General features: G+C 66.0%; 54 protein-coding genes (1 of these 54 only partly in view). 35 read left to right on the top strand and 19 right to left on the bottom strand.

The genetic code is table 11. From position 1 onward, the window contains the following. Window positions 1–1,361, top strand: the 3' portion of a protein-coding gene (treZ, locus tag ACIBJI_RS38450) for a malto-oligosyltrehalose trehalohydrolase (protein ID WP_397088018.1). 364 nt of this gene lie to the left of the window's left edge; the window shows 1,361 of its 1,725 coding nt (coding positions 365–1,725); its start codon lies beyond the left edge, outside the window; it ends in the stop codon at window positions 1,359–1,361. Between the two features lie 99 nt (window positions 1,362–1,460). Next, entirely contained in the window at window positions 1,461–2,711 is a 1,251-nt protein-coding gene (locus ACIBJI_RS38445; protein ID WP_364353134.1) for a serine hydrolase, read from the top strand. Between the two features lie 196 nt (window positions 2,712–2,907). On the opposite strand, the gene ilvA is transcribed toward ACIBJI_RS38445, so the two are convergent. Together ilvA and ACIBJI_RS38435 are read right to left on the bottom strand one after the other, a co-directional pair. Then, complete coding sequence (ilvA, locus tag ACIBJI_RS38440; protein WP_364353131.1) at window positions 2,908–4,266, bottom strand: threonine ammonia-lyase IlvA; 1,359 nt, start codon at window positions 4,264–4,266, stop codon at window positions 2,908–2,910. Window positions 4,267–4,341: 75 nt separating this feature from the next. Further along, window positions 4,342–4,776 carry a nitroreductase family deazaflavin-dependent oxidoreductase gene (locus tag ACIBJI_RS38435; RefSeq protein ID WP_364353128.1) on the bottom strand — a complete coding sequence of 145 codons (435 nt, stop codon included), beginning with the start codon at window positions 4,774–4,776 and terminating at the stop codon, window positions 4,342–4,344. An 85-nt stretch (window positions 4,777–4,861) separates the two neighbouring features. On the opposite strand from ACIBJI_RS38435, the gene ACIBJI_RS38430 reads away from it, so the two are divergent. Continuing rightward, a complete protein-coding gene (locus ACIBJI_RS38430) occupies window positions 4,862–5,077 on the top strand; it encodes a hypothetical protein (protein WP_364353125.1) in 216 nt (71 codons plus the stop codon). A gap of 93 nt (window positions 5,078–5,170) precedes the next feature. On the opposite strand, the gene ACIBJI_RS38425 is transcribed toward ACIBJI_RS38430, so the two are convergent. Further along, on the bottom strand, window positions 5,171–7,864 hold the full coding sequence (locus ACIBJI_RS38425; protein WP_397088015.1) for an AAA family ATPase: 2,694 nt from the start codon (window positions 7,862–7,864) through the stop codon (window positions 5,171–5,173). Between the two features lie 222 nt (window positions 7,865–8,086). Between ACIBJI_RS38425 and ACIBJI_RS38420 the strand changes: the two genes are divergently transcribed. Further along, window positions 8,087–9,271 carry a DUF2235 domain-containing protein gene (locus ACIBJI_RS38420; protein WP_364353119.1) on the top strand — a complete coding sequence of 395 codons (1,185 nt, stop codon included), beginning with the start codon at window positions 8,087–8,089 and terminating at the stop codon, window positions 9,269–9,271. On the opposite strand, the gene treY is transcribed toward ACIBJI_RS38420, so the two are convergent. Genes treY through ACIBJI_RS38400 form a run of 4 tightly spaced genes read right to left on the bottom strand, consistent with a single transcriptional unit; the run spans window position 9,257 to window position 14,983 of the window. Then, on the bottom strand, window positions 9,257–11,671 hold the full coding sequence (treY, locus tag ACIBJI_RS38415; protein ID WP_396959317.1) for a malto-oligosyltrehalose synthase: 2,415 nt from the start codon (window positions 11,669–11,671) through the stop codon (window positions 9,257–9,259). The two genes, ACIBJI_RS38420 and treY, sit on opposite strands and share 15 nt — an antisense overlap. A gap of 51 nt (window positions 11,672–11,722) precedes the next feature. After that, complete coding sequence (gene glgX, locus ACIBJI_RS38410; protein ID WP_396959219.1) at window positions 11,723–13,843, bottom strand: glycogen debranching protein GlgX; 2,121 nt, start codon at window positions 13,841–13,843, stop codon at window positions 11,723–11,725. Between the two features lie 59 nt (window positions 13,844–13,902). Continuing rightward, window positions 13,903–14,043: a hypothetical protein gene (locus ACIBJI_RS38405; RefSeq protein ID WP_364353116.1), complete on the bottom strand. Its 141-nt coding sequence runs from the start codon at window positions 14,041–14,043 to the stop codon at window positions 13,903–13,905. Window positions 14,044–14,056: 13 nt separating this feature from the next. Beyond that, window positions 14,057–14,983 (bottom strand): bifunctional helix-turn-helix transcriptional regulator/GNAT family N-acetyltransferase, encoded by a 927-nt coding sequence (locus ACIBJI_RS38400; protein WP_364353113.1) that lies wholly within the window; start codon window positions 14,981–14,983, stop codon window positions 14,057–14,059. A 151-nt stretch (window positions 14,984–15,134) separates the two neighbouring features. On the opposite strand from ACIBJI_RS38400, the gene ACIBJI_RS38395 reads away from it, so the two are divergent. Then, window positions 15,135–16,403 carry an adenosylmethionine--8-amino-7-oxononanoate transaminase gene (locus ACIBJI_RS38395; protein WP_364353110.1) on the top strand — a complete coding sequence of 423 codons (1,269 nt, stop codon included), beginning with the start codon at window positions 15,135–15,137 and terminating at the stop codon, window positions 16,401–16,403. A gap of 4 nt (window positions 16,404–16,407) precedes the next feature. Here the strand turns inward: ACIBJI_RS38395 and ACIBJI_RS38390 are convergent, their stop codons facing one another. Further along, the gene (locus ACIBJI_RS38390) at window positions 16,408–16,728 is read right to left on the bottom strand and encodes a hypothetical protein (protein ID WP_364353107.1); all 321 of its coding nucleotides are present in this window, start codon (window positions 16,726–16,728) and stop codon (window positions 16,408–16,410) included. Window positions 16,729–16,861: 133 nt separating this feature from the next. Here ACIBJI_RS38390 and ACIBJI_RS38385 point away from each other — a divergent pair, with 133 nt between their 5' ends. The 8 genes from ACIBJI_RS38385 (at window position 16,862) to ACIBJI_RS38350 (ending at window position 25,595) form a co-directional block, all read left to right on the top strand. Continuing rightward, the gene (locus ACIBJI_RS38385; protein ID WP_397088012.1) at window positions 16,862–18,010 is read left to right on the top strand and encodes an 8-amino-7-oxononanoate synthase; all 1,149 of its coding nucleotides are present in this window, start codon (window positions 16,862–16,864) and stop codon (window positions 18,008–18,010) included. Continuing rightward, a complete protein-coding gene (gene bioD / locus ACIBJI_RS38380; protein WP_364353101.1) occupies window positions 18,007–18,699 on the top strand; it encodes a dethiobiotin synthase in 693 nt (230 codons plus the stop codon). Before ACIBJI_RS38385 ends, bioD begins: the two co-directional genes overlap by 4 nt. A 284-nt stretch (window positions 18,700–18,983) precedes the next feature. Beyond that, window positions 18,984–20,150: an alpha/beta hydrolase gene (locus ACIBJI_RS38375; protein WP_364353098.1), complete on the top strand. Its 1,167-nt coding sequence runs from the start codon at window positions 18,984–18,986 to the stop codon at window positions 20,148–20,150. Window positions 20,151–20,242: 92 nt separating this feature from the next. After that, the gene (locus ACIBJI_RS38370) at window positions 20,243–21,331 is read left to right on the top strand and encodes an ABC transporter substrate-binding protein (protein ID WP_364353095.1); all 1,089 of its coding nucleotides are present in this window, start codon (window positions 20,243–20,245) and stop codon (window positions 21,329–21,331) included. A gap of 2 nt (window positions 21,332–21,333) precedes the next feature. After that, complete coding sequence (locus ACIBJI_RS38365; protein ID WP_364353092.1) at window positions 21,334–22,200, top strand: ABC transporter permease; 867 nt, start codon at window positions 21,334–21,336, stop codon at window positions 22,198–22,200. Further along, window positions 22,176–22,925: an ABC transporter ATP-binding protein gene (locus ACIBJI_RS38360; protein ID WP_364353089.1), complete on the top strand. Its 750-nt coding sequence runs from the start codon at window positions 22,176–22,178 to the stop codon at window positions 22,923–22,925. Before ACIBJI_RS38365 ends, ACIBJI_RS38360 begins: the two co-directional genes overlap by 25 nt. After that, window positions 22,922–24,265 carry an LLM class flavin-dependent oxidoreductase gene (locus tag ACIBJI_RS38355; RefSeq protein ID WP_364353086.1) on the top strand — a complete coding sequence of 448 codons (1,344 nt, stop codon included), beginning with the start codon at window positions 22,922–22,924 and terminating at the stop codon, window positions 24,263–24,265. The genes ACIBJI_RS38360 and ACIBJI_RS38355 overlap by 4 nt, the downstream gene beginning before the upstream one ends. A 100-nt stretch (window positions 24,266–24,365) precedes the next feature. Beyond that, window positions 24,366–25,595, top strand: coding sequence for an MFS transporter (locus tag ACIBJI_RS38350; protein ID WP_364353083.1), 1,230 nt, complete (start codon window positions 24,366–24,368; stop codon window positions 25,593–25,595). 234 nt (window positions 25,596–25,829) lie between these two features. Here the strand turns inward: ACIBJI_RS38350 and ACIBJI_RS38345 are convergent, their stop codons facing one another. Both ACIBJI_RS38345 and ACIBJI_RS38340 read right to left on the bottom strand, forming a co-directional pair. After that, window positions 25,830–26,375: a maleylpyruvate isomerase family mycothiol-dependent enzyme gene (locus ACIBJI_RS38345; RefSeq protein WP_396959206.1), complete on the bottom strand. Its 546-nt coding sequence runs from the start codon at window positions 26,373–26,375 to the stop codon at window positions 25,830–25,832. Then, the gene (locus ACIBJI_RS38340) at window positions 26,372–27,346 is read right to left on the bottom strand and encodes a sigma-70 family RNA polymerase sigma factor (RefSeq protein WP_397088009.1); all 975 of its coding nucleotides are present in this window, start codon (window positions 27,344–27,346) and stop codon (window positions 26,372–26,374) included. The genes ACIBJI_RS38345 and ACIBJI_RS38340 overlap by 4 nt, the downstream gene beginning before the upstream one ends. A 156-nt stretch (window positions 27,347–27,502) precedes the next feature. On the opposite strand from ACIBJI_RS38340, the gene ACIBJI_RS38335 reads away from it, so the two are divergent. Next, window positions 27,503–28,921: an MFS transporter gene (locus tag ACIBJI_RS38335; protein ID WP_396959202.1), complete on the top strand. Its 1,419-nt coding sequence runs from the start codon at window positions 27,503–27,505 to the stop codon at window positions 28,919–28,921. Window positions 28,922–29,048: 127 nt separating this feature from the next. Here the strand turns inward: ACIBJI_RS38335 and ACIBJI_RS38330 are convergent, their stop codons facing one another. Both ACIBJI_RS38330 and ACIBJI_RS38325 read right to left on the bottom strand, forming a co-directional pair. After that, window positions 29,049–29,708 carry a nucleotidyltransferase domain-containing protein gene (locus tag ACIBJI_RS38330; protein WP_364353071.1) on the bottom strand — a complete coding sequence of 220 codons (660 nt, stop codon included), beginning with the start codon at window positions 29,706–29,708 and terminating at the stop codon, window positions 29,049–29,051. 38 nt (window positions 29,709–29,746) lie between these two features. Beyond that, window positions 29,747–30,331: a TetR/AcrR family transcriptional regulator C-terminal domain-containing protein gene (locus tag ACIBJI_RS38325; RefSeq protein WP_364353068.1), complete on the bottom strand. Its 585-nt coding sequence runs from the start codon at window positions 30,329–30,331 to the stop codon at window positions 29,747–29,749. Window positions 30,332–30,511: 180 nt separating this feature from the next. Here ACIBJI_RS38325 and bioB point away from each other — a divergent pair, with 180 nt between their 5' ends. The 4 genes from bioB to ACIBJI_RS38305 all read left to right on the top strand — a co-directional run bounded on the left by bioB (window position 30,512) and on the right by ACIBJI_RS38305 (window position 33,135). Continuing rightward, the gene (gene bioB / locus ACIBJI_RS38320) at window positions 30,512–31,525 is read left to right on the top strand and encodes a biotin synthase BioB (protein ID WP_040688747.1); all 1,014 of its coding nucleotides are present in this window, start codon (window positions 30,512–30,514) and stop codon (window positions 31,523–31,525) included. A gap of 37 nt (window positions 31,526–31,562) precedes the next feature. Then, window positions 31,563–31,778, top strand: a complete 216-nt coding sequence (locus ACIBJI_RS38315) for a hypothetical protein (RefSeq protein ID WP_174415049.1) — start codon at window positions 31,563–31,565, stop codon at window positions 31,776–31,778. 2 nt (window positions 31,779–31,780) lie between these two features. Further along, window positions 31,781–32,509, top strand: coding sequence for a DUF2567 domain-containing protein (locus ACIBJI_RS38310; protein WP_396959197.1), 729 nt, complete (start codon window positions 31,781–31,783; stop codon window positions 32,507–32,509). 92 nt (window positions 32,510–32,601) lie between these two features. Continuing rightward, entirely contained in the window at window positions 32,602–33,135 is a 534-nt protein-coding gene (locus ACIBJI_RS38305) for a DUF1353 domain-containing protein (protein ID WP_397088007.1), read from the top strand. A gap of 467 nt (window positions 33,136–33,602) precedes the next feature. On the opposite strand, the gene ACIBJI_RS38300 is transcribed toward ACIBJI_RS38305, so the two are convergent. Next, complete coding sequence (locus tag ACIBJI_RS38300; RefSeq protein ID WP_397088005.1) at window positions 33,603–33,809, bottom strand: DUF397 domain-containing protein; 207 nt, start codon at window positions 33,807–33,809, stop codon at window positions 33,603–33,605. After that, window positions 33,799–34,704 (bottom strand): helix-turn-helix domain-containing protein, encoded by a 906-nt coding sequence (locus ACIBJI_RS38295; protein ID WP_397088003.1) that lies wholly within the window; start codon window positions 34,702–34,704, stop codon window positions 33,799–33,801. Before ACIBJI_RS38295 ends, ACIBJI_RS38300 begins: the two co-directional genes overlap by 11 nt. A 238-nt stretch (window positions 34,705–34,942) precedes the next feature. Here ACIBJI_RS38295 and ACIBJI_RS38290 point away from each other — a divergent pair, with 238 nt between their 5' ends. From ACIBJI_RS38290 to ACIBJI_RS38280, 3 genes are all read left to right on the top strand, one after another. Further along, complete coding sequence (locus ACIBJI_RS38290) at window positions 34,943–35,185, top strand: hypothetical protein (RefSeq protein WP_397088001.1); 243 nt, start codon at window positions 34,943–34,945, stop codon at window positions 35,183–35,185. Between the two features lie 2 nt (window positions 35,186–35,187). Next, window positions 35,188–35,469: a hypothetical protein gene (locus tag ACIBJI_RS38285; protein WP_397087999.1), complete on the top strand. Its 282-nt coding sequence runs from the start codon at window positions 35,188–35,190 to the stop codon at window positions 35,467–35,469. 343 nt (window positions 35,470–35,812) lie between these two features. Next, a complete protein-coding gene (locus tag ACIBJI_RS38280; protein ID WP_397087997.1) occupies window positions 35,813–36,001 on the top strand; it encodes a hypothetical protein in 189 nt (62 codons plus the stop codon). 829 nt (window positions 36,002–36,830) lie between these two features. On the opposite strand, the gene ACIBJI_RS38275 is transcribed toward ACIBJI_RS38280, so the two are convergent. Next, window positions 36,831–37,589: an NrtR DNA-binding winged helix domain-containing protein gene (locus ACIBJI_RS38275; protein WP_364353046.1), complete on the bottom strand. Its 759-nt coding sequence runs from the start codon at window positions 37,587–37,589 to the stop codon at window positions 36,831–36,833. A gap of 93 nt (window positions 37,590–37,682) precedes the next feature. On the opposite strand from ACIBJI_RS38275, the gene nadA reads away from it, so the two are divergent. From nadA to nadC, 3 genes are all read left to right on the top strand, one after another. After that, a complete protein-coding gene (gene nadA / locus ACIBJI_RS38270; protein ID WP_396959192.1) occupies window positions 37,683–38,726 on the top strand; it encodes a quinolinate synthase NadA in 1,044 nt (347 codons plus the stop codon). A 114-nt stretch (window positions 38,727–38,840) separates the two neighbouring features. Next, window positions 38,841–40,610, top strand: coding sequence for an L-aspartate oxidase (locus ACIBJI_RS38265; RefSeq protein WP_364353040.1), 1,770 nt, complete (start codon window positions 38,841–38,843; stop codon window positions 40,608–40,610). Window positions 40,611–40,651: 41 nt separating this feature from the next. Then, window positions 40,652–41,512: a carboxylating nicotinate-nucleotide diphosphorylase gene (gene nadC / locus ACIBJI_RS38260; protein ID WP_364353037.1), complete on the top strand. Its 861-nt coding sequence runs from the start codon at window positions 40,652–40,654 to the stop codon at window positions 41,510–41,512. 3 nt (window positions 41,513–41,515) lie between these two features. Here nadC and ACIBJI_RS38255 read toward each other — a convergent pair whose 3' ends face one another. From ACIBJI_RS38255 to ACIBJI_RS38245, 3 genes are read right to left on the bottom strand one after another with little or no spacing between them, the layout of a single operon-like run. Beyond that, window positions 41,516–42,694, bottom strand: coding sequence for a winged helix DNA-binding domain-containing protein (locus ACIBJI_RS38255; RefSeq protein ID WP_396959190.1), 1,179 nt, complete (start codon window positions 42,692–42,694; stop codon window positions 41,516–41,518). A gap of 27 nt (window positions 42,695–42,721) precedes the next feature. Continuing rightward, window positions 42,722–42,958 (bottom strand): TerB family tellurite resistance protein, encoded by a 237-nt coding sequence (locus tag ACIBJI_RS38250; RefSeq protein WP_396959188.1) that lies wholly within the window; start codon window positions 42,956–42,958, stop codon window positions 42,722–42,724. A gap of 4 nt (window positions 42,959–42,962) precedes the next feature. Continuing rightward, on the bottom strand, window positions 42,963–43,298 hold the full coding sequence (locus ACIBJI_RS38245; protein WP_364353028.1) for an ArsR family transcriptional regulator: 336 nt from the start codon (window positions 43,296–43,298) through the stop codon (window positions 42,963–42,965). Between the two features lie 106 nt (window positions 43,299–43,404). Here ACIBJI_RS38245 and ACIBJI_RS38240 point away from each other — a divergent pair, with 106 nt between their 5' ends. The 5 genes from ACIBJI_RS38240 (at window position 43,405) to ACIBJI_RS38220 (ending at window position 50,174) form a co-directional block, all read left to right on the top strand. Next, window positions 43,405–44,610 carry an MFS transporter gene (locus tag ACIBJI_RS38240; protein ID WP_396959186.1) on the top strand — a complete coding sequence of 402 codons (1,206 nt, stop codon included), beginning with the start codon at window positions 43,405–43,407 and terminating at the stop codon, window positions 44,608–44,610. A gap of 20 nt (window positions 44,611–44,630) precedes the next feature. Further along, a complete protein-coding gene (locus ACIBJI_RS38235) occupies window positions 44,631–45,626 on the top strand; it encodes a prolyl oligopeptidase family serine peptidase (RefSeq protein ID WP_364353022.1) in 996 nt (331 codons plus the stop codon). A gap of 60 nt (window positions 45,627–45,686) precedes the next feature. Further along, window positions 45,687–46,544 (top strand): arylamine N-acetyltransferase, encoded by an 858-nt coding sequence (locus ACIBJI_RS38230; RefSeq protein WP_364353019.1) that lies wholly within the window; start codon window positions 45,687–45,689, stop codon window positions 46,542–46,544. Window positions 46,545–46,652: 108 nt separating this feature from the next. Continuing rightward, a complete protein-coding gene (locus ACIBJI_RS38225) occupies window positions 46,653–48,401 on the top strand; it encodes a penicillin-binding transpeptidase domain-containing protein (protein WP_364353016.1) in 1,749 nt (582 codons plus the stop codon). Between the two features lie 114 nt (window positions 48,402–48,515). Next, window positions 48,516–50,174: a protein kinase gene (locus ACIBJI_RS38220; protein ID WP_364353014.1), complete on the top strand. Its 1,659-nt coding sequence runs from the start codon at window positions 48,516–48,518 to the stop codon at window positions 50,172–50,174. A 26-nt stretch (window positions 50,175–50,200) separates the two neighbouring features. On the opposite strand, the gene ACIBJI_RS38215 is transcribed toward ACIBJI_RS38220, so the two are convergent. After that, window positions 50,201–51,058, bottom strand: a complete 858-nt coding sequence (locus ACIBJI_RS38215) for a helix-turn-helix transcriptional regulator (protein ID WP_364353011.1) — start codon at window positions 51,056–51,058, stop codon at window positions 50,201–50,203. 143 nt (window positions 51,059–51,201) lie between these two features. Here ACIBJI_RS38215 and ACIBJI_RS38210 point away from each other — a divergent pair, with 143 nt between their 5' ends. The 6 genes from ACIBJI_RS38210 (at window position 51,202) to hisH (ending at window position 56,473) form a co-directional block, all read left to right on the top strand. After that, window positions 51,202–52,242 carry an aldo/keto reductase gene (locus ACIBJI_RS38210; RefSeq protein ID WP_397087994.1) on the top strand — a complete coding sequence of 347 codons (1,041 nt, stop codon included), beginning with the start codon at window positions 51,202–51,204 and terminating at the stop codon, window positions 52,240–52,242. Window positions 52,243–52,258: 16 nt separating this feature from the next. Further along, window positions 52,259–52,546 (top strand): putative quinol monooxygenase, encoded by a 288-nt coding sequence (locus ACIBJI_RS38205; protein ID WP_364353005.1) that lies wholly within the window; start codon window positions 52,259–52,261, stop codon window positions 52,544–52,546. 189 nt (window positions 52,547–52,735) lie between these two features. Continuing rightward, a complete protein-coding gene (hisD, locus tag ACIBJI_RS38200; RefSeq protein ID WP_364353002.1) occupies window positions 52,736–54,073 on the top strand; it encodes a histidinol dehydrogenase in 1,338 nt (445 codons plus the stop codon). Further along, window positions 54,070–55,203, top strand: coding sequence for a histidinol-phosphate transaminase (locus tag ACIBJI_RS38195; RefSeq protein WP_397087992.1), 1,134 nt, complete (start codon window positions 54,070–54,072; stop codon window positions 55,201–55,203). The genes hisD and ACIBJI_RS38195 overlap by 4 nt, the downstream gene beginning before the upstream one ends. Before the next feature lie 23 nt (window positions 55,204–55,226). Further along, complete coding sequence (hisB, locus tag ACIBJI_RS38190) at window positions 55,227–55,841, top strand: imidazoleglycerol-phosphate dehydratase HisB (RefSeq protein WP_397087990.1); 615 nt, start codon at window positions 55,227–55,229, stop codon at window positions 55,839–55,841. Further along, window positions 55,838–56,473 carry an imidazole glycerol phosphate synthase subunit HisH gene (hisH, locus tag ACIBJI_RS38185; RefSeq protein WP_364352993.1) on the top strand — a complete coding sequence of 212 codons (636 nt, stop codon included), beginning with the start codon at window positions 55,838–55,840 and terminating at the stop codon, window positions 56,471–56,473. The genes hisB and hisH overlap by 4 nt, the downstream gene beginning before the upstream one ends. Window positions 56,474–56,823: the final 350 nt, after the last annotated feature.

Genomic DNA, 56,823 nt, shown 5'->3' with positions numbered 1-56,823 from the left:
TCGAACTCGGCGTCACCATGGTCGAGTTGATGCCGGTCAATGCCTTCGACGGCAGCCACAATTGGGGTTACGATGGCGTGCTCTGGTATGCGGTGCACGAGCCCTACGGCGGGCCCGATGGTTTGCAGCGCTTCGTGAATGCCTGCCATGCAAAGGGTTTGGCGGTCGCCCTTGATGTCGTCTACAACCATCTCGGCCCTTCCGGCAACTATCTGCCCCGCTTCGCGCCCTATCTCACCGAGGGCCGCAATACCTGGGGTCAGAGCCTCAATCTCGATGGCCCTGCCTCGGACCCGGTGCGCCGTTTCATAATCGAGAACGCTTTGCGCTGGTTGCGCGATTTCCATATCGACGCACTGCGCCTGGATGCCGTGCACGCACTCGTCGATCGCACCGCCACCCATCTGCTCGCCGAACTCGCCACCGACACCGAATCCCTTGCCGCACATCTGCGTAGACCGCTGACGTTGATCGCGGAGAGCGACCTCAACGATCCGCGGCTCATCACCCCGCGCGCGGCGGGTGGTTACGGCCTTACCGGCCAATGGAACGACGACCTGCATCACGCGGTGCACACCGCGGTATCCGGTGAACATCAGGGCTACTACGCCGATTTCGGTTCGCTGCGCTGTCTTGCCCAGACACTGACGCGCGGATTCTTCCACGCCGGAACGTATTCCAGCTTCCGCGGCCGCATCCACGGCCGTCCGATCGACACGCGACTTGTCCCGGCGAGCGCGTTGCTCGCCTACACCTGCACCCATGATCAGATCGGCAATCGGGCGATCGGTGACCGTCCCAGCGCCTACCTGAGCGACGGACAGTTGGCGATCAAGGCCGCGTTGGTGCTGTTTTCGGCATACACGCCCATGCTGTTCATGGGGGAGGAGTGGGGTGCGCGCACCCCGTTCCAGTTCTTCACCTCGCATACCGATCCGGTGATCGCGGCCGCCACCGCCACCGGCCGTAAGAACGAATTCGCCGAACACGGCTGGGACAGTGACGAGGTTCCGGACCCGCAGGACCCTGAAACCTTCCTCCGGTCCAAGCTGGATTGGTCCGAACTCGAACATGCTCGCCACATACGGCTACTGTCCTGTTATAGAAAGCTGATCGGTTTGCGACGTGAGCGGGCCGAAATAACGGACCCGTGGCTCACGCGTGTATCTGTTGACTATGACGAGCATGCCCGCTGGATCGCGGTGCGCCGGGGCCCGCTGACTTTGCTGTGCAATCTCTCCGAAGAGCAGGTCAGCGTGCCTATCGTTGGTCTTTCGCTGCTGTCGTGGGAACCCGCGACCGAAGGCGTTTCCACGACGGAGATACCGGGCCATTCGTTCGTGATACTCGCGGGCGCGTAGCCGAACCCCAGCTCGGATCGCGATTGCCGAAAACCCGCTGAATGTAACTGTCCGAGACACAACATTGCCGAGTGTGACCAGCGCCATTACCTTTGGAATATGAGCAACGTGGCTTCACCCGGGGACCTAGCGAATCTCCCCGATGGGATGGGTGGCAGCGCCGCCGCCGAATTCGCACCATTGGTACGCGCATTCGCGAAGGTCTTCGGGTACCGCCGGGGGGCGGGCGGCGCGTTGGCCGTACATCTGCACGGTGAGCCGCTGGTCGATATCTGGACCGGGAGCGCGGGTGACAAGCCTTGGAGCCAGGACACCGGCGCGATCATCTTCTCCGCCACCAAGGGCATCACCGCGACGGTCATCCACCGGCTGGCCGATCGTGGTCTGCTCGACTATGAAGCGCCGATGGCGGAGTACTGGCCGGAGTTCGGCCAGAACGGCAAGGGCGATATCACCATTCGTCAGGTGATGACGCATAGCGCCGGACTCGGTGGCCTCAATCCGATCGCGGCCGGACTCGAGGATGTGCTCGACCACCAGCTGATGGAGCAGCGTCTCGCCGCCGCGAAACCCGATCGTCTGCTCGGCACCCCGGCCTATCACGCACTGACCTTCGGTTGGCTGCTGGCCGGATTGGCCCGCGCCATTACCGGACAGGGGATGGCGGAGCTGTTTCGCACCGAGGTCGCCGAACCGCTCGGCATCGACGGCCTGCATCTGGGCAAGCCGTCCGCGCAATCGTCGACCGTCTATGCGCCGCTGGCGGGCTCTCAGCTCAGCCTGATCGGAAAGCCGGTCAGCACAAGGGTTTTGGGTCGCAGCTATGGTTTGCCGGGTGCGCTCGGGGCTGCGGCGCGGTGCCTGTTCCTGCCCGGATTGGAGACCATCCTGGAGGGCGAACTCCCGCGAATTCTCGATACCGAACTCGGTGCGGGCAACGGTGTCTGCACCGCACCCGCCCTGGCCACCATGTACGGCGCGCTGGCCAATGGCGGTATGGCGGGCGGCGTGCCGTACCTGACACCGCGAACCATCAAGGCGCTCAGTCGAATTCGGACCTACCGGCTCGACCGCGCGCTGTTCTACGCCCCCATGCTCTGGCGCCTCGGTTACCACTCCCTGCCGATGCCCGGTGCACACGGCGGCTTCGGTCATATCGGCCTCGGCGGTTCCTTCGGCTGGGCCGAACCCCGCCTCGGCCTATCCGTCGGATTCGTGCACAACCGCCTCTCGGCCGCGCAGCTGAGCTTCGACCAGGCCGCGGCCGGTTGGCTATTGCCGATGGTCATGACGGGCCTACGCGCGACCCGCCGGACTGCTCCCATGATCGAGACGCCTGAAGCCGCGTAATCCACAATCCGCCAGCAAGTGCCAGCGCCGGGGATTTCGGCGGCTGGCACTGACGATTCTCTCGGCACTGTGATTCTGCCTGTGTGGCGATTCCGGCGGTCGTTCGAGGGTTCCGGATATCGGCCGGTAGCTGGAATTCTGCACGGACCGGCCGCGCGGACAGTGTCTGCGCGGCCGGTTCGGATCGGAGTGGCGCTCAGGTGAGGTAGCGGTAGGCCGGGGAATCGGGTTCCAGCCGCTCGCACTGGATCGGCGACTCTTCCATCCGATGTAGCAGCGAGCTGAGCCCCTCCGGCGCACCGAGTTCGATACCGACCAGCGCGGCACCGGTTTCCCGGTTATTGCGCTTGACGTATTCGAACAGGGTGATGTCGTCATCGGGACCGAGCACCTCGTTGAGGAAGCGTCGCAATGCGCCCGGCTCCTGCGGGAAGTCCACCAGGAAGTAGTGCTTCAGACCGCGGTGCACCAGTGAGCGCTCGATGATCTCGCCATACCGAGACACATCGTTATTGCCGCCGGACACCAGGCACACCACCGTCGAACCGGGTTCGATCGCGATTTCGGCCAGCGCCGTCGCCGACAGCGCGCCCGCGGGTTCGGCGATGATGCCCTCGTTCTGGTACAGCTCGAGCATGGTGGTGCAGATCGCGCCCTCGTCGACCTGCATCATGCGGAAAGCGCCCGCGCCCCTTGGTGATTCGGTCGCCATCAGCAGCGGCAGCGAACCGTGCGAGACCACCCGGCCGCCGAATCCGGCGACCGCGGTATACGGCAGCTGACCGATCCGGCGCACCGCGGCGCCGTCGACGAACGGATCGATCTCCGGCAGCGTCACCGGGCCGCCCGCTACCAGCGCGGCGGTCATGGAGGCCGCGCCCGCCGGTTCCACACCGAGGATGCCGGTGCTCGGCGAGCGCTCGCGCAGGTAGGTGCCGATGCCCGCCAGACAACCCCCGCCGCCGACCGGGATCACCACCAGATCGGGAGTCCGACCGCCGAGCTGTTCCAGGAATTCGGGCGCGATGGTGCCCTGTCCCGCCGCGGTCCGCGGATCGTCGAACGGCGGCACCATGGTCGCGCCGGTGCGCTCGACATCCTCGGCGGCGGCGGCCGCGGCGGCGTCATAGGTTTCCCCGACCGCGATCAGCTCGACGAACTCGCCGCCGTGCACCCGGATGCGGTCGCGCTTCTGCTTCGGCGTGGTGGTCGGTACGAAGATGCGGCCCTTGATGCCCATCGCATTGCAGGCGAAGGCTACGCCCTGGGCGTGATTACCGGCGCTGGCCGCGACCACGCCCGCGGCCCGCTCGGAATCGGTGAGCTGCACGATCAGGTTGTAGGCGCCGCGCAGCTTGTAGGAACGCACGGCGGTGAGGTCTTCGCGCTTGAGGTAGACCTGCGCCCCGGTCAGCGCGGAAAGCCGGGGACTGTGCTGCAGCGGGGTGGGCTCGATAATGTCGGCAATTCGCTTGGCGGCGGCATCGATCTCGTCCGCGGTCAGCGCGGGACGAGATGTGGACTGGTCGTCGAGAAGCTCAAGCGGATTGGACACTTGGAATATGGTGCCACCCGCCGCGTCGGGTGGACGCGTCGGGTGGGCGTCGGACGAGCGGTTTCGCGGCCGGAGCTACTGCGGGGTCAGGACGAAAACCGGAATCTCGCGGGAGGTCTTGGTCTGGTAATTCGCGTAATCGGGCCAGACCGCGACTGCCCGCTCCCACCACAGCGCCTTCTCCTCGCCGAAGACCTCGCGCGCGGTGTAGTCCTTGTTCACGGCGCCGTCACGCAGCTCGACATGCGGCTCGGCCTTGATGTTCCAGTACCAGACGGGATGCTTCGGCGCGCCGCCCAGCGAGGCGACGACCGCGTATTCGCCGTCGTGCTCGACCCGCATGAGCGCGGTCTTGCGCAGTAGCCCGGTCTTCGCGCCCTTGGTGGTCAGGACGATGACGGGCTTGCCCTGCAGGGTCAGGCCCTCGGTGCCGCCGGAATTCTCGATCAGCTCGGCCTGCTCACGGGCCCAATCGGATGTGCTCGGTGCGTACTCACCTGTCAATGGCATGACAACCGCAACACCGCGGAGCCCACCTCTGTTCCCGCTCAAATGTTAGGTAGCCCGAACTTCTCTATCCGTGTAACCTGACGGCATGGCAGTGGTCCCCCTTCAGGCCCGCCGCACGGTGATAGATATCGCTGGCAGCGCGTGGCCGATGTACAAACTCGAGGCGATCGCCCTCGCCGTGGTCATCTGCCTTGTCCTCGCGCTGATCACCGGGTCGCTCCAGGTAGCGGTCCTGGTTGCCGCAGGAGTTGGAACCGGCCGCTGGGTCGTCGGCCAAGTCGCCGCGCGCCGCCGAGCGTAGCTCCGCCGACGCCCGCTTCAAGATCAGGTGGAATCCGGGGCGGCATCGCCCGAGTAGCCACTGCCCCCAGTGCCACCTGATCTTGATCGAGACTCAGGCGACGTCGAGGGGGAGGGCGGGGAGTTCGGTGCGGGAGAGGACGCCGAGTTTGGGGTAGGCCTTGTAGAGGTGGTGGCTTACGGTGCGGGGGCTGAGGAAGAGTTGGGCGGCGATGTCGCGGTTGGACATGCCCTGGGCGGCGAGGCGGACGATCTGGAGTTCTTGCGGGGTGAGCCGGGCGAGGACGCCGGTGGTGGGGCGGCTTGTGGTGCCGATGCCGAGGGCGGCGAGTTCGGTGCGGGTGCGGTCGGCCCAGGGGGTGGCGTCGAGGCGGTCGAAGGTTTCCACGGCGGGCTGAAGTTGGGTGCGCGCCTCGGACTTTCGACGGTTGCGGCGTAGCCATTCACCGAAAAGCAATTGGGTTCTGGCCTGTTCGAAGGGACGTCCGCCGCGTTCGAGGGCGGCTTGAAAGTGTCCCTCCGCCTCGGCTTCCGGGCCGGTCAATGCCAGACAGCGCTCGACGAGCGCGCTGACCCACTCCTGTTGCGAGGCCGTGGCCCAGTCGCGAAGCCGGTCCAGTGCATCACCCGCTCGCTCCGGGCTGCCCATGCGCACCGCTGCCTCGATCAAGTCAGGTAAGGCACGCAGACCGATCACGTGGTGGCGGGCGGGTTCCACGGTCAGCAGTTCCAGTCGGGACAGGGCACTATCGACCTTGCCGAGCCCGAGATCGAGCACGCCGAGCGCCGCCACCGTCCATGGTGCGCCGGGCGCGGCCGCACCACCGAGTTCTTCGGCGAGGGCACGGTCGACCAACTCTCGGCAATCCGGTTCCCGCCCCTCCAATGCCGCCAGATAGGCGAGGTAGCTCGACATCTGGCTGATCCAATGCTGCTGCCCGATATCCTCGGCGATCCGCAGCCCTTCGAGCGCGGCGATGCGACCCTCGCGTGGTCGGCCGAGGAATAGTTCGGTCTCGGCGCGGAAGAACAGCAGGGTCGGCAGGAGTGCGATGCGACCCTGGTCGCGGCATTCGGCAATGAGGGTCTGCGCCAGTTCCGCGGCCTGCTCGTCCTGCCCGACGACCAGGCCGACGCCGCACATCTGCACCAGATCGCGCGGGCTGTCGGCACCGTTGCGGCGGGCGGCGGCGGCCGCGTCGCGCAAGTCGATGGTGAATCGGCCGTCGATGCCCGCGACCGTGTAGCCGGCGACAGGTGTCATCGGTTCGGCCTCGGGCAGGTCCAATGCGTTGATATGCGCGGCGATCTCCGCGAGTTCCGGTGCGCCCAGGTACCAGGCCGTGTGCACTGCCTGCATGAGGACGCGCGCTGCGCGCGCCGGATCGTCGGTGCGCACCGAATCGGCTCCCGCGAGTAACAGTTGGTGCGCCGAGAGTGGTTTGCCCGCACCGAATTCCGCGGTGGCGCGAACCAGATCCAGTCGGGCCCCGAGCATTCGGTCGGTACTCAAACCGGCCGCGCGGTCGGCCAGTCGGCGCGCACGTTCCAATTGTCCCGCCTCACTCGCGGTTTCGGCGGCCGCCACCAGCCGCCGGACGCGGGCGAACGCGTCGGTACTCAAACCCGCGGCGCGCTCGTAGGCGGCCACGGCACCGGAATAGCCGCTGCGCCGCCGCGCGCGATCGGCCGTGTCCTCGAGCGCTGCGGCGGCGGTCTCATCCGGTCCGGTCGCCGCCGAGGCCAGATGCCATGCGCGCAGGTCGGTATTCTCGGGTTCGGTCAGTGCGGCGGCGAGGGTGGCGTGCGCCGCGAGCCGCTGCGTCAGTGGCGCACCCTGGTAGACGGCCGAGCGCAGCAGGGGGTGCCGGAAATTTACGCTCACGCCATCACTACCGACCAATCCGGCATCCGCGGCAGGTTGCAAGTCCGGCAGTCGCACCCCGAATTCGTCGGCGGCGCGCAGCACCGTGGTGAGGTCGTTGGTGCCCGCTGCGGCGGCAATCAGGAGCAATGTCCGGGTGGCCGCGGGCAGCCTGGACACTTGGCCGTGAAATGCCACCTGGAGCCGCTGCGTCAGCGGCAGTGGATTCGGCCCGCTGGAGTCGGTTCCCTCGGCCGCCAGTACCGCGGGTAGCTCCAACAGCGCGAGCGGATTGCCACCCGCTTCGGCAAGCAACCGGTACCGGATGGCGGGCGAAATATCCGGACCGCGACTGTCCACCAGCGCGGCCGCCGACTCCTGCGCCAAGCCGGTCAGCGCGAGTTCGGGCAGGCCGGGCGCGGGAAAATACTGCTCGCCGGTGCGCGTCGCGAAGATGATCACCACGCCCTCGGCATCGAGCCGCCGCGCCGCGAACAGCAGCGTCTCCGCCGTCGCCCGATCCAACCAGTGCGCGTCATCGATCAAACACAGCAGCGGTCCCTCGGCCGCCTCCTCGGCCAGCAGTGACAGCACCGCCAAACCGATCAACATCCGATCCGCCGGATCATGCTGCGCCAGACCGAACGCCCCGCGCAGCGCATCGCGCTGCGGTGCGGGCAACCCGTCCACCAGCGCCATCCCGGGCTTGATAAGCAGGTGCAGTCCCGCGAATGGCAACTCCGCCTCGGACTCGATTCCAGCACTGCGGACCGCCGGAATCCCCTGCGCCGCCGCATAATCCAACAGCGCCGTCTTCCCGATCCCCGGCTCCCCGCGCACCACGAGCGCGCCGCTGCGGCCCGCACGAGCCGCCTCGAGAAGCCGATCGATCCGAGCTTGTTCGACTTCTCTTCCGTAGAGCATTTGCTCACCGTAGCCGCCGAGCGAACCCGAGTGACCGACACCCGTTTCGTCGATGCTTCGATGGAAACGGATCGGACACCGGGCTGTGCCACGAAAATCCCGTTCGGCGCGGGCCTTTGCGTTGAAAGACAACATTTTCATTAACATCCCCCGCGGACGCCCCGATGATTCGGGTAGTCGAGTACGCAGGTTTCGACGGTAATCGGCGGGGAGGATTCACTCATGAAACGACTGGTGGTCTGCTGCGACGGCACCTGGAAGGCCGAATCCAGCAGCACGGTATCGAATATCATCAAGATCGCGCAGACGATCCGGTACGAGGCGCCGGGAAGGTCGGGGGAGCCGGTCCAGCAGTGGGTCAGCTATGTATCCGGGCCGGGCGCCCGCGGCTTCCTGGCTGACCGCCTGATGGGTGGTGCGTTCGGACTCGGCCTCGAGGCGAATCTGTCCTCGGCGTACTGGCATCTGGCACTGAACTGGCAACCGGGGGATGAGATCTACATCTTCGGTTTCAGTCGCGGTGCGTTCACCGCGCGTAGCCTGGCCGGTCTGATCGGGCGCATCGGGATCATGACGCCCGATGCCATGATCGAGGGAAAGTATCCGGATGCCTTGCGGATTCACCATCAGCCCGCGCCGCAGCGGACCCCGGAGGATCCGGATCCCAAGGAGCCGCAGGAGTGGATCGACTTCCGCAAGCAGAACTGCTGGGACGCTCCGGCCAAGATCGACTTCATCGGGGTCTTCGATACTGTGGGCGCACTCGGCGTGCCCGGACTGACGTCGCTGCGGCACCGGTTCCACGATGTGAAGCTCGGACGCAATGTCTACTGCGCGCGGCATGCACTTGCGCTTGATGAGCGGCGGCGCAATTTCGAACCGTGCCTCTGGGAGGTGCCGATCGAGCCGGATGTGAAGTACTCCCACGACTACGACCGGGTGAAGCAGGTCTGGTTCGAGGGCGTGCACAGCGATATCGGCGGCGGCTACAAGGAATGCGGACTCTCCGATATCACGCTGCGCTGGATGGTCGAACAGGCCGAGGCGGTCGGGCTCGTCTTCGACCGCGACCGGCTGGATGGGCTGTCCCAGCGATGTGCTGCCTCGGGTCCGAAGCATATGGAACTGCATCGCTCGCTCAGCATCGGATACCGAATCCTCAATGTGCTGCGCACCATTCGCCGGCCGCGCAACCCGCGGTTCTACTGGGACTCCTGGCGGCGGCTGTACACCGACGGGGACCGCGGCGTGCGCCTGGCCTCCACCGTGCACGACGCCACCGACTACCGACCCGTGAATCTCCGGCGCTGGCTGAAGGACAACGACGGCATGGTGCCCGAGACGCTGATCGAGAAGACCGGCACGGTAACGGCCATTACACCGGAGGAGCCCTCAGCGCACCAGTAGCGCCACCGGCAGCCGGGCGAACAGCTTTTCCAATCGGGCCCGGCCCTGGAAGGTGTGGCCGGTCAGCCGGTCGGTCCAGTTGCCCTGCGGCAGTTCCAAAGTGGTATCGGCCCACCCGGTTTCGGCCAGGCCGAGGCTGTGCCGGGTGGCGGCCACGATCACCTCGGGCGTCTCACCGGCCCGGCCGCGCGCATAGGCGACCAGTCTGCTCTCCTGCTCGCCCGTGGCGAACAGGGGCAGGTAGGTGCCGCCGACGAAACAGTCCGGACGTTCGCGGCGCAACCACAGCGCATAGGCGACAATCCACATCTTCGCCGCGCCGGTGGTATCCAGCGCCGGTGTGCCGGTTAGTGATTGCAGCAGTCCCGCGCGGACCGCGAAGTCCACCGGGCGGCGGTTGTCCGGATCGACGAGCGTGTCCTCCCACAGCTCGCAGCCCTGATAGATATCGGGAATGCCGGGTCCACACAGCTGCAGCAGCTTCTGTGACAGCGAATCCGACCAGGCGTGCGGTGCGAGTTCGTGCACCAGATCACCGATTTCAGAACCGACCGGCCCGTCGATCACCGCATCCAACCATCCGTGCACCTTCGTCTCGAATTCGGCATCCGGTTCCTCCCAGGAGGTATGGACACCGGCCTCGCGAATCGCCTTCTCGGCGAACAGATGCAGTCGCTCGCGCAGTCCCGCCACCGAGGAGGCCGGGCGGCCGTCGGCGGGCCAGACGCCGAACATGTTCTGCAACAGGAACAATGTCGTCGCACCGTCGGGACCGGGGTTGATCTCCTGCCAGGACTCGACGGCACGCGCCCAGGTCTCCGCGGCTTGGGACAGCACCCCGATCCGGGCCCGCACATCCTCGCCGCGCTTGGTGTCGTGTGTCGACAGTGTGGTCATGGTGGCGGGCCAGCGTTGCGCGCGTTCGCTATTGGAGAGATGGAATTCGTTGAGCGAGTGGCCGAATCGGGCCGGATTGCCGCCCACCTCCTGCAGTGATACCAGCCGCGCCGCCTGATAGAACATGGTGTCCTCGACGGCTTTGGCGGTGATCGCACCGCAGACCTGACTGAATCGAACGGCCGCCTCGCCGTCGGATGCCAACGCTGCCACCAGCACGCTCAGCGGCACCGTCAGTTCGCTATTGCGCTTTTCCACCTCGGCGACCACCGCGCCGGTCATACCGGCCAACGGTGCGTAATCCACCCGGTACACCGGCATGAATGCCAGCACCTCGATGGTGGCATTGGTCAATGCCATGGTGTCGAAGCTTTCGGCATGCGCGTCGCGTTTGATCGCGGCGACCAGGCGCCGGATCTCGGGGGCCAGAATGTTCTCCGCCACCGCGCGTTTGATGCGGTGTTCGGTCTCACCGATCCAGGCGCGGTCGCTGCCGTGCCCGGCGAGCTTGCGCGACAGTTCGGTCAGCGCCTGTTCGCCGTCCGGGTCGATCAGTACGCCGCCGTAGTCGGACAGTGCGTCGTAACCGGTGGTGCCGTCGACCGGCAGTGTCGCATCCAATGGTTCGCGATTGGCGAGGATCTTTTCCACAAGTAGTAGCCGGTGCGGGCCGATGAGCCGACGCAGCTTCGTCAAATACGCGGTGGGATAGGACAATCCGTCCGGATGGTCGACCCGGACGCCGTCGATCAGATCGTGTTCGCACCATGCGGCCAGCTCGCGGTGGGTGATCTCGAAGACCTCGGGATCCTCCTGGCGCACGGCGGCCAGGCTGCCGACCGCGAAGAATCGCCGGTAGGTGCACAACCCCGCCTTCCAGCTGACCAGCCGGTAGTGCTGTTTATCGTGGATGCGAAGCGCATTGTCGCCGTCGGTGCCCGCCGCGATGGGGAAGCGCAGATCGTGTAGTGCCAGCATCGGTTCCGAACCGGACCGGTCCACCGTCAGTGCGGCCGGATCATTTTCGCTCTGCAGCACCGGCAGCGCCAGCCGACCGCCCGCGCCATTGCCCGCACTCCAGTCGATATCGAAGAAATGCGCGAACTGCGATTCGCGACCGTTGCGCAGCACATCCCACCACCACGGGTTCTGCCGAGGATCGGCCACGCCGACGTGGTTGGGGACCAAATCGACGATCAAACCCATACCGCGGCTGCGCACTTCGTCCGCGAGCGCCTTGAGTCCGGCCGGACCGCCGAGTCCCGCCGAAACCGTGGTGGGATCGGTGACGTCGTATCCGTGCGTCGAACCGACCGTCGCGGTGAGGATCGGCGACAGGTACAGATGCGAAATCCCCAGCTGCTGTAGGTATTCCGCGATCGCTCGGGCATCGGTGAAGGTCAACACGTCGGGGCGCAGCTGGAGTCGGTAGGTGCTGCGGATCGTTGTCTGTCGGGCGGGAGTGCGGCCGCGGGAGATGGGATCGGTGTGGTGGGTCTGCATATCGGACTTGTGCGTCTCGATCTTTGGCGTCTCGATCATTGGCGGTTTCGGTTATACGGGGCAGTGGAGGACGAGCAGACAGCGGGCGGGGATGGCGATGGTGCTCGCCGCCGGGTAGGTGGCATCGGCGCGACCGTCGGGTACCGAACAATCCAGTGCGACAGCCCATTGCGCGCCGTAGTCGGAGTTCGGCAGCGCGAAGTCCAGGCCGCTGTCGTGGGCGTTGAAGCACAGCAGGAACGAATCGTCGGTAATGCGTTCGCCGCGTGGACCGGGTTCGTTGATGCCGAGGCCGTTGAGATATACCGTCAGCGACTTGCCGAAACCGCTGTCCCAGTCCGCGGGGGTCATTTCCTCACCCGCCGGGGTGAGCCACGCGATATCGCGGGCATGATCTTTCGACCGGATCGGCCGGCCCGCAAGGAAGCGGCGGCGTCGGAATATCGGGTGCTCGGTGCGCAGTGCGATCACCCGCTTGGTGAATTCGAACAGGTCCGAATTCGTCTGCATCAGCGACCAATCCATCCAGGCAAGCGGTGAATCCTGGCAGTAGACATTGTTATTGCCCTGTTGGGTGCGGCCCATTTCGTCGCCGTGCGCGAGCATCGGTGTGCCCTGACTCAGCACCAGCGTGGCCAGCAGATTTCGACTCTGTTTGGCGCGCAACGCGAGTATCTCCGGATCGTCGGTGGGGCCCTCCACCCCGCAGTTCCAGGAGCGGTTGTAGCTCTCGCCGTCGCGATTGCCCTCGCCATTGGCTTGGTTGTGTTTCTCGTTGTAGGACACCAGATCCCGCAGTGTGAAGCCGTCGTGGGCGGTGATGAAGTTGATACTCGCGCTCGGCCTGCGCCCGGTGGCCTCGTACAGATCCGAGGATCCGGTGAGCCGGGAGGCGAATTCGCCGAGGGTGGCGGGTTCACCGCGCCAGTAGTCGCGAACTGTGTCGCGGTACTTGCCATTCCATTCGGTCCACTGGCCCGGGAAGTTGCCGACCTGGTAGCCGCCCTCGCCGACATCCCACGGCTCTGCGATGAGCTTCACCTGGCTGACCACCGGATCCTGTTGCACCAGATCGAAGAAGGTGGAGAGCCGGTCGACATCGTGCAGTTCCCGGGCCAGCGTGGCGGCAAGGTCGAAGCGGAAGCCGTCGACGTGCATATCCAGGATCCAGTACCGCAGCGAGTCCATGATCAGCTGCAGCGTATGCGGATGGCGCACGTTCAGGCTGTTACCGGTGCCGGTGTAGTCCATGTAGTGCGATGGGTCCTCGTCGACCAGGCGATAGTAGGCGGCATTGTCGATACCGCGGAAGGCCAGGGTCGGCCCGAGGTGATTGCCCTCGCCGGTGTGGTTGTAGACGACATCGAGGATCACCTCGATGCCCTCGGCATGCAATGCCCGCACCATGGCCTTGAATTCGGTGACCGCGGCGCCGCCGCGCGGGCTGGCCGCGTATTCGTTGTGCGGGGCGAGATAGCCGAAGCTGTTGTAGCCCCAGTAGTTTCGCAGGCCCTGATCCAAAAGGACACGGTCGTGCAGGAATTGGTGTACCGGCATCAGCTCGATCGCGGTGATGCCGAGTTCTTTCAGGTGTTCCACGATTGCCGGATGCGCGATCCCGGCGTAGGTGCCGCGCAATTCCTCCGGAATATCCGGGTGGGTCATCGTCATGCCCTTGACGTGCGCCTCGTAGATGACCGTTTCGTGGTAGGGCCGATTCGGTGGACGGTCGGCGCCCCAATCGAAGAACGGGTTGATCACCACGCCGGTCATGGTGTGCCCCAGCGAATCCTGGCCGTAGGTGTAGAGCGAGGAGTCGTTGTCGAATTCGCCGTCGAAGGCCTTGCCGTAGGGATCGAGCAGCAATTTGCTTGGATCGCAGCGCAATCCGTGCTCGGGATCGTAGGGTCCGTGCACCCGGAACCCATAGCGCTGGCCCGGTCCGATGGTCGGGAGATAGGCGTGCCAGACGTAGGTGTCGACCTCTTCCAGTGGCACTCTGGTTTCGGTGCCGTCCCTGGCGATAAGGCACAACTCGACCGCGTCGGCAACTTCGGAGAACACCGAGAAATTAGTGCCTGCGCCGTCGTAGGTCGCGCCCAGTGGGTAGGCGGTTCCGGGCCAGACACCGAGGGGTGTCACCTCACCGGGCGCTGCGTCGGGCTGAGCCATGTCAACGACACTAGCGCCAGCCGGATGGCGCTGCGTGCGGGTGGTTGCGGCCGGACGAGTCAGTCCTGGTCGGGGCCGGTTTCGGGCCAGAGTCGCCGGTAGCCTATCCGGGTGGCCAGCCGGGCGAGTGCGCCGAATACCGCATGCCGCAGCCAGACCAGGACGCCCGCGATATAGCCGTCCTGGTAATCCCACAGCAATATCGACTGAGTTTCACTGCTCCAGTGTCAGCCGCCAGGTCTGGCCGACCAGATCGTGGCCGAAGCTGTGATGCGAATTCGATTCCACGAGTTCGAAACCCGCGCGTTGATAGATACGCCGCGCCGAGGTGAGGATGTCGTTGGTCCACAGCACCATCTCGCGGTAGCCCACCTCGGTCGCGAATCGCACGCAGCGCTCGACCAGTGCGGAGCCGACGCCGAGGCCGCGCGCGGTCGGCTCGACGAGCAGTAGCCGCAGGCGGGCGGTTATCTCGTCCTCCGCGACACAGAAGACGCAGCCCACCGGTTCGCCGTCGTATTCGGCGATCCAGGCGTATTCGCGACGCTCGTCGTGGTCGTCCAAATAGTCCGCGACAATGCGGGCCACGAGTGCCTCGTAGCTGGTGTCCCACCCGTATTCGGCGGCGTAGAGCGCGGCATTGCGCTGGATGACCCAGCCGTAGTCGCCGGATTTCGGGGCGCGGAGCACCAGTGTGCCGGGGGCTGGTCCGTCGAGAATTCGCTGGATGGTGCGCATGGAGGTGATCAGTGCCGCGCGCTCGGCTGGTTTGTGCGCATTGAGCAGGTAGCCGACTTCGGCGCTCGAGCGCTGGTTGAGTACGGCGAAGATCTCCTTGCCGCGTTCGGTCAGCCGGACCTCTTGGCGGCGACCGTCGCTTTCGGAGCGATTGCGCTGGACCAGTCCGTCCTTTTCGAAGCGGGCCAGGATGCGGCTCAGATAGCCGGGGTCCAGGTCGAGCGTGCGTCGCAGCGTGACGACCTCGGTCGCGCCGGAATTGGCCAATTCGAACATGATTCGCGCTTCGGTTAGTGAATATTCGCTGTCCAGCAGGCCCTCGCGCAGTACCCCGATGACCCGGGTGTAGCGGCGGTTGAATTCGCGCACGGCGTCGATATCGGCGGCGGCAATGGTGGTCACGGCGGCTCCCAATCTTTGACTGAGTCAAAGGATACGTCGGAGCGCTCGCGTGGGTGCGGAATTCGACTCGATATCGTGCGCGCGCAGCTCGAGTGGTAACTTGAACACCGTTCAAGCCCTCTTGGGCTGTCACGCGACCGCGAGGAATCCTGTGGCATTGACCCCTGACGAGATCACCGCCATCGACGCCGAACATGTCTGGCATCCCTACGGTGGCTTTCCCGCGACGACCGAACCGCTGGTGGTTTCTGGTGCTTCCGGAACCCGGCTCACCCTCGCCGACGGTCGGGAATTGGTCGACGGGATGAGTTCGTGGTGGGCCGCTATCCACGGTTACCGGCATCCGGTCCTGGATGCCGCGCTGGTGGCGCAGTCGCAGCGGATGAGTCATGTGATGTTCGGCGGGCTCACCCATGAACCGGCGGCCCGACTGGCCGCGTTACTCGTCGAGCTGACGCCCGCCGGTCTGGACAAGGTATTCCTGTGCGATTCCGGTTCGGTATCGGTCGAGGTCGCGGTCAAGATGTGCCTGCAGTACTGGCGTGCGGCGGGTCAGCCGGACAAGCGACGGCTGCTCACCTGGCGCGGTGGGTATCACGGCGATACCTTCACGCCGATGAGCGTGTGCGATCCGCAGGGCGGCATGCACGCACTGTGGACCGATGTGCTCGCCGAGCAGATCTTCGCCCCGGCGCCACCGCTCGAGTATTCGGTCGAGTACGTGGCCGAATTCGAGCAGCTGTTGGCCGCGCATGCCGACGAACTCGCGGCCGTCATCGTTGAGCCGGTCGTGCAGGGCGCGGGCGGGATGCGCTGGCACGATCCGCGGTATCTGACCGATCTGCGACGCCTGAGCGATGAGTACGGGGTGCTGTTGGTCTTCGATGAGATCGCCACCGGATTCGGGCGCACCGGAGCGCTTTTCGCGGCCGATCACGTCGGAGTGAGTCCGGATGTGATGTGCGTCGGCAAGTCGCTCACCGGCGGATATCTGACCTTGGCTGCCGCGTTGTGCACCTCCCGCATCGCCGAGACCATCAGCGCCGAGCACGGCGGGCTCATGCACGGTCCGACCTTCATGGGTAACCCGCTGGCCTGTGCGGTCGCGGTTGCCTCGATCGAGCTACTGCTGCAACGGGATTGGCGTGCCGAAGTGGCCCGGATCCAATCGGAATTGGAAACCGGTCTGGCCCCGGCGCGTTCGCTGCCCGGGGTGGCGGATGTGCGGGTGCTCGGGGCGATCGGGGTTGTGCAACTCGATCATCCGGTGGATATGCGCAAGGCCACCCATGCCGCCGTCGAAGCGGGCGTCTGGCTGCGCCCGTTCCGTGATCTCATCTACACCATGCCGCCGTTCATCAGCACGACCGAGGACATCGAACGCATCACCGCCGGTATGGTCGCCGCCGCCCAAGCCTGACGCGTCAGGCGCGTTTGCGGGTCCCGTGTTCGACTCCCGCGCTCTCGGGACGGTCGGTGTCGGAGACGATCTCCCATACTCGGAAGACGCAGTGGTAGTCATCGGCCCAACCGCGGGCGATCAGCAGATAGTTATCGCCGTCGCGCAGCAGGATCCGGCGGCCGGGAAGTCGCGGATGCTGCGGAGTGAATGTGGGCACGAGCGAGTGCAATTTGGTCAGGGCATGTTCGCGAGTGCCGACCACCTCCGCGAGTACCCGCGGCGACCAACGCTTGTGATCGCCGGAACCTGTTGTCTCTTCGACGACTATCGCCCACCGTGGCATTCGGCCCTACTCCCTTTGGCGGAAGTGCCGCGCCACCGATGGTCGGTGGCGACCTTCAACAAGTGGCTCCCACGGTACCAGTACCCGACCCTGGGCAGGCGCCCTGAACGGTGTTCAAGTATGCTTCGGAGCTGTGACTACCGATCCGTTGGGCTGGCTTGATGAACGCGCCGCCGAGCGCGTGCGCGTCGGGTTGCGCCGTGAGCTGCGACCGCGTGCGGCACAGTCGCCGTCGATCGACCTAGCCTCCAATGACTATCTCGGCCTGGTGCGTCACCCGGAGGTGATCGAGGGCGCGATCGATGCCGTGCGCCGCTGGGGCACCGGGTCGACCGGATCCCGGCTCGTCACCGGCACCACTGCCGAACACGAGCAGCTCGAGACCGAACTCGCCGAATTCGTCGGCGCCGAGACCGGTTTGGTCTTCGCCTCCGGCTACGCCGCCAATCTCGGGGTGGTGACCGCGCTAGCCGGGCGGGGCGCGCTGGTCGTCTCCGATGCGGGCAGTCACGCTTCGCTGGTGGATGCCTGCCGACTCTCGCGCTCGCGGGTGGAGATCGCCGCGCATTGCGATGTCGAGGCGGTCGAGCGGTTGCTGGCCGAGCGGAGCGAGGAAAGGGCACTGGTACTTACCGATTCGGTATTCAGCGCCGATGGTGATCTGGCTCCGCTGGCCGAGTTGCATCGGGTTACCCGGGCGAATGGCGCGGTGTTGATCGTGGATGAGGCACATGGGCTCGGTGTGCGCGGCACGGGTGGGCGCGGGCTGGTGCACGAGGTCGGCCTGGCCGGGGAACCGGATCTCGTGGTCACCGCGACCCTGTCGAAAGCCTTTGCCGCACAGGGTGGTGTGGCGTTGGCCGGCGAGCGGGTGCGTGCGCACCTGATCGATGCCGCGCGCACATTCATTTTCGATACCGGGCTCGCACCGGCCGCGGTCGGCGCGGCGCGGGCGGCGCTGCGGCTATTGCGTCGGGAACCCGAGCTGGCGGGTCGGGTGTTGCAGCGGGCCGCCGATATCGCACGTATTGCCGGTGTGGCGCAACCGGATTCGGCAGTTGTCTCGGTGGTGCTAGGTGAGGCACAGGTCGCATATGACGCTGCGCAGGCATGCCGTGCACGTGGACTCGACGTCGGATGCTTCCGTCCGCCGACGGTGCCCGAGGGGACATCGCGGTTGCGACTCACCGCCCGGGCGAATCTGACCTCCGACGAACTCGACACCATCGCAACGGTTCTCGGCGAGGTGCTGGCGCAGGCGCGTGGATTGGTGACCGCATGAGTGTGCTGTTCGTGACCGGTACGTCGACCGAGGTCGGCAAGACCGTGGTGACCGCCGCGGTGGCCGCGGCCGCACTGGCGGCGGGGCGATCGGTGGCAGTGTGCAAACCGGCCCAAACCGGTGTAGCACCGGGCGAATCCGGCGATCTCGCCGAAGTCGAACGCCTCACCGGTGTGCGGAGAACGGTCGAGATCGCCCGCTATCCTGATCCGCTGGCGCCGGATACCGCCGCACGTCGGTGCGGGCAGCCGCTGTTGACGCTTAGTGAAACCGCCGCCGCCATCGACTCACTCGCTGATGCGGATCTGACCTTGGTGGAAGGGGCAGGCGGATTGCTGGTCCGCCTGGGCGAGTTCACGCTGCTCGAGTTGGCGCAGAAGCTCGATGCCCCGGTGCTCGTTGTTGCCGCAGCGGGACTGGGGACCCTCAACCACAGCGAATTGACCACGCGCGCACTGTCATCTGCCGGTGTCCGCTGTGCGGGTTTGGTGATCGGTTCCTGGCCCGGTTCGCCGGGGCTTGCCGAGGAGTGCAATCGCAGTGATCTTCCTCGGGTTACCGGGGTCGAGTTGGTCGGTGCGGTGCCCGCAGGTGCCGGTGGATGGGATCGCGAACGATTCTCTGCCGCGGCGCCTGGTTGGTTCACTCCCGGTTGGTTCACTCCCGGTTGGTCTGCGCTCGGCCGGTAGGTCTGCGCGGCGATTGCGAGGACCGGACCCGAATCGGACTCGGCAAGCTCGCCACCCTCGCCGAAACCGGCGAACTGCCCTGACCGCAACCGGCGTCACCGGCACAGCTCAATACTGGACGCAGCCACCAGATTCCAGTGCTCGAGCTGTTTGCGGATCTGCGACGCCGCGTGAGCTCGACCTGCTGATCTGAGGTTTGTCGGCGAAGATGATCGCCTCCGCCTCGGTGATGGCCGGGGGTACTCGCCTGGCAGCACTCGCGAACCGTACCTACAGTGGGTTAGATGTCGCCGTTGGACGATCGGCACCCGTCCACCGTCTCGGACTGGGATAACGCGCGACGGAGGGCCCGGCTTCGGGAGACTCGTCTCGGGCACGGGTGGCAGACGTTGCGCCGTACCAGGTCGGCGGTGCTGCGGGTCGCCTTGATATTGCTCGCTGGGCTCATCGTGTTCGCCCAGTACTGGGTGCACGACGTCACCCCGGAACGCGATCGGCTCGCGCGCACCGAACCCGCTGTGCTGCCGATTGCCACCCCCGCGCATGATCGCGACTGGGACACCGTCGTCGTCGATATGGTGGGTCTCGGCGGTCTCAATGCCAGCAATACCGCGGCCGCACTGCCCGCTCTCAGTGATATGGGCGTGGTCTGGGCCATCAAATACGACAATCAAGGTATCGACACCAAGGTGATCGCGGATCTGATCATCCGCGCCGCCCAGATGTCGGGGCTGAAGAACATCGTGCTGGTGGGACACAGTATGGGCGGGGTCATCGCGCTCGAGGTCGCACGGCATATCCACCTCGACAGCGATCTGCGCCTGGTAGGGGTGATTCTGGACTGCACACCGGTGGATTTGAATGCGGTGCGTCCGGAGAGTCGTGGTGCGGGCGAGGATATGGTGCGCTGGATGGGCTGGCTGCCAGGGGCGCGGGAGAGCCGCACACTGCGGCTGGCGGTCGAAACCTATGCGCGTCGTGACCGATTCGTCGATCGCGGGACCAATGGGTTGCCCGGGATTCGGCTGGAGCCAATGCGTGATGTTGTCCGAGAAGTGTTGCGCGAGAAGGTCTTTTCCAAAGACGCGGCCAGCAACGGGCTGATCGAAACACAGTTCCTGGCCATCGTGGCGGGCGGTGCGATCAACGATCTGCGCGCGCTATCGCGGCCCGCCGAGGACAAACCGCGCCCGGCCATCGTCTTCATCCGTCCGCGTAATCCGAATAACGACCGGGTGGTTGATGTCGATTACTCCCATCAGGTGCTCATCGAGCGGGCCGGTGGCGTCGACGGCTCGCTGCTGGTCGTCATGCCGCGAAATACCGGGCACGCCAATCCGATGCAGCGCCCCGAGGAGTACAACAAGATCATCGACCAACAGATCCTGCCGTACATTCAGCGGTATCAGGAGCAGGTGCGCGCGACGGTCTCCGCGGCGGCGCCGCGCTGAGGGGGTGACCGCCGGCGGGGTGGGTGAAAGCAGTTGGAATCACGCCAAGGCAAACCGTATGCGTGCCGGTTTGGTCTTGATTCAATCACCCTATGTTCCGACCACGTACGTTCCTGACCGGCCTGCGCGGCCGCACAATCGCCGCGTTGCTCGCTGCGGCGACCGTTGCGAGCTTGGGTGTGACCGGCTGCGCGAGCGACGATAAGCCGGTCGGTAAGACCGATGCCCCGCTGCCCACCGAAATCCCCGCAGGCACCAAACTCGTGCTCGCCGACCAGTCCGAGCGGTTCAAGTCGGTCCTCCAGTTCTCCGGCGAACTGGACAAACTGCCGTTCAAGGTCGAATTCGCCAATTTCATCGGCGGACCGGCCATTCTGGAGGCATTCCGGGCCGGCGCCGCCGATGTCGCGACCGTCGGCGATGTTCCGCCGATCCATGCGCAGGTCGCCGGGCAGGACGTGCCGATAATCGCGGCCTACCAGTCCAATCCCAGCGCATTGAAACTCGCGGTGGCGCCGGGTAAAACGGCCACCACGCTGGCCGATCTCAAGGGTAAGAAGATCGCCTACGCGGAGGGGACCGCCCAACAGGCCGCGGTGCTGCGCGCGATCGCCAAGGCGGGGCTGAAATCCACTGATGTGCAACTGGTTCGGCTGCAACTCGCGGAATTCCTGGACGCGGTGCGCACCGGTCAGGTCGATATCGCGCCGCTGGTCGAACCGAATGTCACTCGGCTGCTGCGCACACCGGGTGCGTCACTGATCCCGGATTCGGAGACCGCTGGCATCTACGGTGGTGTCGGCTATCTTTACGCGCGCCGCGCCGCGGTGACCGATCCGGCCAAGGCGGCCGCGACTCGGGCGGTGGTCGCCGCCTATGTTCGCGCCTACCAGTGGGTCAATACCCACCAGGAGGAGTGGGCGCGTAAGTACTACGTCGAGAACCAGAAGGTCAGCGCGGATGACGCCAAGCGCATCGTCGACTCGCTCGGTACCTACACCTTCCCGCATCTGGATCAGCAGCTCATCGATCGTCAGCAGGGCACCATCGATGCGATCGACAAGGCGGGCGAACTGCCCAAGAAGGTGCGCGCTGCCGACGATTTCGATCTGCGCTTCGACGCTGTCGTCACCCAGGCAGTCACCGAGAGCGGTGCCTTATTCGAACCGAAGGCGAAATAGCAATGGCTACCTTGGATGCCGGAGTACTCGGCCGGATCGGACGAAGTTCACGCACCGCAGCGGAGCCGGTATTGGCCCGCCGCAAACTGACACGGCCTCGGCTCGGGCCGGGCCGCCCGATTCCGTTCGGCATTGCCATCGGGCCCGTACTGCTGATCGCGGCATGGGTGATCGGATCCGCCACGGGCGCACTGGATGAGCAGACACTGCCGGCGCCGTGGACGGTCGCCGAGACGGCTCGCGATCTGCTGGCCGACGGCAGACTGCAGTCGAATCTGCTGACCTCGCTGAAGCGCGCGGCCTGGGGTCTCGGGTTCGGCGTGGTGATCGGTGTGCTGCTCGCCTTGATCGCCGGGTTGAGCCGGGTCGGTGAAGCCCTGTTGGACGGGCCGGTTCAGATCAAACGCTCGATTCCCACGCTGGCGCTGATTCCGCTGTTCATCGTGTGGTTCGGCATCGGCGAGGAGATGAAGCTGATCGTCATCACGACCAGTGTCGCGATTCCGATCTACATCAATACTCACGCGCAACTGCGCGGCGTCGACAGCCGGTATGTGGAATTGGCCGCGACGGTGGGTCTTTCGCGGTGGAGTTTCATTCGCCGGATCGCGCTGCCCGGTTCGCTGCCCGGATTCTTCACGGGCTTGCGGCTGGCGGTCACCATCTCCTGGCTGGCGCTCGTCGTGGTCGAACAGGTGAATGCCACCAGCGGCATCGGCTATCTGATGACGCAGGCGCGCACCTACGGCCAGATCGACGTCATCGTCGTCGGCCTGGTGATATACGGACTGCTCGGACTGTTCGGCGATCTCGCCGTGCGCGCGACGGAACGGAGGGTGCTGTCATGGCGACAGACGATCGCGGACTGAATGTGGTCCGAACCCGCGCGCTGCGCAGGGGTTTCGGCGATCGTGTGGTGTTGCACGGCATCGATCTCGATATCGCACGCGGCGAATTCGTCGCCCTGCTCGGGCGCAGTGGTTCGGGTAAGAGCACCTTGTTGCGCGCGTTGGCCGAGCTGGATCGTGATGTGCTGGGCTCGGGTGAGTTGCGGGTGCCGACGGAACGTGCGGTGGTCTTCCAGGATTCGCGCCTGCTGCCGTGGAATCGGGTGCTGGACAATGTGACTCTCGGTTTGAAGGGTGCCGATGCCGCCGAGCGCGGCCGCACTGCTTTGGCCGAAGTTGGACTTGCCGGGCGGGAAAAGGCCTGGCCCAAGGAGCTTTCCGGCGGTGAGCAGCAGCGCGTCGCCCTGGCGCGGTCGCTGGTCCGGGAGCCGGAGTTGCTGCTGGCCGATGAGCCCTTCGGTGCGCTGGACGCGCTCACCCGCATCAAAATGCATGTGCTGCTGCAGGATCTGTGCGCCCGGCACAAGCCTGCCGTTTTGCTGGTGACCCATGATGTCGATGAGGCGGTGCTGCTCGCCGACCGCGTGCTCGTCCTCGACGAGGGACGCATCGCCGTCGATCAGCGCATCGATCTGGAACGTCCACGCCGCCATATCGATCCGGACTTCAACCGCCTGCGCGAGCTGCTGCTTTCCAGCCTCGGCGTCGATGTCGCAGCCCTGCACGATGAGAAGAAGGCCTCATGACACGGCAACTCAGCCTCAACGCGTTCATCTACCCCTCCGGACATCATGAGGCGGCCTGGCGGCATCCGCAGAGCCGACCCGACCGGATCTACGATGTCGCCTACTACCAGGAGATCGGCCGCACGGCCGAAGCCGCGAAACTCGACGCGGTGTTCTTCGCCGACGGACCCGCACTGCGCACCAATGTCGAACACAATGCGGCCGCCGGTCTGGAACCGATCACGTTGCTCACCGCGATCGCGACGGCCACAACCCATCTCGGTCTGATCGCCACCGCATCGACGACCTACTACGAGCCATACAACCTGGCCAGGCTGTTCTCCACGCTGGACCACATCTCCGGCGGCCGGGCGGGTTGGAATATCGTCACCACCGGAACCGACCTCGCCGCAGCGAATTTCGGGCTCGAGAAACATCCCGATCATGCGACGCGGTATGCGCGGGCACGGGAATTCGTCGATGCGGTCGTCGCGCTGTGGGACAGCTGGGAGGACGACGCCATCCTGCTGGACCAGGAAGCGGGCATCTACGCTGATCCGGCCAAGATCCATCCGATCGACTTCGTCGGTGAATATCTCAGTGTGCGTGGGCCGTTCAACGCTCCGCGCACGCCGCAGGGGCATCCGGTGCTCGTGCAGGCCGGTGCATCGAATGACGGACGGGCGTTCGCGGGCCGGTACGCCGAGGCGATCTTCACCGCGCACCAGCGGCTCGAGGATGCGCAGGCGTTCTACTCTGATATCAAGGCCAAGGCCGCCGAATTCGGACGTGACGCCGAGCAGATCAAAATCCTGCCCGGTATCAGCCCGTTCATCGGCGATACCGAGGCGGCGGCCAAACAGTTGGAGCGGGAGTTCAACGAGCTCACAGTGCCCGAATACGGGCTGAAGCAGTTGGAGGGCATCGCGGGTGAGAGCCTGCGCCACCTGCCGCTGGATGAACCGGTGCCGCTCGAATTGTTCAGCGACGCGGGCGATGTCACCGATAATGAGCGCAGCCGTCGGCAAGTGGTCGCCGGGATCGTGCAGCGGGAGCGGCCCACCGTGCGCGGACTGCTGCATCGTCTCGCCGGTGCCCGCGGACATCGGGTCTTCGCCGGTACACCGGAGCAGGTCGCCGACACCATCGAGGAATGGTTCCGCAACGGCGCCGCCGACGGTTTCAATGTGATGCCGCCCTATTACCCGGGTGGCCTGGAGGTCTTCGCCGAGCAGGTCGTCCCGATCCTGCAGCGGCGCGGGCTGTTCCGCACCGAATACACCGGAACCACATTGCGCGACCACTTCGGTCTGCCGCGACCGGAGAGCCGGTACGCCCGGCGACCGGCGCTCGCGCAGTGAGCGGCTGTACCAGGCCGTATCCGGTCGGACAGCGTCCTGTTCTTGTTCATGCCGAAGTTCAGCCACCGCTGCGGTGTCGACTCCGCATGGCGCGGGCGCTGTGAGCGAACGGGTCAGCGCCACAACGGAATCCGCTCGCCTGCGCACGCTGGTGTGGACGGTGTTCGTGCCGGTGGTGCTCTACGGCATCGGATCCGGTGCGGCCGCACCGATGTACGCGCTGCGCGCGTTGGACCTCGGTGCTTCGGCCGGTGTTGCCGGAATCGTTGTCGCGCTGAGTGGGTTGGGGATGGTGCTGGCGGATCTGCCCGCGGGGCGGATCGTCGCACGCATCGGCGAGCGCTGGGCGATCGCAGTCGGTTCGGGCCTCGGCCTGGTCGGGGTGCTGTGCGCGATCTTCGCACCGCATACCGGGGTGCTGGCGGTTGGTGTGCTGCTCAATGGAACCGCCAGTGCGGTATGGGGTCTGGCGCGACAGTCCTACATCGTGTCGGTAGTGACACCGCAGGAGCGGGGTCGGGCGTTCTCGGCGTTGGCTGGTGCCTCGCGCCTCGGGTCGTTCTGCGGGCCGTTCATCGGTGCCGGGATGGTCTATGGGATGGGGCCGAGCGGTGCGCTGTGGTTGCAGTTCGGCACAACCGTGGTAGCGGGCGCGGCGATGCTCGCCATCCGCTCGGCTGACGGTGACGATATGGACGGCGCCGATCACACCTTGCGGTCGGTGGTCGTCGAAAACCGCAGGGTACTGGGCACACTCGGGCTGGCGGCGCTGCTGATGGGTGGTGCTCGGGCGACCCGCATCGCGCTGCTTCCGCTGTGGGCCGCGCATATCGGCGCGAGTGCCGTCGCCACGAGCCTGATATTCGGCATTGCCGGGGCAATGGATGTGCTGCTGTCCTATCCGGGCGGCGCCCTGCTCGATCGGTACGGCAGTCGCGCCACCGGTGTGCCGTCGATGTTGCTGTTCGCGGTGGGCTTCGCGGCGCTTCCGTTCACCTCGACGGCGCTCGAACTCACCGGTGCCGCAGTACTGCTCGGGCTCGCGAATGGCGTCAGCAACGGCATCATCATGACGGTCGGCGCGAGCGTCGCACCGCCGGGGCGACGTGCGGAATTCCTCGGTGCCTGGCGTCTGACCCATGACGTCGGCATGTTCGCCGGCCCCGTTGCCGTCGGCTTGATCAGTGCGGCAACAGTTCTCGGTGCCTCGGCGCTCGCTATCGCTGCGGCGGTATTCGCAGGCGCGCTCGCCATGCACCGCTGGTTCCCCGGTGCCTATCCCACCCTGTTCGCAGACGCACGCCGTCCCGAAACCCGGGCAACCGACTGAGCGCTCGGACCACTCATGGCGCACACTTGGTGCGCACCGCGCGCAGGTTGCTCCTTGTGGAGGTGTGCGCGGTCATATCTGAATGCTCGTTGGTGGGCAGGTCGAGGGCGCTGGTCGCGTTTGGTGGGCTCGGCCATCTCTGGCGCACACCTGGTGCGTGCCGCGCATAGGATGCACCTTCTGCGAGGTGTTCGCGGTGTATGCGAGGACCCTGCACCGATGCGCTCGGGTACTTCAGGATGCTGGTCGGGTTCGGCCGAGGTAGGCGAGGAGCTGGTCGCCCGGGGCGGTGGTCCGCGGTTCGATCGGCGCAGCGAATAGCGGCGATCGGTCGGCTAGCGGTACGAGTTCCGGTGCCACCGAAAGTAATTCGCGGGCGAGGCGGTCGGGGATAGGCGGCGGGTTCGATCGCGCGGCGGCGAGATCCCAGGCGTGGACCGCCAATTCGAGGGCACCGACGGTGCCCAAGACATGGGCGGGCACCGGCCTTCCGAAAACGACCACCGAGCGGGGGCGCTCATTCGCCCAGGCGCCGAGCAGGGCCATGGCTCGACTCCGGATGTGCAGCGTTCCCGCACAATTCGGCAGCGGTGCGCCCGGCATGGCAACCTGCCCGCCCGTCAAACCTTCTCGCAGCGCGGCAATCGACTCGTCCACATGCGCGAGCAGCATGCGCGTATTCCAGCCCCGACAGGCTGTCGGCGTCGACAGATCGGAACCTAGGTCGGGCAGCACAGAAAGCAGATAGGCGACCGCCCGCTCGAGTAGATCTTCGCTCATGGCAATACCGGCTGGGGGCGCGTGGTCGCCACCAATGATGTGGGCAGTCCGAATGCGGCGAACATCGAGCTGTCGTGATACGAGACGACATGCGCGACCCCGGTCGGCGTCACCGTGAGGATCTGCAGCGATTGCGCCTGCCCCCGCAGGTAGAACGCGAATCCGGGCTGAGCGTTCGCGGCGATCGGCACCATCCGGACCTCGCCCGCCCTATACGGACACTTCGACCGAACCAGTTCCACGATCGTGGTATTGCCGCGGAACCATTCCTCGATCGGCGGCATCTCCCACACCGCATCCGATCGCAACAGCCTGACGAGCGTATCCATATCGGCGGCTTCGAACGCGGCGGCATAGCGATCCAGCAGGGCGCGGATTTCAGGGTCGTCCGGTTCGGCGACCGGCGTGTCCGGTTCCAGCTCCGCGAGCGCGGCATGTGCGCGCTGCAGCATGCTGTTGACCGCGGCCGCGCTGGTCCCGAGTAGCTCGGCAACCTCGGCGGCCCTCCAATGCAACACATCTCGCAATATCAACACCGCACGCTGACGCGGCGGCAGATGCTGCCAAGCCGCGATCAATGCCAGCCGCATACCCTCGCGCGCCGCGACGATGGCGGCGGGATCCGAAGTCTCCGGTGTGACCAGCACGTCCGGCATCGGTTGCAGCCATGGCGTTTCAGACGCGAAGTGCACCGCCTGGGTGGGATCCGCGGTGGGCTCGGACAATCCGGTGGGCAGCACGCGGCGTCGATGCTCGAGCGCATTGAGGCAGGCATTGGTGGCGATCCGGTACAGCCAGGTCCGCATCGAAGCCCGACCCTCGAAATCGCCGTACCCGCGCCAGGCCCGCAGCAACGTCTCCTGCACCAGATCCTCGGCATCGTCGACCGAACCGAGCATGCGATAGCAGTGGGCGAGCAACTCGCGCCGGTACGGCGCGGTACGGGCGGCGAATTCATCGCTGTCTGACATGTGCTGTCCTTCCGGGCACCCCGGATGGTGGCCCCTCTGAATATCGACCGCCGTACCGCCCAGAACTCATCGGTGCGATGAATTTCGGGCCGCCGCCGGTCGGTATCTGTGCGTGTCCGAACCATCGGGCGCGCCGAAACCACAGGAAGGACCACCGTGAGCACACCGATCATTTCGGCGGTGACACAGCGCTGGGTACTAGTACTCGGCGCGGTCGCGTCGCTGATGGCGGCACTGGACACCCTGGTCGTCGCCACCGCGCTCAGCACCATTCGGCACGACCTAGGGGCGTCTCTGCAGACGCTCGAATGGACCGTCAACGGCTACAATCTCAGCTTCGCCGTCCTGCTGATGACCGCTGCGGTACTCGGCGACCGCTTCGGGCGCAAGCGGATGTTCATGGTCGGGCTCGCCATCTTCGTCGCCGCGTCCGCGGCCTGCGCGATATCGACCTCCGTCGCGACTCTGATCGCCGCGCGCGTGGTGCAGGGCATCGGCGCGGCATTGATCATGAGTCTGGCTTTGGCGCTGGTCAGCGCGGCATTCGCGCCGGAGAAGCGCGGTATGGCCATGGGACTGCTGCAGGGCATCACCGGACTCGCGGTCGCGTGTGGTCCGCTGGTCGGCGGGGCCGTCGCGGAGGGGTTGTCCTGGCAATGGATCTTCTGGCTGAACGTGCCGATCGGGCTGCTCGCGCTGCCACTGGTAGCGGCTCGGGTTCCGGAAGGCTTCGGCTCCGATACCGCGGTGGACGGCACCGGGTTGGTATTGGTCACCGGCGGCGCATTCGGTGTGGTGTGGGGTTTGGTGCGCGGCAATATCGCGGGCTGGTCGAGTTCGGAGGTGCTGATCGCGTTGGTCGGGGCAATCGCATTGCTGATCGCCTTCGCGGCCTGGGAGGCGCGCACGCGCGAGCCGATGTTTCCGATGCGGCTTTTCGTGAACCGTGGTTTCGCGGCGGGCAATACCGCCATCTTCCTGACCTTCGCCGCTCTGTTCGGCGAGGTGTTCTTCTACGCGCAGTTCCTGCAGGCGGTGCTGCACTACGGGCCACTCGGCGCCGGATTGCGGCTGCTGCCGTGGACTCTCACGCTGTTTTTCTGCGCGCCGGTCGCAGGTGCGTTGGCCGACCGGATAGGGGAGCGGCCGTTGATGGTGAGCGGGCTGGTCCTGATGGCGGGCGGCATGTTCTGGATCGCCGTCATCGCCGACCCGGCAATGACCTACGGCTCCTTCGTCATGCCGTTCATCGTCTCCGGCGTCGGTACCTCGATGGTGTTGCCGTCGGCGCAGAGTTCGGTGGTCGGCGCGGTCGAACACTCGATGCTCGGCAAGGCGGCAGGCGCGAACAGCATGATGCGTGAGTTGGGCGGCGTCTTCGGAATCGCGATCGCGGCAGCGGTTTTCGCCGCGACCGGTGGATACGGTTCGGTGCGGGAATTCACCGACGGATTCGGTCCGGCGATCAAAGTCGGTGCGGCACTTGCCCTACTGGGCGCGGTGGTCGCACTCGCACTGCCCGGTCGTAGGGCGGGTGTGGCAGTTGATCTCGAGGCCGCGACGGTACCCGTCTGAGTCCGGTCGTTCGAACGAGGTGCCACCGGTGCGCATTCCATGTGTCGGCCGCGCATCCGGCATAGGCAGTGTGTACTGCACACAAGGGGTGCGCACCGCATTGATCGTCCCGCGGGATTCGGACCGGTCAATCCGGGTGAGTCGAAATGCTTTCCAGCCATGGGTGATCGGGGTGCACCCGCGACAGCCACTCGAACAGCCGGGACCTTTGGGATCGGTCCATCGCGGGTAGCGCGCGCCGGAAGTCGGCTTCGTCCTTGTCGCGGCGTGCCTTTGCCTTGAACAGGAGTGCGACCTCGGGAGTCGCGTACGGAATGCCCTCGCTGGTGTGGCGAATCAGTTCTTCGTAGGGCAGGGTGATCGTTGGGTCGCGGCGGCACACCCATCGATCACCGACGTGCGGTTCACGGAACACGTCGAGCCGATAGCGCCCGGTCGCGGGTTCGCGTAGCCAGGTCTGATGGAAGTCTGCCGCCTTCGCCGGAAAAGGCCAGATTCGGTCGTCACCGATAACGTCCCACTCGAACCCAGGAAAAGCGGCGACAACCTCGCTGAATCTGTCTTGTGGGACAGCGATTTCGAGGTCGCTGTGCTTGCGAGCCCCGCCTCCGGTGAACAGCTCGAGCGCCCACCCCGCGGACACGCACCACGCAACCGTGACACCCGACATCCGCTCTGCGACTTCCGCGGGCGTCCACGCCGCCCACAGCCTGTCGCATTCCTCCGCCGAAACCAGACGCCCGGCCACCTGGGGCGACCCTGCTGCATCGGGATCAGAGATGGGCATCGGGGCGTTCCTTCCGGGCATGTGCGCCGACGAAGAACTCAGCGTACGCGGGTGCCGAGCAGGTGACGCACGCCGCCGACGAAAAGCTGCAGACCGAAATCGAAACGTGCTGTCGCGTCCGGAGTTTCGTTCAGCGGTGACGCGTCCTCGGCGAGCGCACCCGCCGAATCCATTTGCATTCTGGACTGCTCGTCCACGGTTTGTCCCAGCACGTAGTACAGCAGTGTGTACGCCGCGAGTTCGGCTTCCGGCCGCGGCATCCCGCCGCGGATCGCCGCACCCACGAGTCGTTCCCGCCCCTTGCTGGTGGTGAGTCGGGAGGCATAGGTCGCCGAGACCAATTCCGCGCCGTCGCGATAGGCGAGCAGACAACTGCGCAACCTGTGCGCCAATTCGGTGATCTGGCCAGACCAGTCCTCGGCCTCGATCGGATCCTCCATCGGGGCCAGAATCCGGTCGGCCACCGCGCCGAGCAGCGCCTGTTTATTGGGAAAGTGCCAGTACAGGGCCCCTGGCTGAACCTGGAGTGAACCGGCGAGCCTGCGCATGGTCAGGTCGGCGAGACCGTACTGGTCGAGTATGGCGGTGGCGCCGTCGACCACGTCCGCGCGGTGCAGCTGCACGGTGTTTCCTTCCGCTGTATTCGATTGCGGCATTCCCGGGGCCCTCCGTGCTTACGCTCGCTGCCGCCTCCAGGCCCCGTCGCTCATGCCGCGCGTGTTTTGACTCACTGTTACCGCTACCCTAGCCTGAACACCGTTCAAGTTGCACGGCCACCTCGGCCGGACGAAGGGATTCGTGCAGTGACCCAGGCACCCGTCCAAACCGATATTCTGGCGACCGCTCGCGAGCAAGTGCTCGAGCGCGGCGAAGGCCTGACCCAGGAGCAGACCCTCGAGGTGCTCCGGCTCGGCGACGACCGGCTGGAGGAACTGCTCGCCCTCGCGCACGATGTGCGTATGAAGTGGTGCGGTCCCGAGGTCGAGGTCGAGGGCATCATCAGCCTCAAGACCGGCGGCTGCCCAGAGGACTGCCACTTCTGCTCGCAGTCGGGTCTGTTCCAGTCGCCCGTGCGCGCCGCGTGGCTCGATATCCCCAGCCTGGTCGAGGCCGCCAAGCAGACCGCCAAGACCGGCGCCACCGAATTCTGTATCGTCGCGGCCGTGCGCGGTCCGGACGAGCGGCTGATGGCGCAGGTCGCAGCCGGTGTCGAGGCCATCCGCAACGAGGTCGACATCCAGGTCGCGTGTTCGCTCGGCATGCTCACCCAAGAGCAGGTCGACCAGCTCGCCGCCATGGGCGTGCATCGCTACAACCACAACCTCGAGACCTCCCGTTCGCACTTCCCGAATGTCGTCACCACGCACACCTGGGAAGAGCGCTGGGACACCCTGCGCATGGTGCGCGAGGCCGGTATGGAGGTCTGCTGCGGCGGCATTCTCGGCATGGGCGAAACCCTGGAGCAGCGTGCGGAATTCGCGGCGAATCTGGCCGAACTCGAGCCCGACGAGGTGCCGCTGAACTTCCTCAACCCGCGTCCGGGCACCCCGTTCGGTGACCTCGAGGTGCTGCCCGCCGCCGACGCGCTGCGCGCCGTCGCCGCCTTCCGGCTCGCGCTGCCGCGCACCATCCTGCGCTTCGCGGGCGGTCGCGAGATCACCCTCGGCGACCTCGGCGCCAAGCAGGGCATCCTCGGCGGTATCAACGCCGTCATCGTCGGCAACTACCTGACCACCCTCGGTCGACCCGCCGAAGCGGACCTGGATCTGCTCGGCGAGCTGAAGATGCCGATCAAGGCGCTCAACGAAACACTCTGAATCGGTCACGAAAGAGGCTGGCGCCGTGAGTACTGTCATGGATATGGACGAGCGCTACAACCCGTTCACCGGTAAACGTATCGTGCCGGGGCTCGACGATCCGGTCCCGGCCGCCGCGGCACTGGGGCTGGAACCGCCGCGCTTCTGCGAGCAGTGCGGTCGGCGCATGATCGTGCAGGTCAGCCCCGACGGCTGGTGGGCGAAGTGCTCGCGGCACGGTGTGCTGGATTCGAAGAATCTGGAACACCGCTAGTGGTGGCCCAATACGGCGAGGGCATCACCGCGGGGCCCGGATCGGCCCCGAAGGTGGGCGTGCGGCGGGAGCTGCGGGCGGCCGCGCTGATCGCGGTCGGGGTGGTACTGCTCAGCGTGCTCGGCGGTGTGGTGTGGGCCTTCGTGGCACCCACCGAACAGTATCTGGTGGTCAAGGTGCGCGCCGGTGCGGTACCGGCCAAGGGCGCGGCGCTGACCGGGGAGAGTGTGCATCAGTTCGATGCGCTGGCGATCTTCGTCTGCATCGGCGCGGTGCTGGGTGTGGTGACGGCGATCGGCGTGTGGCGTTGGCGTCGCGTGCGCGGTCCGCTGCTGCAACTGGGGCTGCTGATCGGTTCCGGCGCAGGCGCTTACGTGATGTCGAAGGTCGGCGAGCAGATCATGCAGTGGCAGCATCCGATGCCCTACGACCCGTCGGTCGGGCAGATCGTGCGGCTGCCGGTGGAGGTTGGCAGTTGGCTGGCGCTGATCGTGCAACCGCTGCTCGCCGCGCTGATCGTGCTGTTCCTCGCGGCGCTCAGTCCGACAGAGGATCTCGGCACCGGCTTCAGCGGACCGTTCGGCGATTCGCGGCCATACTTCACTGCGGCAAGCGGATTCGCGGCCGTCGACAATGCCGATTCGTATCGTGGCGCTGCGAACGGCGCGCCGCTGCCCTACGGTGTGCCTTATGGCGGCTTCGGACCGTCCGGTTCGGATCGCGCGCGCTGACGTTATCCGAACCGTTGCCCGCGCGGCGGCACAGACGTACCAGAACGGCCTAGAATTGTGGGAAACGCTGTGCGTTCAGAGAGGAACGGATCATGGCGTTCGTCGGTAGCGGACCGGTGGTCGAAGAACTCGACGCGAAATTCTGGCGGGTCGTCGAGCCGCTCGTCTATCACGGTGCCACACAAGAATTCGTCATCCCAGCGGGCTTCCGCACCGACTTCGCCTCGGTGCCACGAGCATTGGTCTGGCTGATACCCCGCTACGGCGCCTACACCCGCGCCGCCATCCTGCACGACTATTTACGAAGCTCGCACGAGGTGAGCACCGCCGACGCGGACGGCCTTTTCCGCCGCTGCCTGCATGAGTTCAGGGTGTCGATACCGCGCCGGTGGATGATGTGGGCCGCAGTGCGTTTGGGCAGCGGACTGCGCGGCGCCACACTCGGCGATATCGCACGCTTTTTACTCGTCGCGATCCCCTCGATCCTGTTCCTGGCGATCCCGGTTGTCGTGGTGCAGGTATTCCTGTGGCTGTTCTGGGTGATGGAGTTGATGTTCTGGGCCGTGGCACGCATCGGACAGCGCACTGCGGCACCACCACCACAACCTCAGATGAAGACCGCGTGACCATCCGGTCCGGAACCCTCTTTCTCCCGTCCCACCTGCGTATTCGTATGTCCTGATCGAGGTTCGCGTTCGCGACCCGGCTTAATCTCGTTGCACGCAGGGGGTCTCGCTCCCGCTATCGGAACGTGCAGGAGGACAGATGGAATCGCGTGTGCGACCGTCGCCGAGAACCGTTTTCGCACAACAATTCGCCGCGCTGTTCGAGGCCGCGGGCAATCCGACATTGTGTCGGGTGGCGACCGCAGCGCAGGCGCGGATGCGGTCGACGCGGGCACCCGGACAGAAGGGCGGCGCATCGGTTCAGCGATTGGAAGGCGGGCCGCAATGTGCCCGCCAAATTCTAATCCTGCCGAGGGCACCGTATTGACGCAGGTCACGGGCTTGTTCCGCAAGCTCGTTCTTTGGCGTTCCCCAGGACACGAGAAGGCCCGGCACCAAATCCAACGGTGCCGGGCTTTGTTGTGTTCTCAGGGGCGCTCGAATTCGCCATCGTTCACGCCAGCGGTGAAGGCATCCCACTCACCGGGGGTGAAGACCAGCGCCGGGCCGGTCGGATTCTTGGAGTCGCGCACGCCGACCATGTCCCCGTCGAGGAAGGCGACCTCAACGCATTCGCTCCCTGCGGAACTGTGGCTTGCCTTGAACCACCGTGCCCCGGTTAGGTCAACGGTCATTGTCATACTCCCTTGCGATCTCTCTTATCAGGTCACGGCTCGGGCGGTCGTCCAGCGTCGCCTGCAGAAGCGTGCGGAATATCTGGCGACATCGGCGAACGTCATCCGACGCCTCAAGGTATACGTCCCCGGTGAAGCTCTCGGCAAACACGATGGTCGGTTCGACTGCCTTCCCCCTGCTGTCTTTGGGAAACGTCATGATGATGAACTGCGACACTGCGGTGCCGGTAGGAAGCCCTGCGCGGAACGGTAGAACACGAACCTCGATGTTCTCGCGGGTACTCAGTTCGACAATATGGCGTAACTGGGCAGCCATGACGCGCGGCCCTCCGACGACGGTCCGCAATACGGCCTCAGTCAACACGACCACAAGCCGCACCGGCTGACGCCGCCGCGTGGCGACGTGCTGGCGCTGTATTCGGAGGGCGACGCGGCGTTCCAGTTCCTCATCCGATTCCTTCGGAAAGTACTGCCTATCAAGAGTTCTTGCGTAGTCTGCGGTCTGAAGTAGCCCCGGGACGATCAAGGACTGGAAGATCGCCAACTCACTGGTGCCGGCTTCCAATCCGACATAAGTGTTGAACTTCGCGGCGATTACATCGGCGTAGCTTCGCCACCACGAACGGGCCGGGGTCTGCCCGGCCAGTTCTTTGGCCGCGGCGATCTTCTCTTGATCGAGTCCGTACACCTCGCACAGGCCGAGAACATCACGGACTCTGACCTTTTCGGTCAATCCTCGTTCCAGACGGCTCAGGGTGGACTTGTTCCACTCCATAAGCGTGGCGGCCCGTTCCATAGAGAGTCCGGCACCCTCCCGCGCATCTTTCAGGTACCGGCCGAGCTGCCTGCGTGGCAAAGTGCTGCCTACCGCCTCTGACTCGTCGTCATCGGTCACGTCTCCCCCTCTCGTTGCACTCTGAAGTACTTGCATGTTGCAGAATGCGACGATCATAGATGGCGTTGTTCAACGCGCCCAGGTGATTTAGACAAGTTTTCGCAAGTCATCATGTTGGTACGCAGCCATCTTGGCTCTTGACGCACCCTGGACGCGCACTCAGAACCGGGAAAGGCTCCAGCTATCCGCCGCAGTCTGCTAGGGCACACCGGCAAGCGCACATGGAGCGCGCTGGCTAGTGGCGATCTCCTCCGCCCCGGTTCTGGGTGCCTCCAACACCTTTGGAAGGCCGACCATGGACCACCTTCTCGACCACCACCCGCGCGACGAGATGACCCGCGAACTCGCGCACCATGTCATGCAGCAGCACATTGGCTGCCCGATCACGGTGTGCGCGGTCAAGTTGCAAGCCAAGACGTTCCTTGTCCACACCAAACGGCTTGTGCCCCAGTCGACTCCGCGCACACGCTTCGGGTTCTGATGATGTCTCCGGATGAGCTGACCCGGCTGGCGGAGGAGTTGCGGAAGCTGCCGCCGCGCGACCCGGAACCCGACGATGTCCCGTCGTCTTGGCTTCTGCGCGACGACGGGACATGGTCGGCTGTCTACCCGGACGGCATGGTCGGCGAGCCATTCTCATTCGCACAAATGCTCGCTATTCGCGGCGAAGATATAGGTGAAGTCCTCGAATCGCTGACATCTGCTGGGCTAGTAACAGGCGCTCAGATGACTGGCGCGGAGTTATTCGAAGGCCATCAAGAATAATCCAGCGGCACCCTCGACGCCCCGATGAATCAATACATGCGGTATCCGCTCGCCACGACGGTGCCCGAATGATGGGCGGAAGTTGGCATTCCACCCTGCGGGGCGGGTTCCTGATGATCGCGAGCTGGCCGGGCGGCATCCGACAGGGGGTCTGGACTTCCAGCACTCCGCGGATCGCATCTGCGATGTCACCCGTGTGGTGCTGACTCCACAGGTGTGGCGGGATCACGCGCCGCAGCTCCCGTGCGAACCGCCGTGCAGGTGAAAAATCGGTGGTGGCGGTGTTGGGGGCGCGGATACCGTTGGCGCACAAGGTCGAGCCGAGCATGGGAAGGAGGTGGCGATGAGCGAGGATGTGTTGACCAGGCATGGGCAGGGGGTGCTGGTTCCGGAGGTCGGGAAGTCGGAGCGGGCGGATCTGGTGGCGTGGCGGCGCCGCGATGCGTTGCGCCGGTCCAGTGCTGCGCAGCCGATTCCCAGTGCGCGGCGGTATCGGCGGAAGGCGAAACATAAGGGGCGGGAGCGGGATTGAGGTTGCTTCCCGCAGTTCGTGATCGACCCCGTTTTCACGTGCTAAGGCATGTGAAGGCGGGGTCTTTGTTGTTGGCGGGGGACGAGTCTTGTTTCTGGGGCCCAGTTCCGACGGTGTGCTCAGCATGGTCGCATCCGGTGAGCAACCGGTTCGCGGTGAACTCGTCGGCGTGGTCGAGAAGTGTTCTGACACAGGGCTTCACCGACTCGCAGCACCGTGAATACGTCCGGTCCGGAAAGCCGACCGGCCTGCCGGACGCCGACCGCTTCCGGACCGGATAACTCGTATCCGACTGTGACCAGCCATATTCGGCGGCTCCGTGCATCGCTCCGTATCGCCCGGTGCGATCGTTCTCTACCGTCTGAGTTGTTCGATTCGTTCGAGCCGCGGAGCCGTACTTCGGTCTCGACTCCGCGAATCACCGGGAGGATTCAGCGATTCGGAGGGGGAGAGCAATGTCCTGGAAATCGGTGTATGGGAAATCGGCGGTGGCGGGAGCCGTGTTGGCGATCGGAGTAATTTCCGGCGCAGCGCAAGCGGCTGCCGAACAGTCGGGCGCGGTGACAGCGACGCGGGTCGAGGATCCGGTCGAGTCCGCGTTCCCGTGCCTGTGGCCGGTGTGCATTTTGAGCTCCGGGCACCTGGCTGTGCCCGGCGGGCTGTCCGAGTAGAAGGGGAGTGCCCTGGTCGATGGTGACGAGGGCACGCTCGGATGCCGTGGCCCCTACGGCAGTGGCCACGGCACAGTCCATTTCGAGCTCGGCGACCGCTTCGGGGGAGCGGTCGCCGAACTGAGGGGGCGATCGTGGGGGAGGCGATCGTGGGGAGGTCAGGTGGGTGGGCGCAGCGCAGCGAATTCGTCGGTGACTCGGATTTCGGAGTCGGTGAACCGATAGACCGCCGCGGGGCGTCCACCCGCCCGGCCGGGGGATGCGGTCGCGCCGGTCGGCGTGATCACCTTGCGGCGGGTCAGAACTCGCTGCAGATTCGTCGTGTCGACCTCGTAACCAAGCGCGGCGCAGTAGATTTCGCGCAGCGTGGACATGGTGAACCGCTCAGGTGCCAGGGCGAAGGCGATATTGGTGTAGGAGAGCTTCGCGGCGAGCCGGGTGCGCGCGTGTTCGACGACCGTGCCGTGATCGAACGACATGCGCGGCAGCTGGGAAACCGGATGCCACGTGGTGTCCGAGGGTAGTTGCGGGTCCGCGGTCAGCGGCACCAGCCCCAGATAGGCCGAGGCGATCCGCCGCGGTGCGGGGACTCGGTCCGGATTGCTGAATACCGACAGCTGCTCGAGATGTGCCAGCTCGCGCACATCGACCTTCTCGGCGAGCTGGCGACGGGCCGAGACATTGAGGTCTTCATCGTCGCGCAGCCGTCCGCCGGGTAGCGACCAGGTGCCCTTCTGTGGGTCGAGGGCGCGCTCCCACAGCAGCACCGCGAGTTCGGTCCGCTGACCGGGTGGACATGGCCGAATCAGCTCATCTGTCATGCGCGCAGGGCTGCTACCTGCGGTGATGTCGTCGGGGAAGCGCCGAACCTGGAACACCGCGGTGAGCGTTTCGTGGATGGTGCTACTATGGGCCACGTTTTCGATTATAAGTCGAAAACCTGGTTTGGTGCGAATCGGCTGGCATGTGAATAGGCACAAGGGCCGAGCGCACGAGGAGAGGAGCCATCCATGGCGACCATGGGTGTGAAGTTGGCGCCCCCGCTGATGGGGCAGGTAGTCGATGGTCCGACCGGATTCACCGGTGTCGAGGCCACACCGGAGTGGGCGGTCGAGGTCAAGCGCCTCGCCAGGGAGCGCAACGCGACGATTCTCGCGCACAACTACCAGTTGCCCGAGATCCAGGACGTGGCCGACCATGTCGGCGACTCGCTGGCGCTGTCCCGCATCGCGGCCGAGGCCCCCGAGGACACCATCGTGTTCTGCGGTGTGCACTTCATGGCCGAGACGGCAAAGATCCTCAGCCCCGAGAAGACTGTGCTCATTCCGGACCAGCGGGCGGGCTGTTCCCTGGCAGATTCCATCACCGCCGACGAATTGCGGGCCTGGAAGGCCGAATTCCCGAATGCGGTGGTCGTCTCGTATGTGAACACCACCGCCGCGGTGAAGGCGCTCACCGATATCTGCTGCACTTCCTCGAATGCTGTCGATGTGGTCGCCTCGATTGATCCCGACCGTGAGGTGCTGTTCCTGCCGGATCAGTTCCTCGGCGCGCACGTCAAGCGGGTCACCGGCCGCGAGAATATCCACATCTGGGCGGGCGAATGCCACGTGCACGCCGGGATCAACGGCGACGAACTGACCGAACAGGCCCGCACCCACCCGGATGCCGAACTGTTCGTGCACCCCGAATGCGGTTGCGCCACTTCGGCTTTGTACCTCGCGGGCGAGGGCTCGTTCCCAGCCGATCGGGTGCACATTCTGTCGACCGGCGGAATGATCGACGCCGCCAAGGCCGCGAAGTCGAATCAGGTCCTGGTCGCCACCGAGGTAGGCATGCTGCACCAGCTGCGCAAGGCCGCCCCCGGCATCGACTTCCAGGCCGTGAACGATCGTGCGTCCTGCAAGTACATGAAGATGATCACCCCGGCGGCGCTGCTGCGCTCGCTCGTGGAGAACACCGATGAGGTGCACGTCGACCTGGAAACCGCCGCGCTGGCCCGCAATTCGGTGCAGCGCATGATCGAAATCGGCAATCCAGGCGGTGGCGAATGAGCGGCCGCGATCGGAGCGTGATGTGCGCGCTCGTCCGGAGTGGCGGTGCGGAATGATCGCCGGGGCGGTCGGTAGCGGTTGCGTTGCCGACCAGGTCGCGAAAGGCAGGGGCGCATGAGCATCGCGCCGCGGATCGACTGGGAAGCCGCCGCCGATCTGGTCGTGATCGGCGGTGGCGTCGCCGGATTGACCGCGGCACGCACGGCATCGCTGCGCGGTCTGCGAGTGCTCATCCTCAGCAAGGGCGGCCCGACCGATACCGCGACCCAGTACGCTCAGGGCGGCATCGCTGTTGTTGCGCCGCAAGAGGATTCGGTGGAATCGCATGTGCGTGACACGGTCGAGGCCGGTGCTGGACTGTGTGACGAGGCGGCGGTGCGGTCGATCGTCGAGGGCGGTCAGGCCGCCGTCGCCGCGCTGACCGATCTGGGCGCAGTCTTCGATCTGGCGCGCGACGGTCAGATCTCGCGTACCCGCGAGGGCGGGCACAGCACGCGGCGGATCATCCATGCCGGAGGGGACGCTACGGGTGCCGAGGTGCAGCGTGCGCTGAACGCGGCCGGACTGCCGGTCCTGTTCGGTGCCGCGGCACTGGAAGTTGTCACCGGGCGGACCGGAGTTCAGGGCGTGATCGCGGTGTCCGAGAACGGATTCGGGGTCGTGCACGCGCCAGCGGTGCTGCTGGCCACGGGCGGGCTCGGTCAGCTGTACGCGCTGAGCACGAATCCGCCGGGCGCGACCGCCGACGGTATCGCGCTTGCGCTGTGGGCCGGTGCGACGGTCGCCGATCTCGAATTCGTGCAATTCCATCCGACGGTGCTCTACACCCCTGGTGGACTCGGCAGACGGCCCTTGATCAGCGAGGCCGTCCGCGGCGAAGGCGCGATACTGGTCGATTCCGAAGGGAATTCGGTCACCGCGGGTGTGCACCCGCGTGGTGATCTGGCACCGCGCGATGTGGTGTCACGTGCGATCGCCGCCCGGATGCGCGCCCTCGGCACCGATCACGTCTATCTCGATGCCCGCGCGATCGACAGCTTCCCACAACGTTTTCCGACGATCACCGCATCCTGCCTGGCCGCCGGGATCGATCCGCATACCGAGCTCATTCCGGTCGCACCCGCCGCGCACTACCAATGCGGCGGGGTCGTGACCGACACCCATGGCCGGACCGCGGTTCCCGGTCTGTATGCCGCGGGTGAGGTGGCGCGGACCGGGCTGCACGGTGCCAACCGGCTGGCCTCGAACAGTCTGCTCGAGGGTCTGGTAGTCGGTGAGCGCGCAGGGGTGGCCGCCGCGGAACGCCTCGACGAGGAAGCGCACGTCACGGACGTTTCCTTCCACACCATTCCGCGCGCGGCCCGCGCCCTGGTGCAGCAGTCGATGACATTGCATGCCTCCGTGGTTCGCGATGCCGCTGGGCTTGCGGAGGCAGCCGCACGGTTGCGCGATGCGGTGTCGCACAGTGCGGCAAGTCGCTTGCGTGCCGAGCTGACCAGCGCCAACCAGCGATTCGCGGGATCGACGAGCGCGGCGATCGAGCTCACGGAGCTGAGCGGCGCACTGAACGGCAGCGGCGCGGTGAATACGGGTGAGGCATCGCACGCGACCGCAGATCTCAACGATGCGGCCGCGGCCGCGGCGCAACGCATCACCGCATTCGAGGACGCGGCCCTCACCCTCACCGCCCAGGTCCTTTTGCTCTCCGCGGCAGCCCGCACGGAAAGCCGCGGCTCGCACACCCGCTCCGACCACCCGACCCCCGACGACCACCAACGCCGTAGTCGCGCAGTGCGTCTGGGACCAGAAGGTCACCCCGTCCCCGCCCCCGACGGTCTCGACCTCACCAGCTGGACCCAGGACGCCATCCCCAGCGCCTCATGACCGCGGCAATGCACGAGAATAGTAGGACGAGGAGTGCACTGATGGGACTGGATACCGGCCTGGATCGTGACGAAATGCTGGCCCTGATTCGCACCGCACTGGATGAGGATCTGCGATACGGCCCCGATATCACCACGGCGGCAACGGTTCCCGCCGACGCGGTGGTGAAGGCGTCGGTGGTTTCGCGCCAGCCGGGCACGGTGGCCGGGCTCGATATCGGTCTGCTCGTGCTCGACGAGGTGATCGGTGCGGGCAATTACGAAATCACCGATCGGGTCGCCGACGGCACTCGGGTCGAGCCGGGTCAGTCCGTGCTCGGGCTGGTCGCGCCGACCCGCGGCCTGCTCACCGCCGAACGCACCATGCTCAACCTGGTCTGCCACCTCTCCGGCATCGCCACTGCCACCGCCGCGTGGGTGGATGAGGTCGCGGGCACCAACTGCCGCATCCGCGACAGCCGCAAAACCCTGCCCGGCCTGCGTGCCCTGCAGAAGTACGCGGTCCGCGTCGGCGGTGGCGTCAACCACCGCATGGGCCTCGGTGACGCCGCCCTGATCAAGGACAACCACGTGGTAGCCGCCGGTTCGGTGGTCGCGGCCCTGCGCGCGGTGCGCGACCTGGCCCCCGATATCGCCTGCGAGGTCGAAGTGGACAGCCTCGAACAACTCGATGCCGTCCTGGCCGAAAATGTCGAACTGGTTCTGCTCGACAACTTCCCTCTCTGGCAAACCCAAGCTGCCGTCCAACGTCGCAACGCCCAGGCCCCTGACACCAAGCTCGAATCCTCCGGCGGCTTGACACTCGCCGACGCCGCGGACTACGCCCGCACCGGCGTCGACTACCTGGCCGTCGGCGCGCTCACCCATTCGGTGCGCGTCCTCGACCTCGGGCTGGACATGTAGCAGTCAGGCGGTGAGTTCGCGTTCCAATGGGGTTCGGAAGCGAGGGATGGCGCGAACTTCGCCGTACCAGGTGCTGATGCGGGCGGCTTCGGCTTCGATGAGCGATTCTGCTTCGGAGCCGATGTCTTCCAGTAGGCGGTAGACGATTTCGCCGTCTTTGCGTTGGGCCCAGCCGCCGACAATGCGGCCCTCCCACCAGATGGTGGGCCCGACGTTTCCACTGCGGTCGAAGAGCATCGGGGTGTGTGGGCCGAGGTACCAGGCGCGGGACTGCCAGCCCATCGGGGTGGGGTCGAGTGCGGGGAGTAGGGCAGCCCATGGTTCGGACTCAGGGGTCGGTTCCTGGTCGTCGGCCAGTAGTAGCCCGGCACTGCCGTCGAGATCGACTTCCACCACGTCGAGTTGGGCCAGGGCCTTGCGGACTTCGGTAAGCGTCCAGCCGGTCCACCACTTGATATCGGTGACTGGCGCGGGGCCGAAGGCGTAGAGCCACTGCCGGACGAGTTCGGCGCGGGCCGCATCGGCCGGCATGGTCGCAACGCCTTGCGGCAGCCAGGTTTCGATCGGCGACCAGGTGTATTGGCTGCTCGTCCAACTGCCGTTCGGTCGACCGCGCACGATGCGCCCCTCCACGCCGAGGATCACAAGCACCCAGGTGGTGATGCTGTTGGGACGCGAATATGCCTTGTCCGGAGCGGTATTGACCTGCGTGCGCAACCGGGGCACGTCCTTGCTCAACTGTGCGCCGGTCGCCGCACCGCGTGCCAAAAGTGCCTTGTGCGTTTCATCTTCGACGTCGGCGAGCCAGGCGCGCACGTCCCCGTCGACAACTCCGGCCTGCTCGATGAACCTGCCGTAGGTGCGACGCTGCTTCTCCGCCAACGCATCCGCGCACGACGCCTGCAATATCGGCAGCAGTTCGACCGGCGCGATGAACATCGTGCGCCGCATCGCGAGCAGGCGCAGCAGCGTCCGATCGTCGTACAGTGCTTTTTCGACATGCGCGGGCTCGGCGGTGAGGCTGCGTGCGCCCACCGACAGATACGCCGTCGCCGGATCGGTCGCATGCAGTACGACTAGGGAACGGACGATCTCGGCGACGTCATCGGTGCGACACGCTGGTGTGAGCCGATGCCGTCGCGCTAGCCGGGCCCGCCGCTCCGCCACATCAATCGAACGCATATGCGAATACTAGCGGGCAGGGCCGAACTACTGCGGATCCACCCGCAGGGCCTGGCACGCCTCGCGCACCGCCGCGGTCTCGTCCTGATCGAAATTCCCGTCCGCATTGCCGATCATGATGCCGATCTGGACCGCATCGGCCCCGGTGGCTTCCCCGCCGCCTTGCCTATCTACCGCAGCACATGCGCGCGTCCGAGCGCTGGATCGCCTATCGCGCGCACGGTAGCAGGCCCCACCGGGACACGCGTGCCCTCGAAACGGCACCGAATTACGCCGGTTGCCAAGCACGCACCAGATCGAGCAGTCCCGGAAAACGCGCGTCGAGGTCCTCGATCCGCACCCGGCTGCGGCGCTCCAGTCCGTACTGCCGCTGGCGGGTGACACCCGCCTCGCGCAGCACCCGGAAATGATGTGTCAGTGTCGATTTCGGCCGATCGATCTCGAACCAGCCGCAGGAGCGATCGGTCTCGGGGGATTCGAGCAGCAGTTTCTGCACCATGCTCAGCCGCAGCGGATCGCTGAGCACGCCGAGCACATTCTCCAGTCGCAGCTCGGCACGCTTCGGCTCGGGCAGCGTGGTCGCGACGGTGTCGGTCGATGGCATCGGGTCTCCTGCGGATCGGCAAATCCTTAGTTCGACTTCTATCGTACTAGATGTTAAGTTCGACTCCTGCCGTACCAGTACGAGAATTTTCGAACAAGGAGTTGACATGACGACGCTCGCGGCGAAACCGGAAACCGAGGTGCGCCGCGACGGCGCGGTTTGGCTGGCGGCATGGCCCGTGCTCGCGGTGTTCGTGCTCTCGAATGCGCCTACCCCGCTCTATGTCGTGTGGCAGCACCGGCTGGGCTTCTCCTCGGGCACGCTGACCGCCGTATTCGCCTGCTACATCGCCGGATTGCTCGGCGCGCTGCTGGTGGCGGGCGTGGTGTCGGACCGCATCGGCCGCAAACCTGTGCTACTGCCGGCGGTGCTCCTCGCCATGCTCGCCTGCGTCTTGTTCGCCACCGCGAATTCGGTCGCGATGCTGGCGATAGCGCGCCTGCTCACCGGAATAGCGGTCGGCGCGGCCGTTTCGGCGGGGATGGCGGCGGTAACCGATATCGGCGGTCCGGAGCGCAAACGCCTTGCCGCACTGGCGGCCTCATCGGCCATGGTGCTCGGCGCGGGCTTCGGACCATTGCTGGCAGGTTTGCTGTCACAGTTCGTACCCGGTCCGACCGTCACCATATTCATCGTTGAAATCGTCTTGCTCGCTACGGCTTTCGCGGTCTTGGCGCGGCTGGAGCTGCCCAAGGGTGCGCGCGGACGCGGCCCATGGATTCGCATTCCCGCGGTCGCATCGGGTGGGCGCACCCCAGTTCTGCTCGGCATCGCGGTATTCGCACCGGGGATTACCGCGACATCATTCGTGCTCTCGCTCGGCCCCTCGCTCCTGTCGACCCTTTTGGGTGCCACCAACCGCGTGCTCGCCGGCGGCCTGGCCTTCGTCATGTTCCTCGGCGCCACCGGCGTCCAATTCGCGGTGCGGCGGCTGCGCCTGCGCACGATCCTGCTCGGCGGCACGGCAGCCACCCTGCTCAGCACGATCACCTTGGTCGCGGCGCTGCGGTTGTCTTCGATCGCGGTCTTCGCCGCCGCCGCGATCCTCGCGGGGATCGGCCAGGGCTTGGGCCAGTTCGGCGGTCTCACGGCCATCAGCGCGAGCGTGCCCGCCGATCGGCTTGCCGAGGCCAATGCCGCCCAGAACGTCGGTGGCTACCTGCCCGCAGCATTGCTTCCGCTGTCGGCCGGATTCCTCAGTGACGCAATCGGTTTGCCTGCGGGCACGACGACCTTCGCGGGCATTGTGGGAGCGGCAGCGGTGCTCGGCGCGGTATTCGTCGCGACTCGCCCGTTTATCGGACAGCGATAGCCGCATGTCATCATTCCAGAATGAGGCACCTACTGCTGATGCTCGGCTGTGCGCTGTTCGCCGCGGTGTCGACGACAAGTCTTGTCGCACCGTCGGTTTCGGCCGAACCGGAATGCGAGGTCCGAGTCGACGTGCGGCCGGTGACCCTGACGGTGGACGGCGAGGACGCCACCGGCCGGGTATACGAACCGTATAGCTGTGCGGCAGGTGATCTGACGCCGCGCGATCTGGTCATCGCGGTCCACGGCCACGACGGCACCTCCGCCGACTACGCCGAATATCTGACCTCGATCGCCCGCCGCGCCGCGACCCCGATTCTGTCCATGGACGCCCGCAGCACGACCGGCGTCTGGCGCACCGGCGACTGGAATCTGTGGGCGGGCTGGCGCGATATCGTCACCGCCACCCAGTGGTACAAGAACGAACATCCGACGATCGGCCGCACCGTGCTGTGGGGCTGGAGTCAGGGCGGCACAATGAGCGGACTCGCGGTGGCGCACGGCCCGCAGGGACTCTTCGACTATTGGGTCGACAACTATGGGCCCGCGGACGATTTCACCATGTGGCTCGCCTCGGCGGGCGTCGATCCCGCACTGCCCGCTCAGATCGAACGCGATGCGGGCGGCTGCGCCCCGACGGTCTGCCCGCAGGCCTATACCGAACGTTCGCCCGTTCTCCTCGCCGCCCGGATGAGCATGAAGCGTGCCTTCCTCATCCACGGCACCGGCGACGATGTGGTGCCGTACCCGGCGACCCTGGAAATGCGAGCCGGACTGCTCGCCGCGGGCAAACCCACCTCGATGTACACCATCGTCACCGGCCGCGATTTGAACGGCGCCGTGGTCCCTGGCGACCACAGCGTCGGTCCCGCGTACTTCGAGGGCGGCTGCGTCGTCGAGCGCCTGCTGCTCGGCACCGAACCCGTCGACGGACCCGATCGCGACTATCTGGTCGACGTCGCCCGCGACACTGTGGTCGCTCCCGCGGCGCCGCCGGACGCCAAATGCGCCGCCTAGGGAACACTTGTCGCTGTGGTGTGGTTCATCCGGGCAGAACCGTACACAAGGAGAGGTGCAATGAAGCCGAATGACCCCGCTTACCACTGGAACGGCGCGGAATTGGACCTCGACGCGTACTTGGCCCGCATCGGCTACACCGGCGACCGCACCCCGACACTGGCCGCCCTGCGCGCCCTCGTCCACGCGCACACCACCACGATCCCGTTCGAGAACCTGGAGTCCATTCTCGGCCGCCCCGTCCCGCTGGATCTGGAATCGTTGCAGGACAAGATGATCCGGCATCGACGCGGCGGGTACTGCTACGAGAACGTCGGCCTGTTCGCCGCCGCGCTGGAACGGCTCGGCTTCGGGGTGACCGGTCTCAGCGGCCGGGTCACCATGGGCGTAGCCGACGGCCTGCGCCCGGCCACCCACGCCCTGCTGCGCGTCACCACCGGCGATGACGATCGCGTGTGGATCTGCGATGTCGGCTTCGGCTCGGGCCCGCTCGCGCCCTACGAACTGGTCGAGGGCGGCGAATTCGCACTCGGCGACTGGCGCTTCCGGCTCGAACACACCACCGGCGAACTCGATAGCGACCTGTGGGTGCTGCACCAATTCGGCCGCGACGGCTGGATCGACCGCTATACCTTCACGTTGAACCCGCAGTACCGCATCGATTTCGCGGTCGGTAACCACTTCGTCTCCACCGCCCCGCGCTCACCGTTCACCGCCCGGCCGTTCGTGCAGCGCTTCCTCCCGGACGTCCACCACGTACTGGACAACCTCACCCTCATCACCGAATATCCGAACGGCTCCAGCGAAACCCGCGAACTCGAACTCACCGAACTTCCGAAAGTCCTCACCGAGGTCTTCGATATCGACCTGTCCGAACCCGACGCCACAGCGCTCGCCCAGGGGCCTTGGCTCGCCTGAAGTCCGTACATTCGCACCTGTTGCGGTCCACCCGGATCGCGACAGAAGTGCGGCTTCCTCCGTGCGGGCTACCCGAGTTGGTCACGATCGGCCACTAGAGTCGGCGGGGTGCGTGCCAACCGGAATCTTCTCGTTCTGTTCGCAGCCACCGTCCTGGCCCTTGGTTGCAGCTCTGGGCCGGACCAGCCCGACACCGTCGCCGGGCAGTTCGCCGATGCGCTCAGTCGCGATGACGTCGCCGCGGCCGCCGCACTCACCGATGATCCGGCCAAAGCGTCGGATGCGCTGGGCAAGCTTTACGACGGGCTCGGCAAGGATGTGAAATTCGAGGTCCGCAGCGCGGATAAGAACTCCTTCGCCCTCGCCGCCACCTGGAAGTTCGGCAAGGCCGGCAAGAACACGTGGAGCTACACCACCAACGGGTCCGCCCGTGAGTCCGGCGGCGTCTGGAAGATCAAATGGGATCCCGATACCGTCGCACCCGGTCTCGCGCGCGGCCCGCTGAACTACGCCACCACCAATCCGAAGCCCGCGCGTGTGCTCGAGGCATCCGGCGGTGAGTTGATGACCGAGCAGATGGTCACCCTGGTGAACGTCGCCCCGAGTGCCGACACCGCCGCGCTCGCGGCCCTGCTCGCCCCCATCGCCCCCGATATCACGACACAGTCATTGCAATCGGATCTGGCTGCGGCACAGGGCAAGCCGATCACCGCGGTCACCTTGCGCGACGCCGATATCGCCCCGATCCAGACGGCGCTGGCCGCCGTTCCGGGCGTCACCCTGGCACCGCAGACCCGCCTGCTCACGACCGACAAATCCCTCGCATCACCGGTGCTGTCCGGCCTCGCCGAACTCTGGCAGAGTTCCGCCGACGCGGCAGCAGGCTGGGCGGTGCGGGCACAGACCGCGGACGGCACCGAACGCGTCGCCGGTCAGGATCCCGCACCCACCCCGGATATCGTGACCACACTCGACACCGATCTGCTGCGCTACGCGGAGAGCGCGTTGACGCCGATCACCCAGCCCGCCGCGATCGTGGCACTGCAACCCTCCACCGGAAAGGTGCTCGCCGTCGCGCAGAACGCCGCCGCCGACGCACAAGGACCGATCGCGCTCACCGGCCTGTATCCGCCGGGTTCGACCTTCAAGACCGTCACGGTCTCGGCCGCACTGCAATCTGGCGCGGTGACACCCGACACCGTGCTGCCGTGCCCGGCGACCGCGAATATCGAGGGCCGCAGCATCCCCAACGACAACAACTTCGACCTCGGCAACGTGCCGCTGCACACCGCCTTCGCCCAGTCCTGCAATACCACCATGGGTCAACTCGCGGTGAATCTCGCACCGAACGGCCTGACCGATGCCGCGGCACAACTGGGCCTCGGCATCGACTTCGTCACACCCGGTCTGACCACAGTCACCGGCAAGGTGCCGACCGCGGACACCCCGGCGCTGCGCGTGGAATCCGGGATCGGTCAGGGCAAGGTGACGGCCTCACCGTTCGGGATGGCGCTGGTCGCCGCATCCATCGCGCGTGGATCGGTGCCGCTGCCGATGGTCGTCAACGGACAGCCCGGTGTGGCCGATCATACCCCGGCGGCACTGCCGCCGACTACCGAAGAGCAGCTGAAAACCATGATGCGCGAAACCATTACCGGCGGCACCGCCACCGCTCTGCGCGATATTTCGGGCCTGATCGGCAAGACCGGCACCGCCGAGTACCTCGATGACAAGCACGCGCACGGCTGGTTCGTCGGCATCGACGGTGACCTGGCCTTCGCCGTATTCGTCAGCGATGCGAACAGCTCGGGTCCGGCCGTGGAGGCCGCAGGCCGTATGCTGCGTGCACGACATTGAGCAACACTGTCGAATCGGCACTGCATTAGCATTCGGTGTGTTGTGGGCGGCGAATATACCCCCGCTGCCGCGTGCCGAGGATTGCGCCCCGCTACACTCGTGCGGAACGCGTTGATGGTCAATACGCGTGATGTCACGATTTCGAGAAGGTTCGGAGTAGGCGCCATCGATACCGGTCAATTGATCGCGGAGCACTACCGCCTGGTCGAGCGGATTGGTAGCGGCGGCACAGGTGTTGTTTGGCGTGCCATCGACGAACGCCTGCAGCGCTCGGTCGCGGTGAAGCAGATCCACATCAAGCCGAGCCTGCCCGAAGCAGAGCGCGATGTGGTGCGTCAGCGCGCGTTCCGTGAGGCCCGCAATGCGGCGCGCTTCCAGCATCCGAATGCGATCGTGGTCTTCGATATCACCGAGCACAACGGCGATCCGTGCCTGGTGATGGAGTATCTGAAGTCGAAGAGCCTGGCCGGCGTGATCTCCGCGCAGGGCATGCTGCCGCTGACCCAGGTCGCGCGGATCGGCGAACAGGTCGCCTCGGCGCTCATCGCCGCGCATCACGCCGGAATCGTGCACCGCGATGTCAAACCGGGCAATATCCTGCTCGACGACACCGGCACGGTGAAGATCACCGACTTCGGCATCTCCCGCGCCACCGGCGACGTCACCCTCACCGAGACCGGCCTGATCTGCGGTACCGCCGCCTATCTCGCACCGGAGGTGGCGCGCGGCGCCGACCCGACGCCCGCTGCCGACGTATTCGCCTTGGGGGCAACGCTTTTTCACGCACTCGAGGGCGAACCGCCGTACGGTTCCAGCGCCAACCCGCTCGCCGTGCTCTACGCCGCGGCGAACGGCCAGGTGAGCGAACCGCGGCATGCGGGCCCCGCGACCGACTTCCTACTGGATCTGCTGAGCCCGGACCCCACCGAGCGGCCGACCATGCGTGCGGCCCGCGAACATCTTTCCGCGCTCGCCGATTCCGGTTCCGCACCGGTGCACGCCGGATTCGTACCCGCTAGTGAGGCTTTCGGTCGGCACGGTGAATCCGCGACGCGTGCGCTGCGCCCACCCGCGAATCCGACGCCGGAACATCAGCCGACCGCGCGGCAGCCACGTCCGGCACCGCCGCCGCGAAATTCCGCCCGTCCCAACAACTCGGGTGCGTCGCGTCCGCGGACCGCCGCGCATCCGCAGACCGCGACGCAGCCGCGTCCGGCACTGCGCAAGTCCGGTGGCAAGCGCAAGGCCGTATTGGTCGGTGCGACCGTCGGTGCGGTGGTGGCTGTCGTGGCCATCCTGATCGGTGCGCTGAATCAGTCGGGCACCAATACGCCGTCGGTGCAAGCGAGTCCGCCTTCGTCCTCCGCGTCCAAGGGAACCAGTTCCACGGTCGCCGCTGGCGCGCCGGGGCAGACGAAGAGCGTCGGCCAGGCAGACTCGCGGCAATCCATCGATCAAGTGGTGGACTTCTACAACAACCTCATCTATCTGAGGTTCGCGGCTGCGTGGAAACAGTTGACTCCCGCTGCCCAGCGGGTCTACGGCAGTCAGTCGGCCTTCCAGGATTACTGGACGCAGAATCGGGTCACGGGCTTCAACACTGTTGATGCCGCCGATGGTGGTACGGGCACCAACTCAGACGGTTCGGTGGACGTGAACGTGGCCAGCGTGACCTACGCGGGCCAGAACAGGTCGGTGACGCTGCGGTTGATCAACCCTGGCAGCGGGGCCCCACTCATTGACAGCGACACCCGCAGCGGCGACGCTCGCTGAACGAGTTGTCCCGCAACGGGTAGCGCCTAGCGCGATCCGGATCGCACCGACGTCCGCGCCCAAGTCGCCAGCAACTGCAAAGCCGTCGCGCTCGGAGAATCCGGTTCGGTGGTGTGCATGATCAGCGCCTGATCCGGATCATCGGGCAGGCGCAGCGTTTCGAAGCCCAGCTCGAGTCGGCCGACCACCGGGTGCAGGTATGTGTATCGTCCGTGCGTCTTGTCCTTGAGTTCGTGACGCTGCCACATGGCGGCGAAGTCGGCGGAGTTCGCGCTCAATTCCTCGATGAGCGAGGCGATTGCCCCATCGCCGGGATTGCGCGCCATATCCAGGCGCAGATACGCCACGACATCGGCGCCCTTGGCCGCCCAGTCCTCATACAGTTCGCGCATCCCCTCATCGAGGAAGACCAGCCGGGCCAGATTGCGTTCGTGGGGCGGTAGTGCACCGAAATCGGTAATGAGCGCGGCGGCAAGGGAATTCCAGGCGAGCACATTGGTGCCACGGCCCACGATGTAGGCGGGCACATCGGCGGCGGTGTCGAGCAGTCTGCGCAGTCCGGGGCGGACTTCCTGCTCGGCCGGTGGCTCCTCGCCGGACCACGGCCGCGCCAGCCGATAGAGATGCTCGCGCTCCACCGGATTCAATCGCAGCGCCTGCGCGACGGCATCCAGCACCGACTCCGAAAAATGCAGGGTGCGGCCTTGTTCCAGACGCACATAGTGATCGACGCTGACCCCCGCCACCATGGCCAACTCCTCGCGGCGCAGGCCGGGCACCCGGCGGCGGCTGCCGTAATCGGGCAGGCCGACCTCCTCCGGGCTCAGCCGGGCCCGCCGGGAACGCAGGAATTCGCCGAGTTCGGCACGTCGATCCAGACTCACGTCATCCAGTATCCAGGCGGTTGCCCGGCCGCATCCTGGTCATGCCGTGCCCAGGCTCGCGCGGCGCTGTTTACCGCCACTGGCCGCGACGAAAGTAGTGATCACCGCCGGAACGGTTCCGGCGGTGAACGGAGACGGACACAATGAGCAACACCCGCCCCCTCGGCGACACCGGCATGGACATCACCCCGCTCGGCTTCGGCACCTGGGTCTTCGGCGGATCCGGTTGGGAGTACTCGTGGGGCGCCACCGATGACGCTGACTCGATCGCCGCGATTCGACACGCGGTGCACGCCGGAATCAACTGGATCGATACCGCAGCCGCCTATGGCGTGGGCCATGCCGAGGAGGTGGTCGGTCGTGCGCTCGCCGACATCCCGGAGGCCGAGCGGCCCTACCTGTTCACCAAAACCGGTTTGATCTGGGAAGAAGGCGACGACCGTTCCGGCCCGCCGCGCCGGATCATGCGGCCCGACGTGGTGCGCAGGGAAATCGAGGATTCGCTGCGTCGGCTGCGGACCGACCACATCGATCTGTATTTGGTGCACTGGCCGGATACCGGCGCGGCCTTCGTCTACGGCGCCGAGGGCGAGGCCAACGACCAGGCGACTCCGCTCGAGGAGTACTGGCAGGTCATGGCCGATCTGAAGAAGGAAGGCAAGGTCCGCGCCATCGGCCTGTCCAACCACGACGCGGCCCAACTGGCGGTTGCCGAATCCATTGCCCATGTCGATGCGATCCAGCCGCCGTTCTCGGCGATCAACCGCTCGGCCGCGGCCGATATCGCCTGGGCACATGAGAACGGAACCGGCGTGATCGTCTACTCACCACTGCAATCGGGCCTGCTCACCGGCACCTTCACCGAGGAGCGCCTGCGTAACCTGCCCGACGAGGACTGGCGCGGTTCGCATCCGGACTTCACCACCGGCCTGTCCGCCAAGCTCGCCCTCGTCGAAGCCATGCGCCCGATCGCGGCCCGCCATGATGTGACCGTCGCCGAGGTGGCCCTGGCCTGGGTAACCGCATGGCCCGGCATCACCGGCGCGATTGTCGGCGCGCGTAACGCCACTCAGATCGACGGCTGGCTCGGCGCCCGTGACCTGACGCTCACCACCGACGACCTCGCCGCAATCGAGACCGCCATCACCACAACCGGCGCGGGCACTGGCCCCGCCCGCGCATAACGTCCGAGGAACCACCATGACACTGCATGTCGTCGCCGAATTCCGCGCAAGCACGGGTCGCGAAGACCGCCTGCGCACGGCACTGGAAGCAATGATCGAACCGTCCCTAGCCGAGCCCGGCTGCCTGACCTACCACCCCTACACCGATCCCAACGACCCTTCCCACATGGTCCTCGTGGAGGAGTGGATAACCCCCGAAGCCCTTGACGAACATTTCACGACGCCACACTTCTTCCACGTGCGCGACGTACTCGACCAGATCCTCGCCGAACCGATGATCATCAAGCGGCTCGTCTCGGCCTGACAACCGCCGCGCCCCGGTCCACTATCGGACCGGGGCAGGCGGCCGTACTCCGCGACACATCCGGCGACCGCAGCGGATAGCGGGCGGCGCCGGACCGATAGGCTGGTAACTGGAGCGGGGCGGAAAATACCGACCGCTCGGCGTCGGGCACGGCGTCCAAGGATCAGGACAGACAGGATCGCAGACCTCATGACATCCCGCCTCGAGCTCGCCCGCGTTGATCTGCGCGGCCGTACTCCCTCCGTTGCCGAGCTGCGCACCGCGCTGCCGCGCGGGGGAGTCGACGTGGACTCGGTGCTGCATCAGGTGCGACCGGTGGTGGAGGCGATCCGAGACCGCGGGGTCGCGGCGGCGCTGGAGTTCAGCGAACAGTTCGACGGTGTGATTCCAGCGAGCGTGCGGGTACCGGCGGCCGAACTCGAGGCCGCATTGGAGACGTTGGATCCGGCCGTGCGCACCGCGCTCGAGGTCGCGATCGAGCGAACCCGCAAGGTGCACGCCGATCAGCGACGCACCGATACCACCACCGAGGTCGTCCCGGGTGGCACGGTCACCGAGCGGTGGGTGCCGGTCGAGCGGGTCGGGCTCTACGTGCCCGGCGGCAATGCCGTCTACCCGTCCAGCGTCGTGATGAATGTGGTGCCCGCGCAGGCGGCCGGTGTCGACTCGCTGGTGGTGGCGTCGCCGCCGCAGGCGCAGCACGGTGGGCTGCCGCACCCGACCATCCTGGCGGCCGCGAAGCTGCTCGGGGTCGAGGAAGTGTGGGCCGTCGGCGGTGCACAGGCCATCGCGCTGCTGTCCTATGGCGGTCTCGATACCGATGGCGCGCAGCTCGAGCCGGTCGACCTGATCACCGGTCCCGGCAATATCTTCGTGACCGCCGCCAAGCGTCTGTGCCGCGGCTTGGTCGGCATCGATGCCGAGGCGGGCCCCACCGAGATCGCGATCCTGGCCGATGCCACCGCCGATCCGGTCCACGTGGCCGCCGATCTGATCAGCCAGGCCGAACACGATGTGCTCGCCGCCAGCGTGCTGGTCACCGACAGCGTCGAACTCGCCGATGCGGTGGACGCCGTGCTCACCACCCAGATGACGGTGGTCAAGCACGCGCACCGGGTGCGGGAGGCATTGTCCGGCAAGCAATCCGGCACCGTGCTCGTCGACGATATCGAGCAGGGGCTCCGGGTGGTGAATGCCTACGCCGCCGAACACCTGGAGATCCAGACCGTCGATGCGTCCGGCGTCGCGGCCCGAGTGCGCAGCGCCGGCGCGATCTTCGTCGGTGCCTACGCACCGGTCAGCCTGGGCGACTACTGCGCGGGCTCCAATCACGTACTCCCGACGGCGGGATGTGCGCGGCACTCCTCGGGCCTGAGCGTGCAGACCTTCCTACGCGGTATCCACGTCGTCGAATACACCGAGGCCGCACTCAAAGACGTCGCCGGTCACGTGGTCGCCCTGGCCAATGCCGAGGACCTGCCCGCACACGGCCAGGCCGTACAAGCACGATTCGAGGCACTGGCATGACCCCCGAGATCATGGTGCCCGGCTCCGACATCGGTCTGGACGACCTGCCGCTGCGCGAGAACCTGCGCGGCAAGAAGCCTTACGGCGCACCGCAATTGACGGTGCCGGTGCAACTGAACACCAATGAGAACCCGCACCCGCCGAGCCGAGCTCTCGTCGACGACGTCGCCGAATCCATTCGCGCCGCCGCCGTCGACCTGCACCGCTACCCGGATCGCGACGCCGTCGCGCTGCGCACCGACCTGGCCGAGTACCTAACCCGCCAAACCGGCATCGCGGTGAACACCGCCAACGTGTGGGCGGCCAACGGCTCCAACGAAATCCTGCAGCAGCTGCTGCAGGCCTTCGGCGGACCCGGTCGCAGCGCACTGGGTTTCGTGCCGTCGTATTCGATGCACCCGATCATCTCCGAGGGCATCGATACCGAATGGGTCGAGGCCAAGCGCAATGCCGACTTCTCCCTCGATATCGACTACGCGCTCACCGTCATCGCCGAGCGACGACCCGATGTGGTCTTCGTGACCAGCCCCAATAATCCGACCGGACACAGCATTCCGCAGGCCGACCTGGCCCGGATCCTGTCCACCGCACCGGGCATTGTGGTCGTCGACGAGGCATACGGCGAATTCTCCGCCGAGCCCAGCGCGATCGCCCTTATCGATCGATACCCGACGAAACTCGTGGTCAGCCGCACCATGAGCAAGGCCTTCGCCTTCGCTGGCGGCCGCCTCGGCTATCTGGTCGCCGCCCCCGCGGTGATCGACGCGATGCTGCTGGTGCGGCTGCCGTACCACCTGTCGGTGGTCACCCAGGCTGCTGCCCGCGCGGCCCTGCGCCACGCCGATGAAACCCTCGCCAGCGTCGCCGAACTGGCGGCACAGCGCGACCGGGTCGCGGAAGCGCTGGCCGCCATGGGTTTCGAGGTGATCCCCAGTGACGCCAACTTCCTGCTCTTCGGTCGTTTCACCGACGCCCCCCGCGCCTGGCAGCACTACCTGGACCGTGGGGTGCTGATCCGCGACGTCGGCATTCCGGGATATCTGCGCGCCACCATCGGTCTGGCCGCCGAGAACGACGAATTCCTGCGCGTCAGCGGCACCTTGGCCGATACCGAGCTCACTATCCGATGAATCCGCCTGTGGAGGAAGCAAAGATGAATCGCACCGCGCGGGTGGAGCGCGTCACCAAGGAATCGAATATCGTCGTCGAACTGGACCTCGACGGCACCGGCAAGACCGATATCGCCACCGGCGTCCCGTTCTACGACCACATGCTGACCGCGCTCGGCGCGCACGCCAGCTTCGATCTGACGGTCCGCGCCGAGGGCGATATCGAGATCGAGGCGCACCACACCGTCGAGGACACCGCCATCGTCTTCGGCCAGGCACTGGGTAAGGCACTGGGCGACAAGTCCGGCATCCGTCGCTTCGGCGATGCATTCATTCCGATGGACGAGACCATGGCGCACGCCGCGGTGGACGTCTCCGGTCGCCCGTATTGCGTGCACACCGGTGAACCCGAGCACCTGCTGCACGCGCTGATTCCCGGGTCCGGACCCGGTGCGCCGTATTCCACCGTGCTCAACCGGCATGTTTTCGAGTCGATCGCGCTGAACGCCCGCATCGCCCTGCACGTGCGCGTGCTGTACGGCCGCGACCAGCACCACATCACCGAGGCCGAGTTCAAGGCGGTGGCTCGGGCACTGCGCGCCGCCGTCGAGCTGGATCCGCGGGTGAGCGGTGTGCCGTCGACGAAGGGGACACTGTGACAACGAAATCCGTCGCTCTGCTCGACTACGGCTCCGGCAATCTGCACTCCGCGCACCGCGCGCTGATCCGGGCCGGGGCGAATGTCGAGGTGACCGCCGACGCCGGTATCGCGCTGGCCGCCGATGGACTCGTCGTCCCCGGCGTCGGCGCGTTCGCCGCGTGCATGGCGGGGCTGCGCGAAGTGAAAGGGGAACGCATCATCGGTCAGCGGCTGGCCGGTGGTCGTCCGGTGCTCGGTATCTGCGTCGGCATGCAGATCCTGTTCGAGCGCGGCGTGGAGTTCGGGGTGGAAACCGAAGGATGTGCGGAATGGCCGGGCGTGGTCGAGCGCCTGTCCGCACCTGTGCTCCCGCACATGGGCTGGAACACGGTGTCGGCTCCTACCGACAGTGTCTTGTTCGCCGGAATGGCGAGCGATACCCGTTTCTATTTCGTGCACTCCTATGCCGCACAAACATGGGACCTGCCACCGAGTGAACACTTCGCCGCGCCGAAGCTCACTTGGGCCGAACACGGAGTCCCATTCCTGGCGGCCGTAGAGAACGGTCCGCTGTCGGCGACGCAGTTTCATCCCGAAAAGTCCGGTGATGCCGGGGCGCAGCTGCTCCGCAATTGGGTGAACTCGCTGTAAACACCCGCTGGCCAGGCGATTTGACATCGTGCACGGCGGTAAGTAACTTTATTCAAGTCAGAGCGACACGGACACCGACCCGGAGCCCAAAGCGCAGCGGAAACGTTGAGCACAGCGGCCTGGGAAACGAGGTAGTACGAGGAGCGCCTGACGATCACACTGGTTCGGAAGGTTCCTGATTTTGTGTCGGGAGTCAGCTGAGCTAAGCTTCACCAAGTTGCCTCACTGAAGCCCCGGATTTACGCCGGAGTGATTGTGTGTGCGTGTGTTCTTTGAGAACTCAATAGTGTGTCGATGAATGTCAGTGCCAAATGTTTTATTTGGTTCCGGCTCCTCATACCCCCGTGTGG

The sequence above is a fragment of the Nocardia sp. NPDC050408 genome (genome assembly GCF_044458905.1).
Taxonomy (GTDB): domain Bacteria; phylum Actinomycetota; class Actinomycetes; order Mycobacteriales; family Mycobacteriaceae; genus Nocardia.
Note: the sequence above shows the minus strand (reverse complement) of the source record. Positions and strands in the feature narration are given on the sequence as shown.

Bases quoted from the DNA above. Each gene is read 5' to 3' on its own strand.
- ACIBJI_RS38445 (WP_364353134.1), top strand. From the start codon at position 1,461: ATGAGCAACGTGGCTTCACCCGGGGACCTAGCGAATCTCCCCGATGGG.
- ACIBJI_RS38435 (WP_364353128.1), bottom strand. From the start codon at position 4,776: ATGCCATTGACAGGTGAGTACGCACCGAGCACATCCGATTGGGCCCGT.
- ACIBJI_RS38430 (WP_364353125.1), top strand. From the start codon at position 4,862: ATGGCAGTGGTCCCCCTTCAGGCCCGCCGCACGGTGATAGATATCGCT.
- ACIBJI_RS38425 (WP_397088015.1), bottom strand. From the start codon at position 7,864: ATGCTCTACGGAAGAGAAGTCGAACAAGCTCGGATCGATCGGCTTCTC.
- ACIBJI_RS38420 (WP_364353119.1), top strand. From the start codon at position 8,087: ATGAAACGACTGGTGGTCTGCTGCGACGGCACCTGGAAGGCCGAATCC.
- treY (WP_396959317.1), bottom strand. From the start codon at position 11,671: ATGCAGACCCACCACACCGATCCCATCTCCCGCGGCCGCACTCCCGCC.
- glgX (WP_396959219.1), bottom strand. From the start codon at position 13,843: ATGGCTCAGCCCGACGCAGCGCCCGGTGAGGTGACACCCCTCGGTGTC.
- ACIBJI_RS38390 (WP_364353107.1), bottom strand. From the start codon at position 16,728: ATGCCACGGTGGGCGATAGTCGTCGAAGAGACAACAGGTTCCGGCGAT.
- bioD (WP_364353101.1), top strand. From the start codon at position 18,007: ATGAGTGTGCTGTTCGTGACCGGTACGTCGACCGAGGTCGGCAAGACC.
- ACIBJI_RS38375 (WP_364353098.1), top strand. From the start codon at position 18,984: ATGTCGCCGTTGGACGATCGGCACCCGTCCACCGTCTCGGACTGGGAT.
- ACIBJI_RS38370 (WP_364353095.1), top strand. From the start codon at position 20,243: ATGTTCCGACCACGTACGTTCCTGACCGGCCTGCGCGGCCGCACAATC.
- ACIBJI_RS38365 (WP_364353092.1), top strand. From the start codon at position 21,334: ATGGCTACCTTGGATGCCGGAGTACTCGGCCGGATCGGACGAAGTTCA.
- ACIBJI_RS38360 (WP_364353089.1), top strand. From the start codon at position 22,176: ATGGCGACAGACGATCGCGGACTGAATGTGGTCCGAACCCGCGCGCTG.
- ACIBJI_RS38355 (WP_364353086.1), top strand. From the start codon at position 22,922: ATGACACGGCAACTCAGCCTCAACGCGTTCATCTACCCCTCCGGACAT.
- ACIBJI_RS38345 (WP_396959206.1), bottom strand. From the start codon at position 26,375: ATGAGCGAAGATCTACTCGAGCGGGCGGTCGCCTATCTGCTTTCTGTG.
- ACIBJI_RS38340 (WP_397088009.1), bottom strand. From the start codon at position 27,346: ATGTCAGACAGCGATGAATTCGCCGCCCGTACCGCGCCGTACCGGCGC.
- ACIBJI_RS38330 (WP_364353071.1), bottom strand. From the start codon at position 29,708: ATGCCCATCTCTGATCCCGATGCAGCAGGGTCGCCCCAGGTGGCCGGG.
- ACIBJI_RS38315 (WP_174415049.1), top strand. From the start codon at position 31,563: ATGGATATGGACGAGCGCTACAACCCGTTCACCGGTAAACGTATCGTG.
- ACIBJI_RS38305 (WP_397088007.1), top strand. From the start codon at position 32,602: ATGGCGTTCGTCGGTAGCGGACCGGTGGTCGAAGAACTCGACGCGAAA.
- ACIBJI_RS38300 (WP_397088005.1), bottom strand. From the start codon at position 33,809: ATGACCGTTGACCTAACCGGGGCACGGTGGTTCAAGGCAAGCCACAGT.
- ACIBJI_RS38285 (WP_397087999.1), top strand. From the start codon at position 35,188: ATGTCTCCGGATGAGCTGACCCGGCTGGCGGAGGAGTTGCGGAAGCTG.
- ACIBJI_RS38280 (WP_397087997.1), top strand. From the start codon at position 35,813: ATGAGCGAGGATGTGTTGACCAGGCATGGGCAGGGGGTGCTGGTTCCG.
- nadA (WP_396959192.1), top strand. From the start codon at position 37,683: ATGGCGACCATGGGTGTGAAGTTGGCGCCCCCGCTGATGGGGCAGGTA.
- ACIBJI_RS38265 (WP_364353040.1), top strand. From the start codon at position 38,841: ATGAGCATCGCGCCGCGGATCGACTGGGAAGCCGCCGCCGATCTGGTC.
- nadC (WP_364353037.1), top strand. From the start codon at position 40,652: ATGGGACTGGATACCGGCCTGGATCGTGACGAAATGCTGGCCCTGATT.
- ACIBJI_RS38255 (WP_396959190.1), bottom strand. From the start codon at position 42,694: ATGCGTTCGATTGATGTGGCGGAGCGGCGGGCCCGGCTAGCGCGACGG.
- ACIBJI_RS38245 (WP_364353028.1), bottom strand. From the start codon at position 43,298: ATGCCATCGACCGACACCGTCGCGACCACGCTGCCCGAGCCGAAGCGT.
- ACIBJI_RS38240 (WP_396959186.1), top strand. From the start codon at position 43,405: ATGACGACGCTCGCGGCGAAACCGGAAACCGAGGTGCGCCGCGACGGC.
- ACIBJI_RS38235 (WP_364353022.1), top strand. From the start codon at position 44,631: ATGAGGCACCTACTGCTGATGCTCGGCTGTGCGCTGTTCGCCGCGGTG.
- ACIBJI_RS38230 (WP_364353019.1), top strand. From the start codon at position 45,687: ATGAAGCCGAATGACCCCGCTTACCACTGGAACGGCGCGGAATTGGAC.
- ACIBJI_RS38220 (WP_364353014.1), top strand. From the start codon at position 48,516: ATGGTCAATACGCGTGATGTCACGATTTCGAGAAGGTTCGGAGTAGGC.
- ACIBJI_RS38210 (WP_397087994.1), top strand. From the start codon at position 51,202: ATGAGCAACACCCGCCCCCTCGGCGACACCGGCATGGACATCACCCCG.
- ACIBJI_RS38205 (WP_364353005.1), top strand. From the start codon at position 52,259: ATGACACTGCATGTCGTCGCCGAATTCCGCGCAAGCACGGGTCGCGAA.
- hisD (WP_364353002.1), top strand. From the start codon at position 52,736: ATGACATCCCGCCTCGAGCTCGCCCGCGTTGATCTGCGCGGCCGTACT.
- ACIBJI_RS38195 (WP_397087992.1), top strand. From the start codon at position 54,070: ATGACCCCCGAGATCATGGTGCCCGGCTCCGACATCGGTCTGGACGAC.
- hisB (WP_397087990.1), top strand. From the start codon at position 55,227: ATGAATCGCACCGCGCGGGTGGAGCGCGTCACCAAGGAATCGAATATC.